The organism is Paenibacillus oralis (genome assembly GCF_003863965.1).
In the GTDB taxonomy this organism is placed as follows: Bacteria; Bacillota; Bacilli; order Paenibacillales; family Paenibacillaceae; genus Fontibacillus; species Fontibacillus oralis.
In genome coordinates this window covers 5703764-5761434 of record NZ_RRCN01000001.1, presented here as the reverse complement: position 1 = coordinate 5761434, position 57671 = coordinate 5703764, and the positions used below count along the sequence as shown (strand labels likewise).

The 57671-nt window shown below is 55.5% G+C and carries 52 protein-coding genes and 1 pseudogene (2 of these 53 running past the window's edge); 46 read left to right on the top strand and 7 right to left on the bottom strand.

From position 1 onward, the window contains the following. The 17 genes from EHV15_RS25750 to EHV15_RS36660 form a co-directional block, all read left to right on the top strand. Positions 1-534, top strand: partial view of an aromatic acid exporter family protein gene (locus EHV15_RS25750; RefSeq protein WP_128633750.1) — the 3' portion only. The gene continues 447 nt to the left of window position 1, outside the view; only the last 534 of its 981 coding nucleotides appear in the window; the start codon falls outside the window, past its left edge; it ends in the stop codon at positions 532-534. Between the two features lie 154 nt (positions 535-688). Continuing rightward, the gene (gene cotE, locus EHV15_RS25745; RefSeq protein WP_128633749.1) at positions 689-1231 is read left to right on the top strand and encodes an outer spore coat protein CotE; all 543 of its coding nucleotides are present in this window, start codon (positions 689-691) and stop codon (positions 1229-1231) included. A 144-nt stretch (positions 1232-1375) separates the two neighbouring features. Beyond that, positions 1376-2863: a putative amidoligase domain-containing protein gene (locus tag EHV15_RS25740; RefSeq protein ID WP_246061779.1), complete on the top strand. Its 1488-nt coding sequence runs from the start codon at positions 1376-1378 to the stop codon at positions 2861-2863. 75 nt (positions 2864-2938) lie between these two features. Beyond that, positions 2939-5671: a DNA mismatch repair protein MutS gene (gene mutS / locus EHV15_RS25735; protein WP_128633747.1), complete on the top strand. Its 2733-nt coding sequence runs from the start codon at positions 2939-2941 to the stop codon at positions 5669-5671. Positions 5672-5712: 41 nt separating this feature from the next. Continuing rightward, a complete protein-coding gene (gene mutL, locus EHV15_RS25730; protein WP_128633746.1) occupies positions 5713-7773 on the top strand; it encodes a DNA mismatch repair endonuclease MutL in 2061 nt (686 codons plus the stop codon). Between the two features lie 25 nt (positions 7774-7798). Next, on the top strand, positions 7799-8581 hold the full coding sequence (locus tag EHV15_RS25725; RefSeq protein WP_128633745.1) for a class I SAM-dependent methyltransferase: 783 nt from the start codon (positions 7799-7801) through the stop codon (positions 8579-8581). Next, a complete protein-coding gene (gene miaA / locus EHV15_RS25720) occupies positions 8568-9542 on the top strand; it encodes a tRNA (adenosine(37)-N6)-dimethylallyltransferase MiaA (RefSeq protein ID WP_128633744.1) in 975 nt (324 codons plus the stop codon). Before EHV15_RS25725 ends, miaA begins: the two co-directional genes overlap by 14 nt. Positions 9543-9566: 24 nt before the next feature. Beyond that, positions 9567-9806, top strand: a complete 240-nt coding sequence (gene hfq / locus EHV15_RS25715; protein WP_128633743.1) for an RNA chaperone Hfq — start codon at positions 9567-9569, stop codon at positions 9804-9806. A 213-nt stretch (positions 9807-10019) separates the two neighbouring features. Then, a complete protein-coding gene (locus EHV15_RS25710; protein ID WP_128633742.1) occupies positions 10020-12689 on the top strand; it encodes a PBP1A family penicillin-binding protein in 2670 nt (889 codons plus the stop codon). A gap of 195 nt (positions 12690-12884) precedes the next feature. After that, the gene (locus tag EHV15_RS25705; RefSeq protein WP_128633741.1) at positions 12885-13424 is read left to right on the top strand and encodes a ribonuclease FAU-1 family protein; all 540 of its coding nucleotides are present in this window, start codon (positions 12885-12887) and stop codon (positions 13422-13424) included. 25 nt (positions 13425-13449) lie between these two features. Next, positions 13450-14130 (top strand): YdcF family protein, encoded by a 681-nt coding sequence (locus EHV15_RS25700; protein WP_128633740.1) that lies wholly within the window; start codon positions 13450-13452, stop codon positions 14128-14130. A 158-nt stretch (positions 14131-14288) separates the two neighbouring features. Continuing rightward, positions 14289-15272: an AAA family ATPase gene (locus tag EHV15_RS25695; RefSeq protein ID WP_128633739.1), complete on the top strand. Its 984-nt coding sequence runs from the start codon at positions 14289-14291 to the stop codon at positions 15270-15272. Between the two features lie 26 nt (positions 15273-15298). Further along, the gene (hflX, locus tag EHV15_RS25690) at positions 15299-16621 is read left to right on the top strand and encodes a GTPase HflX (protein WP_128633738.1); all 1323 of its coding nucleotides are present in this window, start codon (positions 15299-15301) and stop codon (positions 16619-16621) included. A gap of 19 nt (positions 16622-16640) precedes the next feature. After that, on the top strand, positions 16641-17894 hold the full coding sequence (locus EHV15_RS25685) for a methionine gamma-lyase family protein (RefSeq protein WP_128633737.1): 1254 nt from the start codon (positions 16641-16643) through the stop codon (positions 17892-17894). Between the two features lie 84 nt (positions 17895-17978). Further along, on the top strand, positions 17979-18389 hold the full coding sequence (locus tag EHV15_RS25680; protein WP_128633736.1) for a MerR family transcriptional regulator: 411 nt from the start codon (positions 17979-17981) through the stop codon (positions 18387-18389). A 24-nt stretch (positions 18390-18413) separates the two neighbouring features. Continuing rightward, on the top strand, positions 18414-19742 hold the full coding sequence (gene glnA / locus EHV15_RS25675; RefSeq protein ID WP_128633735.1) for a type I glutamate--ammonia ligase: 1329 nt from the start codon (positions 18414-18416) through the stop codon (positions 19740-19742). A gap of 564 nt (positions 19743-20306) precedes the next feature. Continuing rightward, positions 20307-20468 (top strand): hypothetical protein, encoded by a 162-nt coding sequence (locus tag EHV15_RS36660; protein ID WP_178075953.1) that lies wholly within the window; start codon positions 20307-20309, stop codon positions 20466-20468. An 89-nt stretch (positions 20469-20557) separates the two neighbouring features. Here the strand turns inward: EHV15_RS36660 and lexA are convergent, their stop codons facing one another. Next, entirely contained in the window at positions 20558-21184 is a 627-nt protein-coding gene (lexA, locus tag EHV15_RS25670) for a transcriptional repressor LexA (RefSeq protein ID WP_128633734.1), read from the bottom strand. A gap of 202 nt (positions 21185-21386) precedes the next feature. Here lexA and EHV15_RS25665 point away from each other — a divergent pair, with 202 nt between their 5' ends. From EHV15_RS25665 to EHV15_RS25555, 24 genes and pseudogenes are all read left to right on the top strand, one after another. Then, positions 21387-21752: a LysM peptidoglycan-binding domain-containing protein gene (locus EHV15_RS25665; RefSeq protein WP_128633733.1), complete on the top strand. Its 366-nt coding sequence runs from the start codon at positions 21387-21389 to the stop codon at positions 21750-21752. A 232-nt stretch (positions 21753-21984) separates the two neighbouring features. Then, positions 21985-22158, top strand: a complete 174-nt coding sequence (locus EHV15_RS25660; protein ID WP_128633732.1) for a DUF896 domain-containing protein — start codon at positions 21985-21987, stop codon at positions 22156-22158. 13 nt (positions 22159-22171) lie between these two features. Beyond that, positions 22172-22708, top strand: a complete 537-nt coding sequence (locus EHV15_RS25655; RefSeq protein ID WP_128633731.1) for a hypothetical protein — start codon at positions 22172-22174, stop codon at positions 22706-22708. A gap of 50 nt (positions 22709-22758) precedes the next feature. Further along, entirely contained in the window at positions 22759-23556 is a 798-nt protein-coding gene (locus EHV15_RS25650) for an HAD family hydrolase (RefSeq protein ID WP_128633730.1), read from the top strand. 65 nt (positions 23557-23621) lie between these two features. After that, positions 23622-24026 (top strand): FixH family protein, encoded by a 405-nt coding sequence (locus tag EHV15_RS25645; protein ID WP_128633729.1) that lies wholly within the window; start codon positions 23622-23624, stop codon positions 24024-24026. Between the two features lie 178 nt (positions 24027-24204). Further along, positions 24205-27642, top strand: coding sequence for a methionine synthase (metH, locus tag EHV15_RS25640; protein ID WP_128633728.1), 3438 nt, complete (start codon positions 24205-24207; stop codon positions 27640-27642). A 105-nt stretch (positions 27643-27747) separates the two neighbouring features. Then, positions 27748-28689: a ribonuclease Z gene (gene rnz, locus EHV15_RS25635; RefSeq protein ID WP_128633727.1), complete on the top strand. Its 942-nt coding sequence runs from the start codon at positions 27748-27750 to the stop codon at positions 28687-28689. Between the two features lie 169 nt (positions 28690-28858). Then, entirely contained in the window at positions 28859-29650 is a 792-nt protein-coding gene (locus EHV15_RS25630) for a TIGR01457 family HAD-type hydrolase (RefSeq protein WP_246061778.1), read from the top strand. 100 nt (positions 29651-29750) lie between these two features. Further along, the gene (locus tag EHV15_RS25625) at positions 29751-30569 is read left to right on the top strand and encodes an Fpg/Nei family DNA glycosylase (RefSeq protein ID WP_128633725.1); all 819 of its coding nucleotides are present in this window, start codon (positions 29751-29753) and stop codon (positions 30567-30569) included. After that, positions 30559-31413: a deoxyribonuclease IV gene (locus EHV15_RS25620; RefSeq protein ID WP_128633724.1), complete on the top strand. Its 855-nt coding sequence runs from the start codon at positions 30559-30561 to the stop codon at positions 31411-31413. Before EHV15_RS25625 ends, EHV15_RS25620 begins: the two co-directional genes overlap by 11 nt. A 48-nt stretch (positions 31414-31461) precedes the next feature. After that, positions 31462-31689: pseudogene (locus tag EHV15_RS38425) on the top strand (cyclic-phosphate processing receiver domain-containing protein); the annotation flags it as partial. Between the two features lie 75 nt (positions 31690-31764). After that, positions 31765-32826, top strand: coding sequence for an SAM-dependent methyltransferase (locus EHV15_RS25615; RefSeq protein ID WP_246061980.1), 1062 nt, complete (start codon positions 31765-31767; stop codon positions 32824-32826). 193 nt (positions 32827-33019) lie between these two features. Then, entirely contained in the window at positions 33020-34540 is a 1521-nt protein-coding gene (locus EHV15_RS25610; RefSeq protein ID WP_246061979.1) for a serine/threonine-protein kinase, read from the top strand. Between the two features lie 16 nt (positions 34541-34556). Next, positions 34557-35456, top strand: a complete 900-nt coding sequence (locus EHV15_RS25605) for an SAF domain-containing protein (RefSeq protein WP_128633722.1) — start codon at positions 34557-34559, stop codon at positions 35454-35456. A 19-nt stretch (positions 35457-35475) separates the two neighbouring features. Next, positions 35476-36192: a hypothetical protein gene (locus EHV15_RS25600; protein WP_128633721.1), complete on the top strand. Its 717-nt coding sequence runs from the start codon at positions 35476-35478 to the stop codon at positions 36190-36192. Beyond that, positions 36189-37052, top strand: coding sequence for a hypothetical protein (locus tag EHV15_RS25595; RefSeq protein WP_128633720.1), 864 nt, complete (start codon positions 36189-36191; stop codon positions 37050-37052). Before EHV15_RS25600 ends, EHV15_RS25595 begins: the two co-directional genes overlap by 4 nt. 23 nt (positions 37053-37075) lie before the next feature. Next, positions 37076-38935, top strand: coding sequence for an ATPase, T2SS/T4P/T4SS family (locus tag EHV15_RS25590; RefSeq protein ID WP_128635532.1), 1860 nt, complete (start codon positions 37076-37078; stop codon positions 38933-38935). Beyond that, on the top strand, positions 38925-41012 hold the full coding sequence (locus EHV15_RS25585) for a hypothetical protein (protein WP_128633719.1): 2088 nt from the start codon (positions 38925-38927) through the stop codon (positions 41010-41012). The genes EHV15_RS25590 and EHV15_RS25585 overlap by 11 nt, the downstream gene beginning before the upstream one ends. A 23-nt stretch (positions 41013-41035) precedes the next feature. Further along, the gene (locus EHV15_RS25580) at positions 41036-41524 is read left to right on the top strand and encodes an ABC transporter permease (protein WP_128633718.1); all 489 of its coding nucleotides are present in this window, start codon (positions 41036-41038) and stop codon (positions 41522-41524) included. Positions 41525-41543: 19 nt separating this feature from the next. After that, positions 41544-42008, top strand: coding sequence for a hypothetical protein (locus tag EHV15_RS25575; RefSeq protein WP_128633717.1), 465 nt, complete (start codon positions 41544-41546; stop codon positions 42006-42008). Positions 42009-42021: 13 nt separating this feature from the next. Continuing rightward, positions 42022-42576, top strand: coding sequence for a hypothetical protein (locus EHV15_RS25570; protein WP_128633716.1), 555 nt, complete (start codon positions 42022-42024; stop codon positions 42574-42576). Continuing rightward, positions 42563-43564, top strand: a complete 1002-nt coding sequence (locus tag EHV15_RS25565; protein ID WP_128633715.1) for a hypothetical protein — start codon at positions 42563-42565, stop codon at positions 43562-43564. The genes EHV15_RS25570 and EHV15_RS25565 overlap by 14 nt, the downstream gene beginning before the upstream one ends. 97 nt (positions 43565-43661) lie before the next feature. Continuing rightward, the gene (locus EHV15_RS25560) at positions 43662-44717 is read left to right on the top strand and encodes a ThiF family adenylyltransferase (protein WP_128633714.1); all 1056 of its coding nucleotides are present in this window, start codon (positions 43662-43664) and stop codon (positions 44715-44717) included. A gap of 114 nt (positions 44718-44831) precedes the next feature. Next, on the top strand, positions 44832-45509 hold the full coding sequence (locus EHV15_RS25555; protein ID WP_128633713.1) for a response regulator transcription factor: 678 nt from the start codon (positions 44832-44834) through the stop codon (positions 45507-45509). 71 nt (positions 45510-45580) lie between these two features. Here EHV15_RS25555 and EHV15_RS25550 read toward each other — a convergent pair whose 3' ends face one another. Together EHV15_RS25550 and EHV15_RS25545 are read right to left on the bottom strand one after the other, a co-directional pair. Next, complete coding sequence (locus tag EHV15_RS25550) at positions 45581-46090, bottom strand: C40 family peptidase (RefSeq protein ID WP_128633712.1); 510 nt, start codon at positions 46088-46090, stop codon at positions 45581-45583. A 259-nt stretch (positions 46091-46349) separates the two neighbouring features. Beyond that, on the bottom strand, positions 46350-46991 hold the full coding sequence (locus tag EHV15_RS25545) for a thiamine diphosphokinase (RefSeq protein ID WP_128633711.1): 642 nt from the start codon (positions 46989-46991) through the stop codon (positions 46350-46352). A gap of 139 nt (positions 46992-47130) precedes the next feature. Between EHV15_RS25545 and EHV15_RS25540 the strand changes: the two genes are divergently transcribed. Beyond that, the gene (locus tag EHV15_RS25540) at positions 47131-47802 is read left to right on the top strand and encodes a trimeric intracellular cation channel family protein (RefSeq protein WP_128633710.1); all 672 of its coding nucleotides are present in this window, start codon (positions 47131-47133) and stop codon (positions 47800-47802) included. 92 nt (positions 47803-47894) lie between these two features. Here the strand turns inward: EHV15_RS25540 and EHV15_RS25535 are convergent, their stop codons facing one another. Next, positions 47895-48623, bottom strand: coding sequence for an alpha/beta hydrolase (locus EHV15_RS25535; RefSeq protein WP_128633709.1), 729 nt, complete (start codon positions 48621-48623; stop codon positions 47895-47897). A 194-nt stretch (positions 48624-48817) separates the two neighbouring features. On the opposite strand from EHV15_RS25535, the gene pdhA reads away from it, so the two are divergent. From pdhA to lpdA, 4 genes are read left to right on the top strand one after another with little or no spacing between them, the layout of a single operon-like run. Continuing rightward, entirely contained in the window at positions 48818-49885 is a 1068-nt protein-coding gene (gene pdhA / locus EHV15_RS25530) for a pyruvate dehydrogenase (acetyl-transferring) E1 component subunit alpha (protein ID WP_128633708.1), read from the top strand. A gap of 49 nt (positions 49886-49934) precedes the next feature. Beyond that, positions 49935-50915, top strand: coding sequence for an alpha-ketoacid dehydrogenase subunit beta (locus tag EHV15_RS25525; protein ID WP_128633707.1), 981 nt, complete (start codon positions 49935-49937; stop codon positions 50913-50915). Positions 50916-50940: 25 nt separating this feature from the next. Further along, positions 50941-52233, top strand: coding sequence for a dihydrolipoamide acetyltransferase family protein (locus tag EHV15_RS25520; protein ID WP_128633706.1), 1293 nt, complete (start codon positions 50941-50943; stop codon positions 52231-52233). Between the two features lie 7 nt (positions 52234-52240). Further along, a complete protein-coding gene (gene lpdA, locus EHV15_RS25515; protein WP_036623095.1) occupies positions 52241-53656 on the top strand; it encodes a dihydrolipoyl dehydrogenase in 1416 nt (471 codons plus the stop codon). Between the two features lie 385 nt (positions 53657-54041). On the opposite strand, the gene EHV15_RS25510 is transcribed toward lpdA, so the two are convergent. The 3 genes from EHV15_RS25510 to EHV15_RS25500 form a co-directional block, all read right to left on the bottom strand. Further along, entirely contained in the window at positions 54042-54860 is an 819-nt protein-coding gene (locus tag EHV15_RS25510) for a class I SAM-dependent methyltransferase (RefSeq protein WP_128633705.1), read from the bottom strand. Positions 54861-54922: 62 nt separating this feature from the next. Beyond that, complete coding sequence (locus tag EHV15_RS25505; protein WP_128633704.1) at positions 54923-57439, bottom strand: DsrE/DsrF/DrsH-like family protein; 2517 nt, start codon at positions 57437-57439, stop codon at positions 54923-54925. After that, positions 57440-57671, bottom strand: partial view of an ArsR/SmtB family transcription factor gene (locus EHV15_RS25500; RefSeq protein WP_128633703.1) — the 3' portion only. 56 nt of this gene lie beyond the right edge of the window; only the last 232 of its 288 coding nucleotides appear in the window; its start codon lies off the right edge, out of view; the stop codon is at positions 57440-57442.

Sequence of the window (57671 nt, the reverse complement as noted above, 5' to 3'; positions counted from 1 at the left end):
CGGCAGGTGGACGGACGTTTTTCCGTCATTTTTCAGCAGATCGCCGCCTCGCTGCGCGACCCGTATCATCTATGGGACGGCAAAGAGCTGACGGAAGCGGCGAAGCTCGTGGATGAAGGCTTGTCCGCCGCGAAGCGCGCCCTGGAGAATCAGATGATTTATCCGAACGAGGCCTGGACGGTCTATTTCTATATGCGCAAACAGCAACTGGACCGGATCGAAGGCATGATGGAATTGATATCGCAAGTGTACCAGCGGATGCCGCAAGGAGAATTTGCCGCCCTGCTGTTCGACCGTCTGAGCATTGACGTAGGTCAAGAGGAATATACCGGTATTACCGAACAGATGCTGGCCGAGCTGGAGCAGCAGTTCAAAACGATGGAGCTGCCGTCGACCCGCGAGGAATTTGAAATCCGTTCGGCGATATTGCAGCTGTGCCGCGAGCTATCTTTATATCTCGAAGTTTCGAAAAAAAGCAAGGCGCCGGCCCCCTTGAAAGCGGCCGGACGCAAGAAAACGTTGTTGGGCCGCTAATTTCCCCTGCTTCTTTCTTCCTTAAAACTAGCGGCATTTACATATACTGCGCTAATAAAAGCAGCAATAATATTTTTTATTTATCTCTGCATATTCAACATTCGCCTATGTCCTGCATACACTTAAGTGAATGATGTATGGAGGAGGTACTAACATGTCATTGAAATATCAAAGTAGAGAGGTCATTACGAAAGCGATCTGCGGCAAAGGTCGTAAGTTCTCTACCGTAACACATACCGTGACTCCACCGCACAAACCGTCCAGCATTCTGGGGGCCTGGATCATCAATCACCAGTACGAGGCGGTCGCGGCGGGAGACGGAATTGAAGTTATTGGTACTTACGATATCAACATCTGGTATTCCTACGATAGAAATTCACAAACCGAGGTCGCCAAGGAAACCGTATCTTACGTCGAGAATGTGCCGCTGAACTACCTGGATGCAAGACACCGCGCCTCGACGGTCGAGGTTTCCGCGGAAGCCACGCAGGAACCAAGCACCGTGGAGGCCAACGTGACGGGAGACGGCCGCGTCCTGATCCGGGTGGAGCGCGAATTCGCGGTGGAGCTGATCGCCGAAACGAAGCTGAACGTCCTTGTCGTGCCGGGCGGTGTTGATGACAAGGATTATGATTTCGGCTCCGAGCTGGAGGACTACGAAGATTTGGATCCCGATCTCCTCGACGACGAACTGTAATTTTGCCTTATCCCATCGGATGTTGAGCACCAGGTGTTCGGGCTACAATGTAGCATATGCAGCAGGGGCGTCGTCGAAGAGGGCGGCCGCCCTCTTTTTGTGGAAATTTTTTCGATAAGCCGAAGGAGACGGGAGATGCGGGCCGTGAACAAGGAAAAGAATATCGTGCTTAAAATCCGCGTCGCTTCCGAAGAAGCCAAAACGCGTCTGAAGCATGCTTTGGAGCGAACCAGCGCTCGTTATCAAGTGATTCGCCCGCTGGGGACGGAGCGTACGGAAGGGCTTCGCGGCAAACGGAAAACCCGCGTAGAACGCCGCAGCGCTTGGATTCATTACGGACCGGAGGAGGCGTACTGGGGCGGTGTCGTGCAGGAGATCGTCATCAATCGTTCCTTCGCTGGATCGCCGGGCCGTACGCCGGAAGATGCGCGCCGCCGCTTGGCGGCAGCCGGAATCAGCGTCTCGGAAGCGCTGCAGCCGGTATATTCGGCTTCCGGCATGGAGCTGCCGCCCCGCCGGTTTAAACGGCGGTACGCGGTGAACGTCTTTCATCTGCGCGCCCTGGAGGCCCGGCTGCTGGGCCGGACCGGACATGCGCTGCAGTTCCCCGCGAACCGGTTGGATCCCGGCTCTCCGCTCTGGAAACGGCTGGAGTCCACGGCGGTCCGGGCTTTGTACGCGCTGGGGCTGGATTTGGGAGAAGTCGTGATATCGGCCGGAGAAGAAGGCCGGTTTACGGTGGAAGCCATCTCCCTCGCGCCGGAGGTGCCCGACCCGCGGCAGGCCGGCTTGTACGCCCAGGCGATCCGCGAAACGATGGAAGAGCTGGAGCAAGCCTGCGAAGCCCCGCAGGACCCGCTGATCGGGATGGACCCCGAATTTTTGCTGGTGAATCGCGCCACCGGCAAAGTGATCCCGGCTTCGCGCTACCTCAGCCTCTATGGCGCCGCCGGCTGCGACGTGCTGCGTTACCGCGGGCGCCGCATGTTTCCGCTCGCCGAGCTGCGGCCGAAGCCGGGGCATGATCCGCGCGAGACCATCGTTCACCTGATGCGCGCCTTTCGCGCGGCGGGCGAAGCGATCGATGACCGGGAGCTTGTCTGGCAGGCCGGAGCCATGCCGCAGCGAGGGTTTCCGCTCGGCGGACATCTCCACTTCAGCGGCGTTCCGCTGACGAGCGAGCTGCTGCGGGCCTTTGACAACTATTTGGCGCTCCCGCTTGCGGTGCTGGAGGATGGCCGCAGCCATCGCCGCCGTCCGCGCTACGGGTTTCTCGGCGATGTCCGCCGCAAGGATTACGGCGGTTTCGAGTACCGGACGCTGCCCAGCTTTTTGATTTCCCCGCTGGTGGCCAAAGGGGCCGTCGCTTTGGCCCGCCTCATCGCCGAAAACGCCGGACAGCTCAATCGCAGGCCGTTGGAGAAGACGGATATTTTCACCGCGTTTTACGCCGGCCGGCAGCAGGAGCTGCGGTCCGTTTTGCCCTCGCTGATTCAAGATATCCAAGCCGCCGCCGCTTACCCCCGCTACGAAAGTTATATCGCTCCCCTGCTGGAAGCGGTTCTGTCCGGTCGAACCTGGGACGAAAGCGCCGACATCCGGCCTTTATGGAATTTGCAAATTCGTTCGTAACCCCTCCCCGCCTTTCTCTGGTATAATAGAATTCTACGCATGACATGAAAATAGAGGCAAATCTGGAGGGGAATCATGGCTACATACACGCCGATGATCGAACAATATTTGCGGGTCAAGGCGGAGGCGCAGGACGCGTTTCTGTTTTTCCGGCTGGGCGACTTTTACGAAATGTTTTTTGACGATGCGATTTTGGCGGCCAAGGAGCTGGAAATTACGTTGACCGGCCGGGATGGGGGAGCCGACGAGAAAATACCGATGTGCGGCGTTCCTTACCATTCGGCGGAAAGCTATATCCAGCGGCTGATCGAAAAAGGATATAAGGTAGCGATTTGCGAGCAGACCGAAGATCCCGCCCAGGCCAAGGGGGTCGTCAAACGCGAGATCGTGCGGGTGATCACCCCGGGCACGATCATGGAAGGAAAAACGGTTAGCGATAAAGTCAACAATTACATAGTTTGCGTAACCGAACGTCAGGGGCAGATGGCCTTGTCCGCCTGCGACCTGTCGACGGGCGCCCTGTACGCCACCTCGTCGCCAGCGAGCAAGGAATGGCTGCGCGACGAATTGGGACTGTACGATCCGGCGGAAATCATCGGAGACGCCGCGCTGCTCGAATGGATTAAGGAGCAAGCGGCCCCGCTCGGCAAGCCGGTCGTGTATACCCCGTGGACCAGGGCCAAGGAGGATGCCGGCCGGACGCAGTTCGGCGAAGCGGAATGGATCCGCCTGGAGCCCGAACGCCGGGAAAACATCGCCCTGCTGGTCGGGTACTTAAGCGAAACGCAAAAGCGCTCGCTGGGGCAATTGACGAAGATTTCCACGTATGAGCCCGAGCAATTTATGATTCTCGATCCGTTTACCCGCCGCAATCTCGAGCTGATGGAAACGGTGCGGGAACGCTCCAAAAAAGGCTCTCTGCTATGGCTGCTGGACCGGACGGAAACGTCGATGGGTTCGCGTCTGCTGCGGCGCTGGATCGACAAGCCTTTGCTGCAGCGCGCGCGCATCGAGGAGCGGCTCGAAGCGGTTGAGCATCTGCACGGCGGGTTTATTTTGCGCGAGGATTTGCGCGGTTCGCTGCTAAACATTTACGACTTGGAGCGGCTCGTCGGCAAAGTGGCGTTTGGCAGCGCCAACGGGCGGGATATGGTCGCGCTGAAAACCTCGCTGCGCCAGGTGCCGGCGATCAAGGAACTGTGCATGAGCGCGGATTCGTCCACGCTGCGGCGGCTCGCGGGAACGATGGACGAATGCGCGGATCTGGCCGGCATGATCGACGCGGCGATCGCCGACGATCCGCCGGTATCGGTGCGGGAAGGCGGGATCATTAAGGCCGGCTATCATTCGCGGTTGGACGAGCTCAGGGAAGCCGGCGTGAACGGCAAGCGCTGGATCGCCGAGCTTGAGGCTGCCGAACGGCAGGCGACCGGGATCAAGTCGCTGAAGATCGGCTACAACAAAGTGTTCGGCTATTATATCGAGGTTACGCGGGCGAACCTGTCCGCGCTCCCGGAAGGCCGGTACGAACGGAAGCAAACGCTGGCCAACGCCGAACGGTTTGTGACCCCCGAGCTGAAGGAGAAAGAAGCGCTGATCCTGGAGGCCGAGGAAAAAATGGTCGATTTGGAGTATGCGCTGTTCAGCGAGCTGCGGGAGAAAATCGCCGCGGAAATCCCCCGGCTGCAGCAGCTGGCGGAACGGATCGCCGAAATCGACGTGCTGCGCTCGCTGGCGGCGGTCGCGGCGGAGAACCGCTTTGTGAAGCCGGCGCTGACCGACGGGTATAACCTGATTGTGGAGCAGGGCCGCCATCCGGTGGTGGAATCCGTCATGACGGATACGGCGTTTATCGCCAACGGCACCGCCTTGCGCAAAGAGGAAGCGAGCATCCTCTTAATCACCGGGCCGAACATGGCCGGGAAAAGCACGTACATGCGTCAGGTGGCGCTGATTTCGATTTTGGCGCAAATCGGCAGCTTCGTGCCCGCGGCCAAAGCGGAAATTCCGCTGGTCGACCGCATTTTCACGCGGATCGGGGCGGCGGACGATCTGATCGGCGGCCAGAGCACCTTTATGGTCGAAATGGCCGACATTCAGATCATGACCGAAAAAGCGACGCCGCGCAGCTTGATCATCATCGATGAATTGGGCCGGGGAACGTCCACCAGCGAGGGGATGGCCATCGCCCAGGCGGTGATCGAATACGTGCATAACAAAATCGGCTGCAAAGCGCTGGTGTCCACGCATTTTCACGAGCTGGCCCATCTGGAGCACAGCCTCGTGTCCTTGCGCAATTACAGCATGGCCGTGCAGGAGAGCGGAGACAAAGTCCATTTCCTGCGCAAGCTGATCGCAGGGGCGGCGGATACAAGTTACGGCATCTACTGCGCCCGTTTGGCCGGGCTGCCGGAGGAAATCATCGGCCGCGCGTATGGGCTGCTTCAGGATCTGGAGCAAAAGGCGTCGCTGTCCGGCGGTACGGGAGCGAAGGCGGATGCGGGGGAAGAGGCGTCTCAGGCCGCAGAAGGACCAAGAGGGGAAGCCGCCGGGGCGTACGCCCCGGCAGAGCAAGAGGCGGCGGCCGCGCGGTATTCCTCCAAGGACGAGCCTGTAGTTAAGGAGGAAGTCGTACAGCTGTCCATCTTCGGGGACGAAACGCCGCCGAAGAAAGCAAAGCCGGCCGCCGAGGACCCTGGGTCCCGGCAGATCATTAACATGCTTAAAAATGCCGATCTGATGAATATGACACCGCTGCAGGCGATGCAGCTTGTGAATGACCTAAAGATGAAAGCCAAAGACATGTAGCCGAGAAATGAACGGAAACGGCAAGACGGGAGGGAAAACGAATGGCAAAAATCGTAGTACTGGACGAGCATATCGCCAACCAGATCGCGGCGGGCGAGGTGGTGGAGCGGCCGGCTTCGGTCGTCAAGGAATTGGTCGAAAACGCCGTCGACGCCGGGGCGACGAACATCGAAGTCACAGTGGAAGAAGGCGGGCTCGAGCTTATCCGGGTGACGGACAACGGCGCCGGCATCGCGCCGGAGGACTGCGAGACGGCGTTTTACCGGCATGCGACGAGCAAAATCACGTCAGGCCGCGATCTGTTTCAAATCCGCAGCCTCGGATTCCGCGGCGAGGCGCTGCCGAGTATCGCCGCCGTCGCCAAAGTCAAGCTGGTCTCCTCCAGCGATGACACCGGGCTCGGCCGGCAGATCGTGATCGAAGGCGGAACGCTGAAGGAAAATGGAGAGACTGCCGCGCCCCAAGGCACGGATATTACAGTCCGGGAATTATTTTACAATACTCCGGCAAGGCTGAAATATATGAAAACGATCCAGACGGAGCTTGGACATATTTCGGATTGTTTGTACCGGCAGGCGTTGGCCCACCCGAACATCGCTTTTACGCTGCGGCATAACGGCAACACGCTGCTGCAGAGCCCGGGCGGCGGCGACTTGCTGCAAGTGATCGCCGCGATCTACGGCGTGAACACGTCGAAAGGAATGGTGCCGATCGAAGCCGAGGACTTGGATTACCGGATTACGGGCTACATCGGCCGCCCCGATTTAGCGCGGTCGAACCGCGGCGGGATGTCCACGATCGTGAACGGCCGCTACATCCGCAATCAGGGGCTGCATCAGGCGATTTTGAGAGCCTACCATACGCTGCTGCCGATCAACCGCTATCCGCTGGTCGTGCTGATGCTGGACATGCATCCGTCGCTGGTGGACGTAAACGTGCATCCGGCAAAACTGGAGGTGCGCTTCAGCAAGGAGCCGGAGCTGAACGGGTTCGTGGAAAGCAGCATCCGCAGCGTACTGAACGGTTTGGTGCTGATCCCGCAGGTCGTGCGGCAACAGATCGGCCGAGGATCCAGCAAAGCGGTGATCCAGGAGCAGTTTCACTTCCCCGCGCCGGGTGCTGGCGCGGGAGAAGCCGCCGCCGGGCAGCAGGGTGCGGCGGGTCCGGATGGCGGCGCGTTCGCCGAAGGCGCCGCCGGCGGCCCGCTTCCGGGCGGCGGCTCGGCCGCCCGGACCGCGGGCCCGGGCGCTCCCGCAGCGGCCGCAGGCATGACGCTGCGGGAGCGGGGCCTTGCCGGCGCCGAAGCGTACGGCGCCGCGCAGCCCGAAGCGGCGCTGGCGCAACGCCAGGCGCCGCCGCAAACCCCGGCCAAGCCCCCGCAAAGCGGGCTTGGCCGGGACAGCGCCGCCGCGGCCGCGTATGGCGGCGGCCTAGCGGCGCAGCAGCCGCTCCCGCCCGAGCGGCTGCAGGAGATGCCGGAAGCGCTGTACGGCGCGCCTGCGGCGGCGCCGGAGCTTCCGGCCTTCCCGGAGCTGTCCCTGATCGGACAGCATCACGGCACATACCTCATCGCCCAGAACGAAGAGGGCTTGTATTTGATCGACCAGCACGCCGCGCATGAGCGGGTGAATTACGAATATTATTACGAAAAATTCGGCCATCCGGCGGACGCCTCGCAAGAGCTGCTGATCCCGATTACGCTGGAATTTACGCCCTCGGACAGCGCCAAGCTGAAGGAGCGGCTGCACTGGTTCGAACAGGCTGGCGTCATCCTGGAGCATTTTGGCGGGGGCACGTTCCGCGTCGTCTCCCATCCTTACTGGTTCCCGCAAGGGGAGGAAGCCGAGATCATCCAGGAGATGGCGGAATGGGTGCTGCACGAGCGCGCCATCGACCTCGCCAAGCTGCGCGAGGCCTCATCCACGATGGTGTCCTGCAAAGCTTCGATTAAAGCGAACCAGAAGCTGACACCGGAGGAGGCGAACACGCTGATCCGCCGCTTAGGGGCTTGCAAACAGCCGTACACCTGCCCGCACGGGAGACCGATCATCGTCTCGTTTACGACGTACGATCTGGAAAAGCTGTTTAAGCGGGTGATGTGAGCGGCGTGAACGGAGGAATTTCATCATGTTAATTACTACGGGGGACCGCGAAACTCCCGCCGTGCTTCAGCGAGCGCAAGACCTGGCGGTGCTGACCGGGGCAACCCGTGTCCCGCGCCGCCGGACATCGCTGGCCAAGCTGGCCGAACGCTACGGGGACGGCGACATTCTGGTCATCATGGAACAGGGTGTCCGGCTCCACCGGTCCGGGCAGGAGCCGCTGACGTTCCATCCCAGCATGGGTTTTGTCCGTGCGAAACGGCTGCTTAGAGGCGAAAGCGACGCCATGCTGGAGGCGGCCCGAGCCGCTCCCGGCGACTTCATCATCGACGGCACGGCCGGCCTCGGCTCCGACGCGAGCATGTTCGCCCTCGCCGCCGGTCCCGGGGGACGGGTGCTGGCGCTGGAGGACTCGTTTCCGCTTTGGGCGCTGCTGCACGAGGGGCTAAAGCACTATGTCTCCGGGCAGCCGGAGTTTGACGCCGCATTGCGGCGCATCGAAACGAAACGCGCCAACCATTTGGAGGTTTTGCGGAGCATGCCCGACAAAAGCGCGGACATTGTTTATTTCGATCCGATGTTCCGGCATCCGATCGAGGATTCTTCCTCGATTTCGCCGCTGCGGACCTTTGCCAACGCGGGCCGCCTCAGTCCGGAAGCGGTGAAGGAAGCGTGCCGGATCGCCCGGAAAACGGTCGTCATGAAGGAGCAAAAAGAGAGCGGCGAATTTGCCCGGCTCGGTTTTGACGCGAGCGCCCGCGCCCATACCAAAATAACTTACGGAGTGATCACGCTTGACCATAAATAAGAAACCGCGGCTGCTGGTGCTCGTCGGCCCGACAGCGGTCGGCAAAACGAAGCTTAGCGTCGAAATCGCCAAAGCGTTTTCCTGCGAAGTGATTTCCGGCGATTCGATGCAGGTGTACCGGGGCATGGACATCGGCACGGCCAAAATCATTCCGGCGGAGATGGAGGGCGTCCCCCATCATTTGATCGATGTGCTGGAGCCGGACGAGCCTTTTTCCGCCGCCCAATTTCAGGAGTGGTGCCGCAAGCTGATCCCGGAGATCGAAAGCCGCGGACATTTGCCTTTTATCGTCGGGGGGACGGGGCTTTATATCGAGTCCGTCTGCTATGAATTCCAATTTACGGAAGCCGCGGCCGATGAGGCGTTCCGCGCCGCGGAGCTGGCTTACGCCGAACAGCACGGCGCGGAGGCGCTGCACGCCAAGCTGGCGGCCATCGACCCCAAATCCGCCGCCCGTCTGCATCCGAACGATATGCGGCGGGTGATTCGCGCTTTGGAAATTCATCATCTGACGGGAACGACCTTGTCGGAGCAATTGGAGAAACAAATGAAGGAGTCCCCGTACGATTTGTGCGTCATCGGTTTGACAATGGACCGGCAAATGCTTTATAACCGTATTGAACGGAGAATTGACGAAATGCTGCGGCTTGGTCTTGTGGATGAGGTGCGCCGCCTGCTTCGTCAGGGGTATTCCCGGGAACTCGTGTCCATGCAGGGGCTTGGCTACAAGGAAATCGCCGAACACCTGGAGGACGGCGTTCCGCTGCCGGAAGCCGTGGAGAAACTAAAGAGGGATACGCGGCGTTTCGCCAAGAGGCAGCTCTCCTGGTTCAGGCACATGAAGGAGATCGCCTGGATCGATGCGGGGAGCGGCGAAAATTTTTCCGGGATTTTGGCGGCGGCCCATGCTATAATAGCAGGAAAGTTTCCCGCTGATCTTGAATATAATTCAAAACACTAATTGATTCCTATTGGGGGTACGGCTATGAACAAGACCATTAATATCCAGGATACATTTCTGAACCAACTTCGCAAAGAAAGCATACCGGTGACGGTATTTTTGACGAATGGATTTCAGATCAGGGGAACGATCAAAGCCTTTGACAATTTCACGATCGTCATCGACAGCGACGGACGCCAGCAAATGGTGTACAAGCACGCGATTTCCACGTTCCAACCGCAGCGCAACGTATCGCTGATGCAGGAAACGCAAAGCGAAGACTGAAGCGATAGTGAAACTTTTTTGATTTCAATACGTTAAAGGTATAGGAAAAGGAGAGAGCAACCTGACCCAGGTTGTTCTTTTCGTTCCGGGCATTGTTGGGCGTGCCGTATTCATCCAGAATCGGGTTCAAACGCCTCGTTCCGGCGCTTGCGCCGGAGTTTGAGGGCGGGGGCCGAACCTTTAACGGAAGGAATGAAGGGGGTCAGAGAAACCATGTCCAGCCAAAATCCAAGACTGGAACGAAGCAATAAATCGGGGAAAAAAGGAAAAGCGCCGAAGGCGCGCAAAAAGAAAAGACTCACCGTGAAAAAATTGCTGTGGACTTCGTTTTTTACGATCGCGTTTGCGGTTTTCTGCGCGATTGCGGGGTACATGTACATTACGGTCAGCGGCGAAAAGATCCTCAAGGAAAACGGGGATAAGATGACGGTTTACGAAACGACTAAGGTGTACGACCGTAACGGCGCGTTGATGGGGGAGCTTTCGATCGACAAAAGCGAACCCGTCGAATATGACGAACTCCCGGACATGCTCAAAAAAGCGTTTGTCGCCACGGAAGACCGGCGGTTTTTCGAGCATAACGGGGTCGATCTTTGGTCGATCGGCAGAGCGGCGGTGAAAGATGTCGTGGCCCGTTCTCTGGTGGAAGGCGGCAGTACGATTACGCAGCAGCTCGCCAAAAACATTTTCCTGAGCGCGGACAAAACGTTTTTCCGCAAAGCGACGGAGATGTCGATTGCGATGGCGCTAGAACGTCATAATACGAAAGAAGAAATTTTAACGCTTTATTTAAACCGGATTTTCTTCGGGAAAAACGCCTACGGGATCAAAGCGGCATCCCAACGATATTTTGGCGAAAGCGACTTGAACAAGCTGGAACTATGGGAAATGGCGACGCTCGCGGCCATTCCTAAGGGGCCGTCCAAATACAATCCGATCGCCAATCCGGAGCTGTCCAAGGAGCGTCGCGGCGTCGTGCTCGACTTGATGTACCAGGAAGGATACATCACCGCCGAGCAGCGGGATGAAGCAAAGGCGGTCGATTACGACTACGAGCCTCCGGCCAGCAACCAAAGCTACCTCGCCTTTAAAGACTATGTGGTCGAGGAAGCCGAGGAGAAGTTCGGCCTCACTGAAGACGAGCTGAACCGCGGCGGCTACAAAATTTACACGACGATGGACGCCCAGGCGCAAAAAGCGGTAGAGAAGGCGTTTGCCAACGACGATTATTTCGAGAAAAGCAAGGACGATAAACAGGTTCAGGGCTCGATCGTCATTATGAACCATGAAAACGGCAGCCTCGTCGCCCTGCTTGGCGGCCGGGATTACGAGCGCAAAGGCTACAGCCGTTTGAACAGCCGCAGACAGCCGGGGTCGGCGTTTAAGCCGATCGTGTCCTATGCGCCGGCGCTCGAATCGGGGAAATTTACGCCCAATTCGCAGATCCCGAACAATAAGCAGTGTTTCGGCGATTATTGTCCGACGAATCTGCACGGCTATTCGAACACGATCAACCTGACGACCGCGCTGACGAAATCGGAGAACATTCCGGCCGTTTGGCTGCTGAATGAGGTCGGAGCCGGCACGGGAGTGAAATACGCGCAGGAAATGGGCATCACGATGGACAAAAACGACCGCAATCTGGCGATTGCGCTCGGCGGTTTGACCTACGGGACGAACACGCTCGAAATGGCGGGGGCGTTCAGTGTGTTTGCCAACGGCGGAGAATACAATCCTCCGTATTCGATCAAACAGATTGTCGACCATAACGGGGTAGTGAAATATAAATACAACCCGCCGAAACCAAAAAGGGTCATCAGCGAAAAGACGGCCTACTATATGACGGAAATGATGGAAAACGTCGTCAATGAAGGGACGGGCCGGCGGGCGAAAATCGACCGTCCGGTTGCCGGGAAAACGGGGACGACGCAGCATGGCATTCCGGGCCTTAGAAGCAGCAAAAACCGCGACGTCTGGTTCGTCGGCTACACTCCGGAATGGACGGCCGCGATCTGGATGGGCTATGACAATGCGGATAAAGACCATCTGCTGAACGGAAGCAGCGGCCAGACCGCAGCGCTGTTCGCCGCGGTCATGAAAGAGGCGCTGGCCGGCGTGCCGGTCAAGGATTTCCCGGTACCGGCCAACCTGCAGCCGCCGGAGCAAGAGGAACCGCAGACGGCGGCGCCGTCCGAACTCAGCGCGGCTTATAACGTGGATACCGGTACAGTAGCCCTTAGCTGGAAAGGCGTGGAACAACAAGGTGCGGTTTACCGGATTTACCGCCGGGAAGCATCGGAAACGGAGTTCACCCATATTATGGACTCCAGCGCCACGGAAACCGAAGACATCAGCATTACCCCGGGAACGGGTTATATCTACTATGTTACGGCTTACGACCCCGTCAATGACGCGGAAAGCGATCCTTCGAACAACGCCCAGGTGTTGATCGAAGCGGGCGAAGATCCGATGGACGATCTGCCGGATCCGGGCGTAGGCGGGGACGGCAACCAGGGACAAACCGGTGATGACCAAATTGACGACGGCAGCGGAAATCAAGGTTTCCCGTCCGGAAATTGGAATGGCTCGGGAGACGGCCAGGGGAACGGCAACGGAAATGGCCAGGGCAATGGGAATGGCCAAGGGAACGGTAACGGCAATGGCAACGGTAACGGCAACCATGGAAACGGAAGCGGGAACGGAGACGGAGACGGCGGCGTTACGATTCCCGGAACCGTGGTTCCTAACGACGGCGGTTCCGGCGAAGGAGATGCGGATACGCTCGCGCCTCCCGCCGATGGAAATAACGGTCAAACCGATTCCGGGAACGGCGTGGACGCTCCGGTTGGTGCGAACGAAGCGGTTCAGGGGACGGGGGGTTAACCTGCCGAATTCCCGTAAGCGCCGATTGATCTAATATGGCCCGCGAACCTGCCGGCCAGCAACCCGCAAGGCAAAGACCCCCAGAGCAGCGATTTTAGCGTCTGGGGGTCTTTTCTCGTTTGTTCTGGCTGCTTTGTGACTCTTTTTCAAATATGGTAAAGTGATAGTACATTGTTGTGAAAGGGCTATAATCTTATGAAGCGAAAATTCGGAGACCGCGCGAACTGGCGCCGCATTACCCAGCGTCACTTCAAGTCCAAGTTTATACAGAACGATGTCTTCACGGGATATGTGACGTTGTACACGATTCAAGATCTTCGCGATCCGCTGTGGAAAACCTACGGAGGACATACGTTCCGTATTGCCGACAAAGGGTTTACGTGGCTGCAGTATTACCCGAAAGGGGCCCATTACGTCGTCACCGCGATGTTCGATGACCAAGGGGAAATCGTGGAATGGTATATCGATATTTGCAAAACACAGGGGATTACGGATCAGGGCGTGCCCTGGTTTGACGATTTGTACTTGGATATTGTCGTGTTAAAGACCGGAGAAGTGTTTTTGCTCGATCAGGATGAACTCGACGACGCGCTCACGGGTGGCCTTATTACGGTAAAAGATTATGATCTGGCTGCGGAAACGGCCCATGAACTGCTTCATGCCATTAACAAACAGCGCTTTCCGCTTTTTCAGTTGTCGCTTGAGCATTTCCGCAGCGGGTTTATGAACGCGTAAGCCGCATCCGATTGGAGGTTGAGACATGCTTTTTGCCAAGAAAAAAACATCGTTGAATTTTGGACAACCGGTACGGAAACAACGGGGAATTCGGCGAAAATTGATCCGCTGGGGGCTCGTGTTGATCGCGCTGGGGCTGGCCTGGGCGCTTTATGTGCTGGCCCAGATCGGCAGCGTCGAGCGAAATCCCGCCGTGAGCGCGGGTTTTTCCAAACCGGCCGATGTCGGCATCGTGCTGGGAGCCTCTCTGTGGGGGGACGTACCGAGCCCGGGTCTGCAGGAGCGATTGGAGCAAAGTATTCAGGACTTTAAGGATGGGAAGTTTAAGCTGTTTTTACTTACGGGCGGCAAGGATACGGCCGATTCCAAATACACGGAAGCGGAAGGCATGGCGAATTATTTGGAGCGCCGCGGCATCCCGCGGGAAAAAATACTGCTTGAAAACGAGGCGACCAGCACGTTCGAAAACCTGAAGTTCAGCCAGGCGATCATGGAAGAGCATGGATACGATTCCGCCCTTATTATTACGCATACGTATCACGGAAACCGGGCGCTGGAAATCGCCGAGACGTTTGGATATCACGATCCCAAGCTGTCTTTAAAGAAATCCGCGGTGCTCAAACCGATTCCCAACACGGTACGGGAGATTTTGGCCTATACGAAATGGAAAATGGATCAGCTGGCGCTTGCTTTTGGCCGAGGGTGACAAAACTTCTAATAACGGACAGGGAGAGAGAATACATTTAAAAGTGTGCTTTGAAAAAGACTACCTTTTTCAACTTGCCCCTTTAAATTAAGATCAAAAATTCGGGTTTTCAGCACCGAGACGAATTTTTGATTACCTTTAAAAGAGGTGATGTCCCTATGTCTGGGCGTGTTGTAGCCAGAAGCGGCGGCTCTCCCGAAGAGAGACCATCCCGGCAAATCAACGTCATTCTGCGCAGCGCCGAACCGCCGGTCGTCTCGCAAAGCGTTCCCGAAAGCGAACCAAACCTTTCCGCCAAAGCTTTGCCGCAGCAAGGGCTGTTCGCGGAAATTCAGAAGGAATTGGATCACCTGATCGGTTTGGATCATATCAAAGATTTCATGTACGAAATTTTCGCGTTTTTGCAGATCGCTTCCATGCGCTCGGAAGCGGGCCTGCTGTCGGGGCCGCAGGTTTACCATATGGTTTTCAAAGGCAATCCGGGCACCGGCAAAACGACGGTGGCGCGCATCGTCGCCAAGATGTTTCAACGGATGGGCGTGCTTAGCAAAGGGCATTTGATCGAAGTGGAGCGGGCCGACCTGGTCGGCGAATACATCGGCCATACAGCGCAAAAAACACGAGATTTGGTCAAAAAAGCGCTGGGTGGCATTTTGTTCATCGACGAAGCCTACAGCCTGGCGCGGGGCGGGGAGAAAGACTTCGGCAAGGAAGCGATCGATACGCTGGTCAAAGCGATGGAGGATCAGAAAAACCAGTTCATTCTCATTTTGGCCGGCTATTCCGATGAAATGGATTTTTTTCTGTCGACGAACCCGGGGCTGCCGTCCCGGTTTCCGATCCAGATGGATTTTCCGGACTATACGATCGACCAGCTGATTCAGATCGCCGAAGCGATGGCCAAGGAACGCGATTACATCCTGATGCCGCAGGCGATACTCAAATTAAAGCAGCATTTGCTTAAGGAAAAATGCGAAAGCGAGCATCTGTTCAGCAACGCCCGCTACGTCCGCAACGTGATCGAACGTTCGATCCGCCAGCAGGCCGTCCGGCTGCTGAACCAATACGGCGGCGGCTCTCCAGGGAAATTGGAGCTGATGACGCTGCGGACGGAGGATCTGAAGCTGGAGAAGAAGGGATAACCGGTTTATATAAGGAGCAGTGGTTTATGGCCAAATCGTTACACGAGACCAACGACAAAATTCAGGATATCGCCGTTCTCGTCAGCTTGATTACCCCGGAAACGAAGCAAACCGGGATCGATCCATCCTATTCCCTGGATGAATTGGTCCGGCTGGCGGAGACGGCGGGCGTGGAGGTGGCGGAGACGGTGGTGCAAAACCGCGACAAACCGGATCCCCGCTGGTTTATCGGCAAAGGCAAGGTACTGGAGCTAAGGGAGCTTATGGACCGCCTGGGAGCGAATACGGCGATCTTCGACCAGGAGCTGTCCGGGGCGCAGGTGCGTAATCTGGAGGAGATGCTGGACGCCAAAATTATCGACCGTACGCAGCTGATCCTCGATATTTTTGCCCAGCGGGCGAAAACGCGGGAAGGGATCATTCAGGTGGAGCTGGCGCAGCTGACCTATCTGCTGCCGCGGTTGACCGGTCACGGCAGAAACCTGTCCCGGCTCGGCGGCGGCATCGGCACGCGGGGGCCGGGGGAAAGCAAGCTGGAGATGGACCGCCGCCATATCCGGCGCCGCATCGGCGAGCTGAAGCACCAGCTGGAAGAGGTGACGCGGCACCGCCGGCTGCATCGGGCCCGCCGCAAGGAGACCGGGGTCGTGCAGGTAGCGCTGGTGGGGTATACGAACGCCGGCAAGTCCACGCTGCTTAAGCAGCTTACGAACGCGGACGTGTATGTGGAGAATCAGTTGTTCGCCACGCTTGACCCGACGACGCGGCTGTTGCCGCTGCCCGGCGGTAAAGATGTGGTGCTGACCGATACGGTCGGATTCATCCAAAACCTGCCGCATGATTTGGTGGCCGCTTTCCGCGCGACGCTGGAGGAAGTGAACGAGGCGGATTTGATCCTTCACGTCGTCGATGCGTCGTCGCCGATGCGCCAGGAGCAAATGGAAGTCGTAGGGCGGATTTTAAATGAGCTGGGGGCTGGGGGGAAACCTCAAATCGTTCTTTTCAACAAAATCGATCTTTGCCTGCCCGAAGGCTTGCAAATGCTGCCCTCCGGTGAAGGGTATTTAAAGATCAGCGCTTACGATGAACGGGACCTCACCGCGATCCGCGAAGCGTTGCAGCGCAGTTTGTCCGGCGGAACCAAATCGTTTCGGATTCCGGCGGAGCGGGGCGATCTCGCCTCCGTTTTGTACCGGATCGGCGATGTAGTGAATCAGCAAATGGATGAAGCAGACATGATTTACCATGTGAACGTAAACCAGGCGGATTTTGCGAAATACGGGTATCAGCTCGCTCCTTTTGCGGTTCAAAAGCCTAACGTCCATGAAGAAACGAACGAATCGAGATAAAGGGAGAGAGAACAACAAGATGGCGGTATTTTCGGAAGAGATTGTAAATTGGCTGAAAGCGGCGGAGCAGCAGGCCGAGGGGAGGTTTCGGGAGATTGACCAAATCGCCGATCATAATCAATGGAAAGTGATCGAAGCGTTTCAACGGCACCAGGTGAGCGACTATCATTTTTCCGGCTCGACCGGTTACGCCTACAATGACCGCGGGCGCGAGGTGCTGGATCTCGTGTATGCCGACGTATTCGGCGCGGAAGCGGCGCTCGTCCGCCCCCATTTCGCTTCCGGGACGCATACGATTGCGACGGCTTTGTTCGGTCTCTTACGACCCGGGGACGAACTGCTCTACATCACCGGCCGTCCTTATGATACACTACATAAAGTGATAGGTAAGCCGGGGGACGGCAGCGGCTCGCTGCAGGATTTCGGGATAACCTATAACGAGGCAGAGCTAAATGCCGACGGCTCAATCGATTGGGAGGCGGTGAGAGAGAAAATTACCGATAGGACGAAGGTGATCGGCATCCAGCGGTCGCGTGGATACGATTGGCGCGATTCCTTTACCGTCGAACAAATCGGGGCGATGGTGCGCGAGGTTAAAGCGATCAAGCCGGATGTTATCGTGTTCGTCGACAACTGTTATGGCGAGTTTACCGAAGAACGGGAACCGACCGAGGTCGGGGCCGATCTGATCGCCGGCTCTTTGATCAAAAATCCTGGCGGCGGCCTGGCGGAAACCGGGGGATACATCTGCGGACGCGAAGATCTCGTGAGGCTGGCTTCCTACCGCCTGACAGCGCCGGGAATCGGCGGCGAAGTCGGGGCGATGCTAGGAACGACCCGCGGCATTTACCAAGGGCTGTTCCTGGCGCCGACGATCGTGGGACAAGCGGTCAAAGGCAGCGTCCTGGCGGCGGCGGTTTTCGAGCGGGCCGGTTTTGCGAGCCGGCCGAAGTGGAGCGAGCCGCGGACCGATTTGATCCAGGCGATTTCCTTCAGCGGTGCGGAGCAATTGATCGCTTTTGTGCAAGGGATTCAAAAGGCCGCTGCGGTGGACGGACACGTCGTGCCGGAGGCTTGGGATATGCCGGGCTATGAACATCCCGTCATTATGGCCGCCGGTACCTTCATTCAGGGCGGGAGCCTGGAATTGTCCGCCGACGCGCCGATACGTTCCCCTTATATCGCGTATATGCAGGGCGGCTTGACCTATTCGCACGTGAAATTCGGCTTGCTTACCGCCCTCCAGACGATGAAAGACCGCAACTTGTTGTGAGTTATCCTAACATATCTATTGACATGTTAGGATAACTCACATATGATAAGGTCAAGAGATTATATAACTGGAAGGTTGAGAGCGATGAGTGACGAAATTCGCAGAAATATGGCCTTGTTTCCTATCGGTATCGTAATGAAGCTTACGGATTTGACGGCAAGACAAATCAGATACTATGAACAGCACGAATTGATTGTGCCTGCGCGCACTTCGGGGAACCAGCGTATGTTCTCTTTTAATGATGTCGAGCGTTTGCTGGAGATCAAAGGTCTCATTGATAAAGGCGTTAATATCGCCGGCATCAAGCAGGTGATGAATCCGATGACCCGTGAATCCCAAGAGGCGACGGTGATCACGAAGGACACGGAAGAGAAGCGGAAAGAGATGACGGATTCCCAGCTTTACCGCATGTTGAAACAGCAGTTGGTCTCCGGGAGCAAGCCGAATCAGGTTTCTCTGATCCAAGGCGAGCTGTCCCGCTTTTTCAAAAAATAATCTAAATGTTGGGAGAGGTTTTTGATGAGTTACACCAAAGAAGATATTTTGCGCATTGCCAAAGAGGAAAATGTACGTTTTATCCGCCTGCAGTTTACCGATTTGCTCGGTACGATCAAAAACGTGGAAATTCCGGTCAGCCAATTGGAAAAAGCGCTCGACAACAAAATGATGTTTGACGGCTCTTCCATCGAAGGTTACGTTCGTATCGAAGAATCTGACATGTACCTCTATCCGGATCTGGATACCTGGGTGGTTTTCCCTTGGGTGACTGAAGATCGCGTTGCCCGCCTGATTTGCGACGTGTATATGCCGGACGGCACGCCGTTTGCCGGAGACCCGCGCGCCATTTTGAAGCGCGTGCTGAAGGAAGCGGAGGAAATGGGCTATACCTCGATGAACGTAGGTCCGGAACCGGAGTTTTTCCTGTTCAAAACCGATGATAAAGGCAATCCGACGACGGAACTCAACGACCAAGGCGGTTACTTTGACCTGGCTCCGACGGACCTTGGCGAGAACTGCCGCCGCGAAATCGTGCTGACGCTGGAAGAGATGGGCTTTGAGATCGAAGCCTCTCACCACGAAGTGGCTCCCGGCCAGCACGAAATCGACTTCAAATATGCGGATGCGGTCAAAGCGGCCGACCAGATTCAGACGTTCAAACTGGTCGTCAAAACGATCGCCCGCCAGCACGGCCTGCATGCCACGTTTATGCCGAAACCGCTGTTTGGCGTCAACGGCTCGGGGATGCACTGCCACCAATCGCTGTTTAGAGGGGATACGAACGCGTTTTATGAAGAAAGCGATCCGCTTGGCCTGAGCCAAGAAGCCCGCTATTACATGGCCGGCATCTTGAAGCATGCCCGCGCGTTCGCCGCGATCACGAACCCGACGGTTAACTCTTACAAACGCCTTGTTCCGGGTTATGAAGCGCCGTGTTATGTGGCCTGGTCTTCCAGCAACCGCAGCCCGATGATCCGGATTCCGGCTTCCCGCGGTCTCAGCACCCGGGTCGAGGTGCGCAACCCTGACCCGGCGGCCAATCCTTACCTGGCGCTCGCCGTGATGCTCAAAGCCGGCCTGGACGGCATCAAGAAGGAGCTTCCGCTGGTGGAACCGGTCGATCGCAATATCTATGTGATGTCCGAGGAAGAGCGCGTCGAGGAAGGCATTCCAAGCCTGCCGGCCGATCTGAAGGAAGCGCTTGGCGAGCTGCTCCGCAGCGAAATCATTTCCGAGGCGCTTGGCGATCATGCCTTGACCCATTTCTACGAGCTGAAGGAAATCGAATGGGATATTTTCCGGACGCAAGTACATCCGTGGGAACGCGATCAGTACATGACGTTGTATTAATCTTAAGGAATCCCCTGGGGCCGTCGGCTTCAGGGGATTTTTTTTGGGGCAATCATGTTGGGCTCGGCCTTGAAATCGGCGTTTGACAGCCGGCAGCTGGAACGGCCTATCGTCGGGTGGAACGACCAATCGTTCGGGTGGAAAGGCCAACCGTTGGCTGGAACGACGCAGCGTCTACCTTTAAAATAGCGGAACTTTATGTGCTTATTATCCGGAGCCAGGCAGGTTCATTCCCATTAGCGGTATTTTTTGTTCTTATTTTCCTGTGCATGGTCCAAAACGCGGGTATTTCCTTGCGGTTAGAGAAAATAGCGACATAAATTTCCTTTATTGCACTCGATGAGAGTGATGTCGCCGAAATAGCGGCCTTTTTTGTCCTTATATTTTTCGCTGGAGTTTCACCTTCGGTCCAAGTACCGTCGTGGTGAACGGGTGAACGGGTTTAGATGAAAATAGGCGGAATGGTAAAATGTTCGCTGGGGATTAGTAGATTTTGGAAATCACAAATATGCCGTTTTTTATTCAGCGATTGGATACCTTATAGATATAAGGAGGTTGAATGAAATGGTTACCGCACTCAAAAGATATCAGCGGCGCCGGTATCGTTTGAAACAGTGGTGGGTTTCCGAGCGGTCGGGATTCGGGTTTGGATGGGGGATGCGCGGCAGACGGGGAAGATCCGGTTACGGAACGATGCCTTCTTTCCCGGATTTGGATTGGGACTAGCTGGCGGTTAGGACCTCTTTTCCCGACGCAAAAAAAGGACGCAGCAGTCAAATTCTGCTTCGTCCTTTTTTCATTGCCGGAAATTTGAATCATTGCAGATCCCGGAACAAACCGACTACTTTGCCGAGAATGGTTACGTGCTTCAGACGCAGCGGCTCCATGGTCGGGTTTTCCGGCTGCAGGCGAACATGGTCTTTCTCCTTGTAAAAGGTTTTGACCGTCGCTTCGTCGTCTTCGGTCATCGCCACCACGATGTCCCCATTGTCCGCTGTCTGCTGTTGGCGGACAATCACGTAATCTCCATTATGTATCCCGGCTTCAATCATGCTGTCTCCACTCACGGAAAGCATAAAGATTTCGCCTTCTCTTGCGTAATGCTCCGGCAAAGGAAAGTAATCTTCGATATTCTCCGTGGCGGTAATCGGAACGCCTGCCGTAACTTTGCCGACGACGGGCACGCGAGCAACGGTATGTGAGAAGTTATTTATGTTCTCGGATTCTTCCTGATTGAGCAGCTCGATGGCACGCGGTTTGGTCGGGTCGCGGCGGATCAGCCCTTTCTTCTCCAACCGGTCCAAATGGCCGTGAACCGTAGAACTGGAGGCAAGTCCAACGGCTTCCCCAATCTCCCGGACGGAAGGCGGGTATCCCTTGGCGCGAACTTCGTTGCGGATAAATTCCAGAATGGCCTGTTGCCGGCTAGATACCTTTGACATATCGGATCAACCCCATTTAGTAACGTTTGGAAAAATTATAACATAGAACTGCCGTTCGTACAAACATTAGTTCTAAAAGAAGGCTTTAAAGAAAGGGATAAGCATAAAAGGGGAACGATTGTTCGAAAAAAGTATTGAATCAAACAAATGTTCGTGTTATAGTAATGGCATAAATAAGAACAAATGTTTGGAGTGATGGATTATGCCAAGATACACTTCTTATAAAAGCATCTACGATCAACCTTCTTTTACTCGTCCCGCGCAAAGAAGATTACATATTTCGTTGTTCCGCAACGGCTTCGCCAAGTTTGCCGTTTTTCTTCTGGTGTTGAGCCTCACTTGCACAGGTGTGGTGACGGCATTTGCCGCCTCCTCGGATTTCGGCCGGCCGGAACAGGAGCTTGAACAAATCGTCATCCTGCCCGGGGACACACTGTGGGAAATCGCGGCAGAACATAAGCCGCTAGGATCGGATACACGTGTGTATATCAAGAAATTGATGCGTGTCAACGGGTTGGACTCAAGCGCGATTGAGGCGGGGGATACGCTGTTCATTCCTTTGGAATGACCATATGTATGCATATGAAATTCGATTTTTTCTTACTATAATAAGTGCGTATTCAACCTCAATAAAATAAAGGGGCTTGTTATTGGCGTTAGGGAGTGATTTCCGCCGCCTTGACAAGCTCTTTTTCTCATGTCAAAGTAAGAATTAATGCCCTGTATGATGCTTGTTCCGCCAAAACGCGGGTAAACCGGAATCATCAGATACGCATAGTAAATAAATCCAGGAGGAAGATATGGACATCGATGCTTTGGTAGAGCGGATTAACGAACTGGCCCGTAAACATAAAACGGAAGGTTTGACCCAGGATGAGATGCTGGAAAGAGCCCAGCTTCGCGAAACGTACCTGGAGAATGTGCGCAGAAATTTTCGCCGGCAGCTCGATTCGATCGAGATTGTAGATAAATAGGGGAGGAACATGCATGGCTTCGTTTGACCGGAAAGTGGAGCGGAATCAGCTCCGCATGCAAAAAAAAGGAAAGGGCCCGAATTTGGGGAGCGGGCAGGGCGGAAGAAACACGAGAAGCGGGCTGGGAGCTAATGGGGAAGGCGACGTATTCAAAGGGCGCAACATTATTTTGCCGATCGTGCTGTTTTTGTTGGCTCTGCTCTATGCCGGCGTTGGCATCATCGGGAATTCGGCTGAGGTGAACACGATGTTGTTTTGGATTACGATCATCCTTTACGCCGTGCTGGCGCTCGCCATATTTCTCCGCAAGCCGTATTTACGCATCAACAAAAGCTGGCTCTACACCTCGAAATTTAACCGGGACAAAGCGCTGGATGCCGGAAATATCAGCAAAATCATCGTGAGCCGGAACAAAATCGTAATTGAACCGAAAATCCGGGATGTGAAGTGGGTGTTCTACCGTACGCGCAACCGCTTTGACACCGAGGCGATGGCCGCGCGGCTGGAACTCTACGCCAACACGCATCACGTGAAGCTGGTCAAGGAATAAGGCGTTTTTCATTTGCCCCCAAAGGGAGATCATGGAGCGAGGTTAAAACGATGACGATTAAAGGTATTTGTTTTGATTTGGATGATACGCTGTTGTGGGATGACCGCAGCGTAAAGGAAGCCTTTGCCGCTGCATGCGAGTTTGCGGCGCAGCGGGTGCCGGGAATCGTCCCGGAAGAGCTGGAGGAAGCGGTGCGGCGGGAAGCCCGGGGATTGTATGAATCTTACGAAACGTTTCCGTTTACGAAGATGATCGGGATTAATCCGTTTGAAGGCTTGTGGGCTACGTTTTCGGCCGGAGAGCAGCCGGAGTTCCGCCAGCTGGAGCAGCTTGCTCCGGTATACCGCAAGGAGTCCTGGCGGCGTGGTTTGCTGGCCGTCGGCGTCGATAACGAACAGCTCGGCGAGGAACTGGCGGCGCGGTTTGCGCAAGAGCGCCGTGCCCGTCCGCATGTCTACGAAGAAACGTTCCATGTGCTCAAGGAACTTCACGGAACCGTAAAGCTGCTGCTGTTGACGAACGGATGTCCGGCTCTGCAGCAGGAGAAGCTCGACGGCGTGCCGGAGCTGGCGCCGTTTTTTGACGAGATCATCATTTCCGGCAAGTTCGGCAAAGGCAAACCCGATCCGTCCATTTTCCATCATGCGTTAGAGCGTTTGGGGATCGAAGCCGGCGAAGGAATCATGGTCGGCGACAAGCTGACGACCGATATTAAAGGCGCGCTTAGCGTCGGTATGACGGCCGTATGGGTCAATCGCGACGGAAAGCAGCGCAGTGACGAAATCAAACCCGATTACGAAATTTCGCACTTGTCCGAACTGCACGATATCATCGCGCGTTTGGCGTAAGTTTTCGTCCGGACGTCCGAGCAAAAGCGGATGTTCGATCGATAAGCGGGAAGGAGGGAAATCCATTGCCGGGAAAAGTCGGGTGGATCGCCGTTTTGGTGCTGATCGTCGCCGTGCTTGGCGGCTGCGGACGCAGCGAAACGACAGCGGCTGACAGCGGGCCGCTCGAGCCGATCCGCGTAAATCTTGAAGTCACGCCGGATACCGTTGAAAGCGGCGGGACCGTAACGTTTACCGCCAAGGTGGGGCATCGCGGAGAAAACGTCGATGATGCGCAGGAGGTTATGTTCGAATTTTGGAACACCGATGACGAAAACGCCGAGCACAGCAAAGTGACGGTAAAAAGCGCCGGGGACGGCACCTATGTCCTCAAGCACAAGTTTGAGGATCCGGGAACCTATAAAGTGATTTCCCATGTGACCGCACGGGATCAACATTCGATGCCGTCCAAACAGTTTACGGTACAGTAACGCCGATCGATTTTACATAAAAACCCCGCGCGCAACAACAATCAAGCTGCCTGCATCCGATGGAGATGAGGGCAGCTTATTTTTGCTTTATATTAGGGTGAACTAAAGAAACATCTCTTTTCTTCAACGCTTTATTCTGTTAAACTATATCGTAACGTTTTACGGGAGGGACACGATCATGAGCAAACCGAGCCTGGAAGACAGAATAAAAGAACGAATACTGATACTTGATGGCGCCATGGGCACGATGATCCAGCAGGAAAACCTTGTTCCGAATGATTTCGGCGGGGAAGAGCTGGATGGCTGTAACGAGATGCTCGTTCTCACCCGCCCGGATGTGATTCAAGGCATTCACGAGCAATATTTGGCGGCCGGAGCCGACCTGATTGAAACGAATACGTTTGGGGCAACCTCCGTTGTCCTGGCCGAATACGATATACCGCATCAAGCAAGGGAGTTGAATCTGGCGGCGGCAAAACTTGCCGTAGCGGCCGCGGAAAAACACAGCACGCCGGACCATCCGAGATATGTCGTTGGCGTGCTGGGCCCGACGACCAAAACGCTGTCCGTCACCGGCGGGGTCACCTTCGACGATTTAACCGACAGTTACGAGGAGCAGGCCATCGCCCTGATCGACGGCGGCGTGGATGCGCTGATGCTGGAAACGTCGCAGGATACGCTGAATGTGAAGGCCGGAAGCATCGGGATAACGCGGGCGCTGCAAAAAACGGGCAAACAGCTGCCCTTGATGATTTCCGGAACGATCGAGCCGATGGGCACGACGCTGGCCGGGCAAAATATCGAAGCGTTTTATATTTCGCTGGAGCATCTAAAGCCGATTTCGGTCGGACTGAACTGCGCAACCGGTCCGGAATTTATGCGCGACCATATCCGTACGCTTTCCGGTATCGCAAAAGCCGCGGTAAGCTGCCACCCGAACGCGGGACTGCCGGACGAAAACGGCAAATACCACGAATCCCCGGAATCGCTGGCCCAGAAAATGGCCGCGTTCGCCGAGGAGGGCTGGCTTAACGTCGCGGGCGGCTGCTGCGGAACGACGCCGGCTCATATCGCCGCGCTGGCGCAGAAGCTGAGCGGATACCGGCCGCGTACGCTCATCGGAGAACATCCTCCGGCATTGTCCGGCATTGAGCCGGTTTATGTTGAGTCCGCAAACCGGCCTTATTTGGTCGGGGAGAGAACAAACGTTCTTGGTTCGCGGAAATTCAAACGTCTCATCGTGGAAGGCAAATATGAAGAGGCTTCGGAAATCGCCCGCGCCCAGGTCAAGAACGGCGCCCAGGTGATCGACGTGTGCGTTCAGGATCCCGACCGCGATGAAGCGGAGGACATCAAGAAGTTTCTTGAACTGGTTGTGAAGAAGGTCAAAGTGCCTTTAATGGTTGATACGACCGATCCGAAGGTAATCGACTTGGCGCTAAAATACTGCCAAGGCAAATCGATTATTAACTCCATTAACCTTGAGGACGGAGAAGAGAAGTTCGAACACGTCACCCCGTTGATCCATAAATATGGCGCGGCCGTTGTCGTAGGGACGATCGACGAGCGGGGACAGGCAATCACCCGCGAAGACAAGCTGGAGGTGGCCAAACGTTCCCACGATTTGCTCGTGAATAAATACGGCTTAAACGCCGAGGATTTGATTTTTGACCCGCTTGTATTCCCGGTAGGAACGGGGGACGAGCAGTACATCGGCTCCGCCAAGGAAACGATTGAAGGCATCCGGCTGATCAAGGAGGCGCTCCCGAGCTGCCAAACGGTGCTTGGGGTCAGCAACGTGTCCTTTGGCTTGCCGGAAGCGGGCCGCGAGGTGCTGAACTCCGTATTTTTGTACGAATGCACCAAGGCCGGCCTCGATTATGCCATCGTCAACACGGAAAAACTGGAGCGGTACGCAAAAATCCCGGAAGAAGAACGGCGGCTGGCGGAAGAACTTATTTATCATACCAATGACGAGACACTGGCCGCATTTGTCGCGGCTTTCCGCAACAAAAAAGTGGTGAAGCAGGAGCGCACGGTTCAGTTGACGCTGGAAGAACGGCTGGCTTCCTACGTGGTGGAGGGAACGAAAGAAGGGCTGATTCCCGACCTGGACGAAGCGCTTAAACGCTACAGCGCGCTGGAGATCATCAACGGCCCGCTGATGGCCGGGATGGAGGAAGTCGGTCGGCTGTTCAACAACAACGAGCTGATCGTCGCGGAAGTACTGCAGAGCGCGGAGGTCATGAAGGCTTCCGTCGCTTATCTCGAGCCGTTTATGGAGAAAAACGAATCGAGCGTAAAAGGGAAAATCCTGCTGGCTACCGTGAAAGGCGACGTGCATGACATCGGCAAAAACCTGGTGGAGATCATTCTGTCCAACAACGGTTACCAAATCGTGAATTTGGGCATAAAAGTACCACCGGAACGCATCATTGAGGCCTACCGGGAAGAAAAAGCCGACGCGATCGGCTTGTCCGGTTTGCTCGTCAAATCGGCACAGCAGATGGTATTAACCGCGCAGGATTTGCGCAACGCGGGCATCGACGTGCCGATTATGGTCGGCGGGGCCGCCCTGACGCGCAAGTTTACGAAAACGCGCATCCGGCCGGAGTATAACGGCATGGTTGTCTACGCCAAAGATGCGATGGACGGTTTGGATCTGGCCAACAAGCTGATGGACCCGGCAAGCCGGGAGCAAATGCGGCTGGAAATGGAAGCGGAGAAAGAGGCCGATAAGGCGGTGGCCGTAGCCGAGCCTATGCCGGAGCTGACCCGCGTCCGGCGTTCGCAAATCCGCACGGATGTGCCGGTGTTTACCCCGCCGGATTTGGAGCGGCATGTGCTGCGCGATTATCCGATCGGCCATATTACTCCTTATGTGAACTGGCAAATGCTGTTGGGGCATCACTTAGGTTTGCGCGGCTCCGTTGAACAACTGCTCGCAGCGGGGAACGAAAAAGCGGTGGAGCTGAAAGAAACGGTGGATCAGATTTTGCTGGAGGCGGTCACGGACGGCATTATCCGCACGCAGGCGATGTACCGCTTTTTCCCGGCGCAATCGTTCGGCAACGACATATTGATCTATGATCCGGCCGATCACGGCAAAGTGATCAAACGGTTTAGCTTCCCGAGACAGCGGGTGGAGCCTTATCTGTGCCTTGCCGATTACCTGAGACCGGTGGACGGCGGAGAGATGGATTACGTCGGATTTCTGGTCGTGACGGCCGGGCAGGGCGTGCGCCAATTGTCCGAAACATGGAAGGATCGGGGGGACTATCTCCGCTCGCATGTGCTGCAGGCCGTTGCGCTGGAGCTGGCGGAAGCGCTGGCCGAGCGTGTGCACCATATTATGCGGGATATTTGGGGGTTCCCGGATCCGTCGGATATGACCATGAAGCAGCGCCATGGGGCCCGTTACCAAGGGATTCGCGTCTCGTTCGGCTACCCGGCTTGCCCGGATCTCGAGGATCAGCAGCTGCTGTTTGACCTGCTGCATCCGGAGGACATCGGGATCGAGCTGACGGAAGGCTTCATGATGGAGCCTGAGGCCTCCGTGTCGGCGATGGTGTTCGCCCATCCACAGGCTCAGTATTTTAACGTGGACAAAGCTTGAACTACCTCTTAAAAGAAGAAGCTTCTGGCGAACCCTCCGAGCATCGGAGGGTTTTGGCAGTCTTTTTTGGTTCAAGACTTGATTACAACCGGAAGGACGATGCGCATGGAACTTTATTTTTTGGGGACCAATGCCGGGGTGCCGTCGCTGGAACGCAACGTAACCTCGTTGGCGCTGCGTCTGCTCGAGGAACGCCGTTCCTTGTGGCTGTTCGACTGCGGCGAAGGGACGCAGCATCAGATATTGCGTTCGCCCCTGAAACTGAGCAAGCTGGAATACATCTTCATTACGCACCTGCACGGCGACCATCTTTTTGGTCTTCCCGGTCTGATTTCCAGCCGGGCTTACCAGGGCGGAGATTCGCCGCTCACCATTTTCGGCCCCAAAGGTTTGAAAAAATTCGTGAATACCACGCTTGAGCTCAGCGAATCGCGAATCGATTACAAGCTTGAAATCGTAGAACACGATGGCGGGGTGCTGCTGGAGGACGATACTTTTCGCGTGGAAGCCGCTTTGCTGGAGCACCGGATTGCCAGCTACGGATACCGCGTTGTAGAGAAGGACCTGCCCGGCAAGCTGGACGCCGCGGTGCTGGAACGTTACGGCATTCGCCCCGGACCGCTTTACGGCAAGCTGAAAAACGGAGAAAGCGTCGTAACGCCAAGCGGCGAAACGCTGCATGCCGCAGATGTGCTCGGGAAGCCGAAGGCGGGGCGGATCGTTACGATTCTCGGCGACACGCGCCCTTGCAGCGCGGCCAAAACGCTGGCTCAAAACGCCGATGTGCTGGTGCATGAGTCCACATTTTTGCATGAATTGGCCGACACCGCCCACGCCTATCACCACAGCACGGCAAGGCAAGCGGCGGAGACCGCACGCGATGCGGGAGCGCGGCATTTATTTCTTAACCATTTCAGCTCGCGGTATAAGTCCGAGGATCAGCTCGAGCGGCTGGAGGTTGAGGCCAAAGCGGTTTTTGCCGAGTCGGAGCTGGCCAGGGAGCATGTACTGTACCCGATACGGCGCCGGTCCGATCGGGAAAGCTGAAAAAATATTTTCCGGGAAAGCGCAGGAAATGACAGCCGCCTTCAAAGTTTGGCAGCGCGTCAAGACGTTTTTTTGACAAATTTCCAAAAGGGTGAGCCGGAAATTTGCCTGATCCTGGGTGAAATAGGTACAATGAAATGGATACGGCCAAATGGGAAGGATGAAAATATTGCCTGAGAGATGGAAAGCCTTTCTGATTGATTTGGACGGCACGTTATATCACGGGACGCGGATGATTCCCGGTGCGGATCGCCTCGTTTCGGTGTTGCGGGCCCAAAAAATTCCTTTTTTATTCGTCACGAACAATTCATCCCGGACCCCGGAGCAGGTCGCTGCGCAGCTGCAGGCGATGGGAATTCCCGCCAACGCGGAAGACGTGTGCACTTCGGCGGTGGCGGCGGCGGAGTATATCGCGGGTGAACTGCCGGCCGGCGTTAAGGTGGCGGCGATCGGTGAGACCGGATTGCTGACCGCGCTTCAGGACGCGGGGCTGCCGCTGGATGAGGATCAGCCGGATGTGGTCGTTCAGGGAATCGATCGCAATTTTACATACGAAACGTTGACCAAAGCGGCCCGCTGGATCAGCGGAGGCGCCAGGTACGTGCTGACGAATCCCGATCTGCTGCTGCCTTCGACAGGAGGATTGATGCCGGGAGCGGGAACGTTGTCCGCCGCGATTCAAGCGGCTACGGGAGCTAAACCCGTGATCATCGGCAAGCCGGCCGAACCGCTGATGAATTTTGCCATTAAGCGTTTAGGCTTGCGGAATGAAGAAGTGGCCGTCATCGGGGATAACATGCTGACGGATATCGCTGCAGGAGTAAACGCGGGCTGCGGGACGATTTTGACGTTGACGGGAGTGACGACCGAAGAACGGTTGCCTGACGCGATCAAGACTTCCGGCTTCCGTCCGGATGCGGTGTGCCGCAATTTGGATGAGGTTGCCGGGCTGATAGGCTGAAGGCCGGTACAGACGAAGCAACGAATGAATCAACGAATGAACTTATGTATCCATGAAACGTTCCAAATCATGAACCTCATGAACGAAGGGAAGATGACCCATGCCGGAGCTGCCGGAAATGGAAAACTATCGAATTCAGTTGTCACAGCGTATTTTGGATATTCCGATGACGGAAATCGCAATTCACCGGGAGAAGTCGATTAATATGGAGGCTGCCGCGTTTACCCGGGAACTCGCCGGCAGACAAATCATTTTTATCGAGCGGCGGGGCAAGCATTTGCTGTTTCATTTGGACAACGGCAAGCGGCTGCTGCTGCATTTGATGTTAGGCGGACTGCTTTATCTGGGGTCAAAAGAGGATCATCCGGAGCGGAGCACGCAAATCGAAATCACCTTTGCCGGCGGCCAGGTGCTTTATTTCATCGGCCTGCGCCTTGGCCATCTGCATCTGCATAGCGCCAAGGAAGCGGAGGAGCTCATGTCGCATCTGGGCCCGGAGCTGCTCGACCGCAGAATGAATGAAGAGCGGTTCATCTCGATCCTGCGCAAACGCCGCGGCAGCTTGAAAACGACGCTTGTCAACCAGGATGTCGTCGCCGGCATCGGCAATCGCTATGCGGATGAAATTGCCTTCGCCGCCGGACTGCTGCCGATGGCCAAGCTGCAAAACATGAGCGAAGAAGACCTGTCGCACCTGTATAAGGCGATGCGGGAAGTGCTGCTGGAAGCGATCGAAGCCGGCGGATACATTGAAATGCCGCTGTTCAAAAACGATGCGCTCACCGGCGGAGCAAACGGGATTTGCCGTGTGTACGACCGGGAGGGAGAGCCCTGTCCGCGCTGCGGCGACGAAATCGTGAAAGCCGAAATGAACGGACGAAAAGTGTTCTACAGTCCGGGCTGCCAGCATGACCGCTGAGCTGAAAATCGGGGGACATTTAAGTATTCGCGGGGGGTATTTCGGGGCCGCCAAAGCGGCGCTTGGGCTCGGAGGCGGAGCCTTTCAGTATTTTCCCAAAAACCCCCGCAGCCTTGCGGTAAAAAGCTTCGACCCGCAGGATGCGGCGAGCTGCCGCGGCTTTTGCCGGGAGCATGGCCTTGTTTCCGTGGCGCATACGCCCTATCCGAGCAATCTGGCGGTAAGCCGGGGCGATGATCCCGCCGCGTACCGGAGAATCGTGGACTCGCTGCGCAACGATCTGGCCATTGCCGAGGCCTGCGGATCTTTGGGAATTGTTGTTCATTTTGGCACATTTAAGTCAGGAAACCCCTTACAAGGATACCAAAATATTATACAATGTATTAATGATGTGCTCGATGGCTGGCAGGGAGCGGCAAAGCTGCTTATTGAAAACCAGGCCGGCGATCACGGGGATATGGGCATGACGATCGAGGAACTGGTGCAAATTCGCCGCTTGTGCCGGGATTCGGAGCGGATCGGCTTTTGCCTCGACACCTGCCACGCTTTTGCGGCGGGGATGTGGCGGGGAGAAGATGATCAGGACTTTGCGGAAAAAGCCGACCGGCTTGGGTTATGGGACGGCCTGGGCGCCGTTCATTTCAATGATTCAAAATACCCGGTATTATCGCGGAAGGACCGTCATGCCCGCGTTGGTCAGGGCTATATCGGCGAATCCGGTTTTCGCTGGCTGCTGAAGATCAATGCGATCCGGAATGCACCGCTTATTTTTGAGAGTGAAACCGGAGAAGATGGGACCTATAGAGACGATTTGGAGCGAGTGAGGCGGTGGGTGGAAGCCTAAGCAGCTGAAATACCGCGGAAAGGAAGAACAAACTTGATTCATTTATATATGGACGATTTTCGCCGATGTCCGCAAGGGTTTACGCTAGCGCGCACCGTCGACGAATGCCTGGAATTGCTGCGATTAACGGAGGTAGACATTTTATCGCTGGATTACGATATGGGACCTGGGGAGAAAAATGGTACGGACATGGCGGCGGCCCTGGTTCGGGAAGGACTGTTTCCGCGGGAAATTTATTTGCATACGTCCAGCATTTCCGGAAGAAAAAGCATGTACGAAATTTTGTATCCGAACAAACCGGAGCATGTGCTGCTGCATAACGGACCGATTCCGTTCGAACGGCTCGATGAGATCGCCCGGCATTGCCAGGTGCCGCCTCAATCCAAATGGATTTGCACGGCCAATCACGGCTTTGCGCCATATGCTCAGGAGGAACTCCGGCGGACGTTCGGCAGCGTCAAAAGCACGATGCTGATTCCCGGCGAAGTGTTTGCCGCTACCCTGCAGAAAGCGGTTGAGGAAGTCGCCGAACAGCTCGCCGCGGCACCTCCGGTATTTCTGCGCCACGCTTTTTTGGTCGATTGGGAATGGTGCCCCGGCGAGCAAGCGGACGCCGATCGGAACGGCTGGCTGCCGGCGCTGCGCAAGTTTCTGCTTGGTGATTTCCGGCTGCCCGGCGCCCGCGTCGCCGTACAAACGCGCAAATCGGAGGACGCCCTGTGGAGCGGGACGGCCGGGGAAATGAAGGATGCGCTGCTAAGCGAACTGAAGGATTTGGCCGGCACCGAGTTTGTCGTCCGGGACGCGGATTGGGTGATTTCCGTGTTTGCCGGCAGCGACCGGGTATATGCGGGCGTGGCTCGCCCGGAGGACAATTTGTCCGACTGGAACGGCGGAGCCATCCGCTTTCGGAAAGAAGAAGGGCAAATTTCGCGGGCCAAATTCAAACTGCTGGAAGCGGAAGCGACGTTTGACATCCCGTTCGCATCGTTTCGCGAAGCGCTTGATATCGGAGCGGCCCCGGGGGGATGGACCTCCTTTTTGCTGGAACGCGGGCTGAACGTTACGGCGGTCGATACGGCAAAATTGCATCCTTCTTTGCTGTCATCGCCCAAGCTGACTTTTTTACAGCGCAACGCCGACAGCGTAAAGTTCAAGGAACACCAATTCGACCTGCTCGTGTGCGACATGAGCTGGAGTCCAAAGCTTACGGCCAAGCTGGTAACGAATCTGCTGTATTCGCTCGTCCCGGGGGGAACGGCGCTCGTAACGGTGAAGCTGATGCACAAAAAACCGATGGCTTTGATTCAGGAGGTCATAGGCATGTTCCAGGAGGCGAGATTGCAGGTACAGCGGGCAAAGCAGCTGTTCCATAACCGCGACGAGATTACATTATATATGATTAAATATTAATGACCTAAAATAATAGCATCTGAAAAAAATGCTTTACATTTGGTGCAAACCTGTCCTATAATAATTCCAAAATTATACAATGACCGCGAAGGGAAAGTATCCCGTTTCGCTGCCTTTGGCCTTACGGCTGAAGCGGTGAGATGGGGGACTTTCCTTTTTTTGCGTCTGGAAAGGAGGGTTTGAGTTGCCTTTTGTGCCGCGGTTAGCTCCCGGGGATTTGCTTGCCGGGCGCTATCCGATTGAGCGGATTGTCGGCCAGGGCGGGATGAGCCGGGTGTACCTTGCTTCGGATTTGAAGCTGCCGGGGAAGGTTTGGGCCGTCAAGGAAAGCTTCGCGGCACCGGGGCATAAAGTGCCGGTTGCCCAGGAAGCCGAGTTGCTTATTTCGCTGAACCACCCCCGCCTGCCGCGCATCGTCGATTTTATCCAGGAAGACGGTTCGGGTTATTCGTACATCGTGATGGATTATATCGTAGGAGAGCATCTGGACCGTTATGTGAAAGCGCGCGGAGGACGTGTTCCGACAGAAGCGTTGATCCGGTTCGCCCTGCAAATCGCCGAAGGGCTGCATTATTTGCACACGCATCGCCCGCCCGTCATCCATCGCGACGTGAAACCGTCCAATTTACTGGTGGACGGCAAAGGGCAGATCCGCTTTATCGATTTCGGCATCGCCCGCACGTATGAGGCGGGCAAAGCCGAGGACACGATTCAGCTTGGGACGGTGGGTTTTGCGGCCCCGGAACAATACGGCGGACGTCAAAGCGACGGACGCGCCGACTTGTATTCGCTTGGCGCGGTGCTGCTGTATTTGGGAACAGACTGCAAATACAGCGCATGGACGCAAGAGGCGGAGGATTGTCTGCGGAGGCAAGGGCACGGCCAGTTGCTCCCGGTTCTGGAACGGCTGCTTCAGCAGCGGCCGGAAGCGCGTTTTGCTTCTGCGGAAGCGGCCGGCGAGGCGCTGAGGGAAGTGCTCCGGGCGCATGCGGCGGAAGCATCGGAAGTATCGGATGCATCCCCCTCGGCTTGGGAGGGACCGCCTACTGGCGGTCAGCCTGCCGCCGGAGGGAGGACGGCGGTCATCGCCGTCATCGGCGCGTCGCCGGGAGCAGGAACGACCCATACGGCGATCGCGCTAGCCCATGTACTGTCCCGCAGCGCCAAAAGGATCGCGATCGCCGAAATGGAGGCAAAATCGCCGGCTTTTCAGCGGCTTGCCCGAATCGCGCTCGGCGAGTTCGCGTCCTCCGCGCCCCGGCAGTTTCGCATCGGCAACGTCCAATATGTTAGGGCGCCTTCGCGAACCGAATGGATCGAGCTGCTGACCGGCGGTTACGAGTATCTCATTTGCGATCTGGGGACCGGCCGGCAAAAGGAACAGATGGAAGAGTTCAAACGCGCCGATTTGTCCCTCGTCGTCGGCTCGGCCGCCGAATGGAGGGCGGAGGAACTGGAGCGGTTCGCCGAAACGGTCGGGTTGTCCGGAAAATGGCCGTCCACATGGAAATTCTGCGTTCCTTTGGCCTCGGCATCGGCGGTAAAACGGCTCGCCAAAAGGCTGCGGACCCGCAGCGTGTACGCCATCCCGGCCGAGCCGGAGCCGTTTGAGCCCGGCGAAGACATAACCGCAGCGTTACGTGTTCTTTGCGGCAGCCTGCTGCCGCGGCCAAAGCGGAGCGGCCGGAGCTTTCTTGCGAAGCAGAAATTGTAGGTAAGGAGATGAACGAATGTCAAGATTGAGACAGAAAACGAAGCATTTGATCTGGGCCGGACTTGCGGGAGCCGCGGTCATGGGTTTGTTTTTCGCGGGGTATGCCGTGTATAAGGGGAAGCAAAATCAAACGGTGAGGCTTGCGTTACAGCAGAAATACGAAGCGCAAATCGAGACTTTGCAGAAAGCAGCGAATCGCCCAACGGTCAGGGGATGGGTGCCGGCCAGCGAGATTCCGGCAGGGCATCCGATTAAGGCGGACGATATGAAGGAGGTTGAGTTGCCGGCCGACAGCGTCCCGGCCGACGCCATAAAGTCGAGCGACGACATCGCCGGCAAGATCGCCAAGATCACCCTCCGGCCGTTTACGTTGTTGACGGAGACACTGCTGTACGAGGAGGCGCCGACGACGGACGATTTGCGCTGGCGCGAAATGAGCTTCGTTTTGCTTCCGGCCGCCTTGAAGGAGGACGACGTCGTCGATATCCGCATTCAGTTTCCGACCGGACAGGACTATATTTTGCTGTCCAAAAAAAAGATCGAGACGCTGGCCTCCGGAACGGTGACGGTGACGCTGGGCGAGGCAGAGATTTTATCGCTCTCCAGCGCGATCGTCGACGCTTACCTGCATAAAGCATCCATTTACGCGCTGACCTATGTCGAGCCTTATTTGCAAGACAAGTCGACGCCGACCTATCCCGCGAATGGCGCGGTGATGCAGTTGATCAAAAAGGATCCGAACATTGTCCGGGAGGCGGAGAACGCCTTGAACGCCGCCGCGCGGGAAAGACTGGAGAGCGACCTGGTCTCGATGTCCCCGCGGCAGGCCTCCGAATTCGCCAGCAACCGCCTGGAAGCGCAGGAGGCGCTCAAGAATGAAACGCCGGCCGAAGAAGACAGCTTTCAATTGAAATAGTGGACAGGGGGATGGAGAAATGAAGCGCTGGGTATTTATCGGAAAAAGCGATAAACGGGATCTGCTGCTTTATTTAAGCAGCGCTTTAACGGCCGCGGGACGAAGCGTGCTGCTGGTCGATGCTACGGAGGGCGGCAAATACCGTTATTCGATCGGAGGGATTCAGCCGCTCCTGCCGGTGACGGAGTTTTGCGGGTTTGACGTGGCGGCGGGGCCTCAGGCCATAAGGCTGCTCCAGAACGCTGCGGATGGGAGCGAAGGAACGGCGGGCAAGGACTACGATTGCGAATTGGTTGATTTGGAAGCTTTACACACCGTTACGCCGGACATTTTCGCTTCCGCCAATGAGGTGGTTTTGGTCACTTCCTTTGACCGTTATGAGGTAGAATCGACCGCCCGGTGGCTGCGTTGTCTCGTAAATATGCTGCCCGAGCTGCGGGGGCTGCGCGTGCGCCCGGTTTTTATCCGAACGGTGGACAGCTGCTTTGGCACCGACTATATTCTCGGCTTTATGGACGATATTGGGTTCCAGTGGCACGAGGAGGAAATCATCATTCCGTGGAATGAGCTGAATCTGGCCGTGCAGCTGGAAAATGAACATGCGCATCGGCTGCGCATGAGCCGCTTATCCCGCTCTTATAAGCGTGCGCTGCGCCAACTGCTCAGCGGGTTGGCCGGCTTTGAAGCCGGAGCCGCAAAAAGGGCGCTGCGCGGGGCGGAAAGGAGACGCGCATGAGCAGAATTTTGTTTTGGGATCCCGGGCACGGGAGTTCGGCGAGCGTAGCCGCAGTTTGCGCCGTCACCATGGGCCTTCATTTCCCGCTTCGCGTGCTGTTGTTTAATGACGGGCGCCATGGCAGCGGTGTGGAGGAGGGACTGCGGGCGGGAAGCCGTCATGCTTCGGAAGCTGGTTCGGGAGAAAGCGGCATTTTGGGCTCGCGGCTTAGCGAATACGGGATCGAAGCGCTGCTCCGCCTATCAGCCAGCGGAATGCTTACGAAAGCGAATTACTCCGATTACACGCTGCCCGTCATTCGCGGCCGTCTTGATCTGGCGACAGGCTTTCGGGCCGGCGGTCTCCACGGTACGTCCGAACTTAGCGAAGGGCAAGATCTGTTAGAGTTGGCGCTGGCTGCGGAACAGAGCTATGACCTTGTGCTGAGGCACGCCCCGCGGATACGAGAGCTGCCGGAAGCATTGGCCGGCAGCGAAGAAGAGGTTGTGGTGGCGGTGCTGCAGCAGCGGCGGTCGCAACTGGACGATTTTTTTGACGCGCTCGCGAAACAAACGGTGACGAGCCGCCGCAAACTGTGCGTAATCCTGGCCCCTTACGATTCGGGCTCCGGCTTGAATCTGGCCAATCTGAAGCGCCGTTACCGCCGTGCGCTGCCGGTCTTCGGCATTCCTTACGACACCGAGTTTGCGAACGCGTGGAACGATCGGGACATCCTGTCGTTTTTTCGCCGGTACAGACTGCTTCCGAAACGGGGCGGCTCGCGGGAAGCCGTGCTGGCAAGCTGCCGGGATTTGAGCCGGAATCTGCTGGAGCTTACGGGAAAAGCGACACTACAAGCAGCTCGTGAGAGGGGGGCTTAAGCTTGAACGACAAAACCGTAAACATGCTGCTCATCGCTCTCATTGTATTGTTAGGGCTGCTCATTTTATGGTTGAAGGCGCGTACCGCCGCAGGCGGACCTGTTGTTCGCAAGGCGGACGACGACCGCTATTCGTTCCCCGCGCTGATCGAATACGTGAAGCGCAGCTTGCATGAGCTGAGCCGTTCGCACGCCAATGACTGGGGAGTGGGCGAAGAGACCTGGAACCGCCGGGTCAAAGCGCGGGCCGAGCTGCGCAAGGCGCTGCGGGGATGTACATACGGCGACGCGCAGGACAAACGGTACGTGAAATCCTTTATCAAGGATTTACTGGCCCACAGTTACGGGATTGGGGAAGACAACATCGACCGGATTATTCCGTTCGACAATAGGGACAAGCTGACGGCGCAGGATCGCTTCGACATCGTTTTATACCTGTATAAGCTCAGCTTTGGAACCGATGGATTGTCCCGGTTGATCGAGGAGTACAGTTTGGATGAGCCCAAAGCTCCCAAAGCGGAGGATGGGTCGTTTGTTTATGAGATCAACGCCGAGGATGTGGATCGCATTTTTTACCGTGAATACCGTTTCTTGACGTTCCGGGAAAAGCTCGATCTCGTCGTGCAGCGCATTTACCAGGCATACAAAGGCTTTTCCGTTGTGGACGAGCTGCTGGGGCAGCGGATTGACGGAGTAAGCGGCGGCGTCAGCGGCATCCCCGCGCATATGGCGATCACGCCGGAAGAGGAGGGGCAGAATGCAGGGGCAGAGGCGCTTGGCCCAACTGGTGAGGATGGAGAAGAAATTTCCCGTTCGTGGGACAGCGTATGGATTTTTCACAAAGGCAAAAGCGTGCGCCTTGCTTTCTTGTCGTTCGGCAGTGAAGCGGAACTGAAGCGGGTGTGCCAGAACATTTACAAATTTAATTTGCCGGGCCAGTTGTCCGAAGCGAACGGCTTTAAAGTCAACGAGATGAAGGATGGCTCGCGGATCGTGGTGGTTAGGCCGCCGTTTGCGGAGTCGTGGGCGTTTTTTGTGCGCAAATTCGATGTGAAAAACGCTGTGCTGGAGCAGCTTATTCTAGGGGGAAATTCACCGCTGCCCGTAGAGCTGCTGAAATTCCTCATGAAAGGAAGCCGCATCACTGCAATTACAGGTTCGCAGGGATCGGGCAAAACGACGCTGCTGATGGCGCTCGTCAAGCATATTTACGCCTCCTATACGCTGCGCGTCCAGGAGATGTCTTTTGAGCTTAATTTGCGCAGAATTTACACGGGCAGAAATATTTTGAGCTTCCGGGAGACGGATTATGTCAGCGGTCAGGCGGGGTTGGATCTGCAGAAAAAGACGGACGGCACCGTGAACATTTTGGGCGAGGTGGCCACGGACGAGGTCGCTGCGTGGATGGTGCAGATGGCTCAGGTAGCGAGCCTGTTCACCCTGTTTACGCATCATGCCAAAACGTTCCGCGATCTGATGGAATCGCTGCGGAATTCTTTGCTGAAAACCGGTGTGTTCCGCGATGAACGCGTGGCGGAATTGCAGGTCGCCTCGGCGATCGATTTCGATGTGCATCTGCGCCGGGATATGGCCGGGAACCGGTATATCGAGCGGATCACGGAGTGCTGCCGGCCGGACGAAAGGGATGCGGGCGAGCTGGGCGGGGCTGTTGAAACGGGGAGCGGACCAGCCGATGAAGCCATGGTGTACCGCCGCGGTTACTCGGAGCGGGTGATCGTTGAATACCGGGACGGTTCTTACGTAGCCGTTCAGCCGATCTCGAATCGCTCCCGGGAAGCGATGATCCGCGAGATGACGCCGGAGGACGCAGCTTCGTTCCGCCGGTTTGCGGAGGCGTATTGGGGGGAGAAGATTGGAGCTTAAATCGGCGCTTATCGCCGTGATGGGAATTTCGCTGGTCGGTTTTGGCTTGTTGTATGCCGCCGGCCGCTTAATCGGCTCGCGCGAGAACGCGCTGGGTCTTGAGGAAGACGCGTCCGGAAAGGCTGGCCGGGGAGCCAGGGATAGTTTTGCCAGGGCCTTATCCGCCTTTGCAATGAGATCTTATGCGGTATGGATGAGGCTGCCGCCGCTTAGGTATTATGCTGTGAAGATCCGCAAACGGCTGGCTCCGGTCCACCGGTTAGACGAGTTTGAACTCCGGCGCGAAACGATGAAATTCGCTTATTTCTCCGGGGGCGCGTATATCACCGTCATTGGTGTTCTGGCTGTAATTAATCCGAACTGGATTTTCGTGTTGTCGCTGTTGATCGCCGGGGCGGTTATTCAAAGCGTGCTGCTTGACGGGTACGTAAACAGGCAGGAGACCAGGCTGCTCGAACAGATGCTCGATTTCTTTGCCGCCGTCCGCCATGCTTATCACCGCCACGGCATGGCGGCCGACGCGATCGAGGAGGCGGGGGAAAACACCGGACGGGAGATCGGAATTCACGCGCATATGATCGGCGAGGCGCTAACGGACGCAAACCCGGACGAAGCGCTGGAGAAATATTACGAAACGGCGCCCAACCGCTTTCTGAAAGCTTTTGCCGGCATCTCCAGGCTGGTGCTTGAATACGGGGACCGCAAACGTGCCCAGGGGTCTCTGTATTTACGGGGGATAACAAGCCTAACCGGGGAAATCCAACTGGAGCTGATCCGCAAAAACCGGCTGGACTATTTACTGAAAGGGCTGCATGTGATTGCCCTGATGCCGGTTTTCTTTACGAAACCGGTGGAGGTGTGGGCCAGAAGCCAATTTCCGCAGATGGACCAATTCTATTTAAGCAAAGCGGGGATGGCCATCAAAATCGGGCTGTTTCTGATCATCCTGCTCTGTTACTTGCTGCTGCAAAAGTTGAAAAGCGAGGAGGAGACGGCATACCGCGCCGGTGAGGCCAAAGTTCCCTGGGAAGCCCGGTTGCTGAAGCTGCGCGGGCTGGGAACTCTGTGCCAGTGGTTTGTGCCGCAGCCTGCCACGGAGGCTTACCACAAGCTTACCCGGCTGCTGAAGGATACGAACCATACGTTGCCCGTCAAGCTGTTCCAGATGAGGCGGGTTGCTTTATTTGTCAGCGGTTTGCTGTTTACGCTGGCTGCCGTTTTTACGCTTCACCATTTGTCGCGGCAATACATTTTGCTGGAGCCTCCGGACGGAGCCGTGTTTTTTGGTTCGCTGACGAAGGAAGAGGCCCGCGAGGCCCGCGTTCAAGCCGAACTGGACGCCCGGGTGATGAAACAGCTGGATATGGCCGGAGATGCGCAGGTCGATGAGGTTGCCGAATCGGCTGCGTCGGTGATGAGCCGCGGGGCTACGGTCCCAACCCGCGAAGAAATATTCGCGGCCGCCCAGCGGATCCAGGGCAAGCTTCAGCGCTGGAACGATGAATATCTGAAATGGTGGGAGCTGCTGTTTGCGCTTCTGGCCGGCGGGGCCGGATATTATTTTCCCCTCTGGACGCTGATGTTTCAGCGCAGCATGCGCCTGATGGACATGCGGCACGAGGTTTATCAATTTCAGACGATGATCACCATTTTGCGGGAGCTGGAGCGAATTTCGGTGGAGGAAATTTTGGAGTGGCTGGCTTCCTATGCCGTCATTTTTAGGACGCCGCTGCAGAAATGCCTGCTGGATTACGGCCACGGGGCCGAAGTTGCCTTGGCGGAGCTGAAGCGGGAGGTGGTGCTGGAGGAATTCGTGCGGCTTGCGGACAAGCTGCTGCTGGCTTCGGAAAAAATCACGATAGCCGACGCGTTTGACGATTTGGACAGCGAGATGTCCTATCACTTTGAACGCCGGCGTCTCGATTACGAGAAGTCGATTGATGTGAAGGCCGGATTCGGCCGGATGATCGGGTTTGCGCCCATGTATTCGCTCGTGTTCGCGTATCTGGTGATTCCGCTCATTTGGATGAGCTTTCAGCAAATGGGCTTGTATTTTGAACAAATCCAAAAATTATGATGAACCAAGGAGGACTAGTACTTATGAATAACGCTTCATCCGCTTTAAAGGTGGCTGCCGGTATTTTCTTGACGATCGCTTTGATTACGATTGTGGTCATTTTGTTCGTTTCCGCCCAGGAGGCGACGAAAACCGCGCAAAACAATTTCTCCGACATTCAGACGGAGCTGTCCCAGGCCTCGTTTACGGTGTACGACGATACGACGATCAGCGGCTCGCAAGTGACGAACGCGCTGCGTAAATTCCAGGACCGCGATCAGTTCGGCGTTCAGGTAAAAACAGGGAAAAACAGCGTTGGGGAGTGGTATGGATACATCTTGAACATCGGTTCGTCTTCATCGAGAGATTACGGTTCGGTTACGAGCAAAAGCAATGCGGACATCAGCGATACTTGGAATGAAAAGCTGGATGGGTACGTGAACCCCAGCGGTAAATTTAAGGCCCAGGTCGTCAAGGATAACTCCAATGTCGTGCGCGGCCTTATATTTACGCAAACGACGGTAAATCGTTGATCGCGGGCCGGACGGACAGATGATGAACCAGGCAAAAAGCATGCTCTGGCTGCTTCTCTCCGTATCGTTTTGCCTGACCGCGGCCTTGATCACGTTAAATTTTGCGGAGCGGCAGGATTTGGCGCTGGAGCAGCTGGCGGCGCAGAGTCATGTTCAGGAGCGGAGCGTGTTTTCTTTGGTGGACGGTGCGCTTGCGGGGACGCAGGCCGCTCCGTCCGATTCGGCGGACGCCGCGCTGGATTGGAGGGAAACTTACTCCGGCCTAAGCTTGCTCTATGGCTTGCAGCAATGGGTGGAGCTTGGCGTTCCGATCGTGGTGGAGGGCCGGCGGTTTGCGGCCTTGACCGGGGATGAACCGGCTGAAGTTTTGGAACAAAGGCGCAGGGAGGCGCTGTCGTTGCTTGACCTGCAGGGGCAATACGAAACCCGGCGTGGATACGATGCCGGCGGTCAGCTGGCGGAGCTGGTTTTCACAAAGAAATAAGGGGGCGATCGACATGACCAACGCTTTGTCCAAAATCACGTCCGCGCTGCTGGCCGTCCTGCTGCTGTACTTGTTTCCGGCTGTTCAGACAGCTCAACGGGAGGAAGATATCCGTTACCTGGCGGCTTATCATGCCCTAACCGAGTTTGCCGATGCGGTGCGTACGAAGGGGTATATCTCACCGGTGATGTACGAGGAATTTACCCGCAACCTGGAAGCCGAGGGTAATCATTACGATATTGAGCTTGAACACTGGCATAAAAAATATCACCCCGAATACGGCGATCCGGCCGACCCGAATACGTTTCAAGGCCGGTTTACCGTCGTGTACGACGCCTACTACACTGAAGAGATCCTGGGCGTTCTGTTTAGCGAGAACCAGGCAGCAACCAGCGAAGAGCAAGTGAAATATAAGCTGCAGGCGGGAGATTTTTTCAGCGTTACCGCGAAAGATCGATCTCGATCGCCATATGATGTGCTGTCCGAATTTTTGTATGGAACCAAGGCAGCCGCGGTCTACAAAAACGTGTTGACCTACGGGGGTATGGTATTAAATGAAGATTACTGATTGGGCGGTCGTGTTTGTGCTCATCGTCAGTCCGTTCCTTTGGCTCGGCAGCTTGCATGCTGAAAATATCCGCGAAGCCGGCATGCTCGAAATGCGGTATACGACGGCGCTGAGAACGGCCGCCCAGGACGCCGGCAGCGCGCTGAACCTCAATGAACTTCAGCAATACGAAAGCGGGTACGGTTCGCAAAAATGGATGCGCGCTGATAAGGAACAGGCTCTTTCCGTACTGCTGCAAAGCCTGTACATCCATTTCGGGGTGGCGGATGACCCGCTGGCGCAGCAGGCTTTGCTGGTATACATACCTGCCATCGTCGTTATGGACTACGATGGGTACTCGATATATGCGGCGGCGGAGGCGGCCGCGGCGGACGGCAGCCCTGAGATGACGCATCGGTGGAGCCTCAAGAAGCCTTACGTATACGCGGACGACTATGGCAATTCTATCTCCTTCACGTTGGACCGGTATATAACCGCCTACGATTCCGGTTTGGATGAATGGGCGGACGGGCAGCAAACCGAGCTGAAACCGGAGCTAACGATTCCGCTCCTTCAAGATGATGAGCAGTTTGATCAAGTGCGGCGCACGGCCATTGTGCGCAGCATCGAGGAGGATCTGGCCAAGGTAATTCATCGGCATAATGAGTTTGCCCTGAAAAAAGGCGTTCATTATACGTTCACACTGCCGGTCATTCCGCAGGAGGAATGGAACAACACGCTGGACGACGTGGGGGTGCTTGTGTTTCTGCAAGGCATTCCGGTCGGTGACCGTTATTACAACAATTATGCGTTGGGCGGCGGACGCCTCGTGAGAAGCGATGCCGTGCTTGGCGGAGTGAATACGGGAAATGGGCTTAAGTATTATTTCCGGGACACCTGTCCGGAAGCGGACAGTTCCGAGTACGAGGTGAGCGAGGTGTTCCCCGGAGAGCGGGAGGCGGCAGCAAACGGATATTTTCAGGCGAAATGCTTAAAGTCAGGGTTGTAAATCCAATGAATGGTAGATTCCCTAAGTTACAATCCGCAGCCTTGATGATAGAATTGACTATATATACATTCATGCGGATTATGGGGAGGATACCTTCATGAAGATAGAGGATACCGCGGCACCGGGGGATAAAGCCGACCGCTATTCGCGGCAAAAGCTTTTTGGCCCAATCGGCGCAGAAGGCCAGGATATGCTGGGGAAAGCGAAGGTGCTGATCATCGGTGCGGGAGCGCTCGGGACCGGGATCGCCGAATCGCTCGCCAGGTCCGGGGTAGGGCATGTCGTTATCGCGGACCGCGATTATGTCGAATGGAGCAATTTGCAGCGGCAGCAGCTGTTTTCGGAAGCGGATGCCGCCGCAAGAGTGCCAAAGGCGGTCGCGGCGCGCGAGCGGCTCAAGGCGATCAATAGCACGGTTGAGATCGAGGCGTTTGTGACGGATGTGGGCCCGGAAGAGCTGGAGATGCTTATGCCCGGAGTACATTTGATTATGGACGCGACGGACAACTTCGATACCCGGATGATGATCAACGATATTTCGCAAAAATACCGGATTCCGTGGATTTACGGAGGCTGCGTCGGCAGCTATGGCATCACGTTTACGATTTTGCCTGGAGAGACGCCTTGCTTGAACTGTTTACTTGGGACGATCCCCATGGGCGGCGATACCTGCGACACGGTTGGCGTCATCCCTTCGGCGGTTCAGACGGTTGTGGCCCATCAGACGACGGAAGCGTTAAAGCTGTTGACCGGGCATCCGGAAGCGCTGCGCGGAACTCTGTTAACCTTTGATTTGTGGCGCAACGAACAAGCCTCCATCAAGGTGGCCTCGGCCAAAAGGGAACAATGTCCTTCCTGCGGAACGCATCCCGACTTTCCGTACTTATCCGCGGCGAGCCACCGGAAAACCGAAGTGCTCTGCGGCAGGGATACGGTTCAGATCCGGCCGGCCCAAAAGCGGAAGTTGAACCTGTCCGATATGGCAAGAGCGCTTAGCCGATTGGAAGAAGGCCAGGTGGAAGTGAATCCGTTCCTGCTGTCCTACACGATCGGCGAACGGCGGCTGGTTTTGTTCGAGGACGGACGGGCCCTGATTCACGGCACGAAAGATCCGGTGGAAGCCAGGCGGATTTATGACCGTTTTTTGGGGTAAGCCGAGGAATAGCCAAAGGCCCTGCACCCCAAGGGTTTTTGGAATGGTTTTTGCACAGAATGACCATCTTATTAGATAGGGTTGGCATTTGCAGGCAAGGTGGTTGGGGTTAAAATGAAAAGGAAGGTGCTGTTGGCCTTGGCGGATACTTCCGCGGGGGAACGGTTAAGATTAGGGCTGGAAGAAGCGGGGTACGAAGTCATGCAGCATCGGAACGGAAAAGATACGGTCCGTTATCTGGAGCAGGAATTTCCGGACCTGGTGCTGTTGGGAACGGATTTGCCGGATATGTCCGCGGGGGAAATTTTGCAGCAGGTTGGCCGGTTCGCCGCCTACCCGCTCATCCTTCTATTGCGCGAATGGAGCACCGATGAAGTCGTGACCGGATTTGCCGCCGGTGCAAACGACGTCGTCAGTATCGACGTCCCGATAGCCGAGCTATATGCACGAGCCGGGCAATTGATCGCGCTGTTCAAACGGATCGGAGATGGCTCGCTTACGGAGCTGAGCTACGAGGATTTACGGATGGAGCTGAAGAGCCGCAGAGTGTATCGTGGGGATGAGGCGATTAAGCTAACGCCGAAAGAGTTTGATTTGCTGCTGTTTTTGTTAAAACGGGCAGGCAAAGTATGCGGTAGAGAGATGATTTTGCAGCAAGTATGGGGTTACGATTTTGCCACCGGCACGAACGTAGTTGATGTCTATATTCGTCATTTGCGCAAAAAAATCGACCGCGGGCGAACGCAAAAATTGCTGCACACGGTGCGCGGAACGGGATATATGCTGCAATGAAACGAAAATATCCCGGCAGTGAGACTGCCGGGATAAAGGGTGAATTGTACTGATACGAGCAAAGCAAAAGTTTACAGAACGCGGCGGGCTTTCAGGTAAGTTCTTTTCCAGTTTCCGGAGTTCAGGTCGGAAATCGTAACACCCGGTTTACCGTACGTGTGCAAAATTTTTCCGCCACCCATGTAAACGGCGACGTGTGTCACATTATGACCGTTCGCGCGGCTGCCGCTGGAGAAGAACACCAGGTCGCCGGGCTGCAAGTTGGACTTGGAAACCGCATAGCCTTCTTTCGATTGAGCAGCGGAAGTCCGGGGCAGGCTAACGCCGTACTTTTTAAAAATGTACTTCATAAAGGACGAGCAATCAAAAACTCTTGTTGTCGAAGTAGAAGCGCCAAATTTATAAGGCGTACCCATAAATTGTTTTCCGAAGTTAACGATTTGAGTCCCTTTCGAAACAGCATTAGCTGTTGCCGACTGGGCTTGTACTGGTTCAGCCCCACTAGCAAGCAGAGTGCTGAAACCGATGGTGGACACAATGCCGACCGTCAATACTTTTTGGAATATGCTGCGCATGTTCATGTTGTATACCTCCAAAGTTATTGTTTTTCAACCGGTTCGTAGAGAAGTATAACAGAAATGTTACCGCCTAAATTGTGGTAGAAACTCCTAATAACCTGGTAGATTCATAGTTTGATGGCGTTTATTAAAAAAACATTAAAGTTTACAGATTTTCAAGAAAATGTAGAAAGGTTTGCGATTGCAAACAAAAAAACCTTGATTCATCAAGGTTTTTTTACAAATATGTAAACGATCAAAAAGGTTACAAAATTGTTTTCATTTAATCTTTGCTTTGCATAATGAGCAAGAGACCGCTTGAAATCCGGACGATTCCTTGGGGTCCCGTCAGACGGTTGCTGACGCCCAGCGATTGGCCTATGCGCAAGCTGGCATTTTCCAGGGGGTACAAAAAACCTTCGAGCGTTATCCCCGTCACTTCGGGAGTAAGCGGGAGGAGGGAAACGTAAGTATAGCCGCGCTCTGTTATCAGGCACTCGGAATCGGTTAAGGTTATGTAATTGTGCTTGTCCCAAATGTCGGTGCGAATCTGTTGCTGCAAGCCGCGCAGCATCATATGCACGTTGGCGAGCGTATGGTCAAGCCTCGTCCCGATGACGCCGGTCATTAAGATTTCCGCGGGCTGTTTTTGCAATGCCAGGTCGTAGGCCAGCTCTGTATCGGTCAAATCTTTGTCGATAGGATCGCAAGCGACGAGCTCCACGCTGTTCTCTTTTATTTTGTCCAACTCTCCGGGACTGACGGAATCGAAATCCCCGACCGCCAGGTGCGGACGGATTCCTTGCTCTACCAAAAACAATGCGCCCCGGTCGGCGCCGATGACCACATCATCCGCTCGGATATCCTTTATTACATCAAGGTCGATGCGTCCGCCCGCAAAAATGAGCACTCGTTTTCCAGCCATTTCTTTTCTTCCTTTCTGGTTGAATCCCTTGTTCATGTAGTATAATTCAAATTTGAGGGTTGCACAATTTTGGCGCAGAGGCCTAAAATGAATGATGCAGGCATATGGGCGAAAGAGAGGGCAGAAAAGTACAAAAGAAATGCACATATTTGACATTTTCAGCATCATTGGAACCATTGCGTTTGCCATGTCGGGAGCGTTTGTGGCGATGGAAGAGGAGTACGACATCCTGGGCGTTTTGGTGCTTGGTTTGGTTACGGCGTTTGGCGGGGGGATTGTGCGCAATGTGCTCATTGGCGTACCGGTAACGACGCTGTGGGGGCAAAATGATTTGATTTTGCTGGCGGTGTTGTCCGTGCTGGTAGCTTTTATTTTGCCGCTGCCCTGGATCCGGCATTGGAAAAGGGCGGAGGTGTTTTTTGACGCCATCGGCCTGTCGGCTTTTGCCATTCAAGGGGCGCTGTATGCCACGGAAATGAAGCACCCGATGAGCGCGGTGCTTGTAGCGGCGGTGCTTACAGGGATCGGCGGGGGAATCATCCGCGATTTGCTTGCCGGACGCAAACCGCTGGTGCTGCGCGATGAGATTTACGCGGTGTGGGCGATGCTGGCGGGGCTAGCCGTAGGTTTCGGATTTTTCAAATCCACGTTTGAATTGATCCTGCTGTTTGCGATCGTCGTATTTTTTCGTATGTTATCCGTTCATTACAAATGGAAGCTGCCGCGCCGGTCGCTTAAAGCGCACGAAACGCCGGCCGAGCTGCCGAAAGGCGAACGTGTCGCCGCTTCCGGATCGGTCCATCGCAATTAAATAAAAAACAACCAGAGGCTGTCCGAAGTAGTTTCTACTATATTAAGGCGGCCTCTGTTGTTTGCGATCGGCGCCCGTTTGTTTTGCAAGCGCTATTTTAGGAAATGGACAAGCGCTCCGGGAAGCTCCTGCTGCCAAAAGCCCCATAGATGTTTACCGTCTTTTTCGGAATAGACGATCTTGGCTCCCCGCTCCTCGAGCAGTGCTTTGGCCTTGCGATTCAGTTCGACGAAATTATAGGTTCCCGTATCAGTCGTGTAATGATCCTCCTGCAGCCCGACAACCATGAACAAAGACAGGCAGGACAAGTCCGTTTCTTCGCTGAGCAGCTTCAAGGACGGTTCATAGTAGGCGCCGGACAAGCTGATGATTTTGGAAAACAGTTCCGGTTTTTTCAAAGCGAGGTGGAGGGAGACGGTCGCCCCCAGAGAATCGCCGGCCAGAACCCTTTCTCCGCGTTCGCGCCGAACCGGATAATTCCGCTCGATGAAGGGAATAATTTCTTCCGTGAAACAGCGGGTATAAGCGTCAAAACGGTTGCCGAACGGGGCGTATTCCTCGGTGCGCACTTTCGTATCCACTTCCACGCCGACGATGATAAACGGATCGATTCCTTCGTCGAGGATCAGCTGGTTGGCGTGCGTGGCGATGCGTCCGAAATTGAAAAACTCCTCGCCATCCTGACAATATACGACAGGATAACTCAAAATTTCGTTGTACCCGGGAGGCAAGTAAATACGAAGAAATCGTTTTTCCCCCAAGTATTTGCTGTCGATTTCTTCCTTAATAATGGTTCGTTTCAAATAGCGCGAATCCGTCATGCTTTTACACGCTCCTTGTCATGATGGGTTAAATGGAATTTGTGTTATATTAATTTAAGAAAACTGTTATATAAACAAAAATAAAAATATGACACAATTCTCCTTAATTCCTTTGACTTTGAGAATGAAACAGGAGTATAATAATTCTATAACAGAGGAACAAGATAATCAAATTTTTAGTCGAGGTGAAAAAAATGAGCAAGATTCCTTATGAAGTATATACGGAGGAAGTCGAAGCTTTGTCCGTGCTGTCGCCGGCCGGTGAAATCGTTAACAAAGATAAACTGCCGGAGCTCTCCGACGATCAATTGAAAGAACTGATGTACCGCATGGTATTCACCCGTACTTGGGATGAACGCGCCATTAACTTGGGCCGTCAAGGCCGCCTTGGTTTCTATGCTCCGGTATCCGGACAAGAAGCGACGATGGTCGGCAGCGAATTTGCCTTGGAAAAAGACGACTTCGTCTGCCCGGGCTACCGCGATATGCCTCAGCTCGTATGGCACGGTTTGCCGTTGTATCAAGCTTTCCTGTATTCCCGCGGCCATCAGCATGGCGGACAAATTCCGGAAGGCGTCAACGTACTTATGCCTCAAATCATTATCGGCGCGCAAGTTTTGCATGCCATGGGCATCGCTATGGGCTACAAATTGAAGAAGCAAAAACATGTGGCCATTACTTATACGGGTGACGGAGGTTCCTCCGAAGGCGACTTCTACGAAGCATTGAACTATGCTGGTGTTTTCAAGCTGCCGGTCATTTTCTTTGTGCAAAACAACGGTTACGCGATTACGACGCCGTTCTCAAAACAAACGGCTGCTTTGTCCATTGCGCACAAGGCGGTTGCGGCCGGGATCCGCGGCGTGAAAGTCGACGGCATGGACGTGTTTGCTGTAATCGCGGCCGTTCGTGAAGCGGCGGAACGCGCTCGTAACGGAGAAGGCGCTACTTTGATTGAAGCGGTAACTTACCGTTTCCGTCCGCACTCCCTTTCCGACGATACTTCCAAATACCGGACGAAAGAAGAAGAAGGGGAATGGAGCGAAAAAGATCCGATTGCCCGCCTCGCCAAATATTTGGAGAAAAAAGGTCTGTGGTCTGAAGAAGATACGGCTCGCGTAAAAGACGAAGCCAAAGCGACCGTGAACGAGCAGATCAAAAAAGCAGAACAAACGGAAAAAATGACGATTCCTGGCTTGATCGACAGCATGTTCGAGAAAACGCCAAAACATCTGGAAGAGCAAAAAGCCGATTTTCAATAAGGTCAACGTCTAATCTAGTCAGATCGTTCTAAAGAGGAGGATATATAGAATGGCACAAATGAATATGAAAGAAGCAATTCGCGACGCGCTCCGCGTAGAACTGAAGCGTGATCCGAACGTCCTGATTTTCGGCGAAGACGTAGGTCATGTGGGCGGCGTGTTCCGCGTAACGGAAGGTCTGCAAAAAGAATTCGGGGAAGAGCGCGTGATGGATACGCCGCTGGCCGAATCGGCGATCGGCGGCATGGCGGTTGGCCTCGGGATTCAAGGTTTCCGTCCGGTAGCGGAAATTCAGTTTGTCGGCTTTATTTTTGAAGCGCTCGACCAAATTTTGGTGCAAGCGGCCCGGATGCGTTACCGTTCCGGCGGACGTTACCATGCGCCGGTCGTATTCCGCACGCCGTTCGGCGGCGGAGTCAAAGCGGCGGAGCTGCACACCGACGCTCTGGAAGGTTTGATCGCGCAAACTCCAGGCATCAAGCTGGTGATTCCGTCCAATCCTTATGATGCGAAAGGCCTGCTGATCTCGGCCATCCGCGATAACGACCCGGTATTTTTCATGGAGCATTTGAACTTGTACCATGCTTTCCGCGCCGAAGTGCCTGAAGAGGACTATACAATTGAACTCGGCAAAGCGAACATCGTTCGCGAAGGTTCCGACGTAACGATCATCGCTTACGGACTGATGGTACACACGGCTGTCAAAGCGGCGGAAGAGCTGGAGAAAACCAAAGGCATCAAAGCCGAAGTTATCGACCTGCGCACGTTGGTGCCGCTGGACATCGACACGATCGTCGCTTCGGTGAAGAAAACGAACCGCGTCATCGTTGTACAGGAAGCGCAAAAATCCGCGGGCATCGCCGCAGAAGTGATCGCACAAATCAACGAAAAAGCGATTTTGCACCTGGAAGCTCCGGTGCTTCGCGTTGCGCCGCCGGATACCGTATATCCGTTCGCGCAAATCGAGGATCAATGGCTTCCGTCTCCGGCTCGTGTCATCGACGGCGTCAACAAAGTTCTTGAATTCTAATTCGACGAAATAGGAGGTCATTACGGTGGCTAAATTTGAATATCGTTTCCCTGAGCTTGGGGAAGGTTTGCATGAAGGCGAAATTATTAAAATGCACATCAAACCGGGCGACAAAGTAACGGACGAAGATATCATTATGGAAGTGCAAAACGACAAAGCCGTTGTGGAAGTACCTTGCCCGGTAAACGGTACGGTACAGGAAGTGTTCGGCACCGACGGCGCCGTGTTCCGCGTAGGCCAAGTCGTCGCCGTGATCGACGCGGAAGGCGACATTCCGGAGCAAGCGGACGCTCCGGCGCATGACGAACCGGAAGCGGCAGCTCCGGCTCAAGCTGAAACCGCACCGGCAGCAGGCGCAGCGGCTCCGGCGGCAGCGGCAGCTCCCGCAGCGCCGAACCGCGAAGTATTGGCTACGCCAAGCGTGCGCAAACACGCCCGCGAGCTGGGCATCGACATCGCGCAAGTACCGGGCACGGGCAAAGCCGGCAAAATCACGCGCGAAGACGTTGATGCGTTCAAAAACGGCGGCGCACCGGCGGCAGCGGCAGCTCCGGCAGCGGCCGGCGCAGCGGCGGCGGCTCCAGCGGCTCCGGCACCTACCGCGATCGAAGTGGCTGACGAAGAAGAACGCGTACCGTTCAAAGGCATCCGGAAAGCCATTTCCAACGCGATGGTTAAATCCGCTTATACCGCGCCGCACGTTACGATCATGGACGAAGTGGACGTCACGGAACTGGTGGCATTCCGCACCCGCATGAAACCTGTTGCCGAGAAGAAAGGCATCAAGGTCACTTACCTGCCGTTTATCGTTAAGGCGCTTGTGGCCGCGGTCCGCAAATATCCGGCACTCAACGCGTCCATCGACGACGTAAACAATGAGATTGTTTACAAGAAACACTACGATATCGGGATCGCCACCGACACCGACAACGGCTTGATCGTGCCGGTTGTGAAAGCTGCCGACCGCAAGAGCATCTGGATGATCGCCGAAGCGATTTCCGATTTGGCGCTGCGCGGCCGCGAAGGCAAGCTGTCCGCGAACGAAATGAAGGGAAGCACGATTTCGATCTCGAACATCGGTTCCGCAGGCGGTATGTTCTTTACGCCGATCATCAACTATCCGGAAGTTGCCATCCTGGGCACCGGCCGGATCAGCCAAAAACCGGCCGTTAGAGACGGAGAAATCGTTGTTGCTCCGGTTATGGCCTTGTCGCTCAGCTTCGACCACCGTTTGATCGACGGCGCAACGGCTCAAAACGCGATGAACTATATTAAACAGCTGCTCGCCAACCCTGAGCTGCTTGTTATGGAGGTGTAATACCATCATGGTAGTAGGAGACGCATCTATTGATATTGATACACTGGTAGTCGGAGCAGGCCCAGGCGGATACGTGGCAGCGATTCGCGCTGCTCAGCTAGGGCAAAAAGTGCTGATCGTGGACAAATCCGAGCTTGGCGGTGTCTGCTTGAACCGCGGCTGTATTCCGTCCAAAGCGCTGATTTCGGCGGCGCACCAATATGAATCCGCGCAACATGCCGATGCTTTCGGGATTACGGCGGAAAACGTTAAAGTCGATTTTAAGAAAACGCAAGAATTCAAAAATGGTGTCGTCAAGAAAATGACCCAAGGCGTATCGGGTCTCTTGAAAGGCAACAAAGTGGAAGTATTCAGCGGCGAGGTTATGTTCATCAATGACAGCGAAGCCCGCTGCTTCAATGAACACGAATCCCCGCGTTACCGTTTCAAAAACTGTATTCTGGCGACTGGCTCCCGTCCGATTGAACTGAAGCCGTTCCCGTTTGGCGGACGCATCCTGTCCTCCACGGAAGCTCTTGAGCTGCAAGAAATTCCGGGCAGCCTGGTCGTCATCGGCGGCGGCTATATCGGTGCGGAGCTGGGCCAAATGTTCTCCAAATTCGGCACGAAAGTGACGATTATCGAAGGCATGGACAGCGTGCTGCCTGGCTTTGACAAGGACATGACCCGCCTCGTGGCGAAAAACATGGCCAAAACCGGCATTGAAATCGTAGCGAACGCGAAAGCCGAAAGCGCGGAGCAAACCGATAAGAACGTAACGGTGAAATACTCCGTGAACGGCGAAAGCAAAGAAATCACCGCCGATTATTTGCTGGTAACGGTGGGCCGCCGTCCTAACACGGACGGAGATCTCGGCCTCGATCTGGCCGGCGTGGAGTTGACTGACCGCGGTCTGGTGAAAGTCGATCATCAAGGGCGCACCAGCAACCCGAAAATCTTCGCGATCGGCGATATCGTAGCGGGCCCAGCGCTTGCGCATAAAGCTTCCTATGAAGGCAAGGTAGCGGCTGAAGCGATTTCCGGACTGCCTTCCGTTGTCGATTACAAAGCGATTCCTGCGGTTGTTTTCACCGATCCGGAATGCTCGAGCGTAGGTTACACCGAAAAAGAAGCGAAGGAAAAAGGCTTCAATGTGAAAGCCGGCAAATTCCCGTTTGCGGGCAACGGCCGTGCAACTTCGCTGAACCAGCCTGACGGTTTCATCAAAATCGTCGCTAACGCGGATAACAACGTTGTTCTCGGCGCACAAATCGTCGGTATCGAGGCTTCCAATCTGATCGCCGAGCTGGGCCTCGCGGTCGAAATGGGCGCAACGCTGGAAGATATCTCGTTGACGATCCACGCTCACCCGACGCTGGGCGAAATCGTGATGGAAACCGCGGAACTCGTGGAAGGCCATCCGATCCACGTCATCGCTCGCTAATTTACGCGTTCGCGGCAATTGATTTCCACTCCTCCTAAGAGGAAGTGTTCTCCTAAGCATATTTGGGCAAGGCCGAAGTTTTGGCCTTGCTTTTTTTTGTAAATTTTCGCGTTGTGGAGGCCGATGAGACAGGTTGAGAAGGGAGGAAAAGAAGGTTGTAGAGGCTAAAGGACACCAGAGACTCTATTGGCGGAAAAACGGAGGTTTACAAAATGTAACGGACTGAGATGACGCTATTTTGCTCGAATCGGCCCGAGTGAGCTGGTTTAGAGCGAAATAACGTCATTTGAGTCCGTTAGGCTGGGAAATATCCGGGAAATGGGCAAATAACGTCCCTGGAGTCCGTTAGAGCAGCATCCACAGGTTTGAAAGAGGCGAAAGTCTATTATTTCACGCCAAGCCGCATCCGGTAGCTGAACAGGATTTCGCGGGTTTCGCCGCCGAATGCTTGAATGACCTGGTCGCGGAACCGCTCCGCGGCGGCTGCAACCTCGCCAGCTTCTAATTTCAAAGCCGTTTGCAGACCACCTTGGCTGAAAGCCAGATTCGCATACCGGTCGGCATCGCAGCTTTCCCAATGGTGGAACACGATCTCCCGGGAAAAACGGAACCATCCGCTCTCGCGAATTTGCTGCAAATGCTTGTCTTTGGGCCATTTGTACGCTTGTTTGCCGCTTTCGGCCAGCTCGCTGGCCCGTTGATCGGCAAATTCGATGAGCCGCTCGTACGCCTCTTCAAGCTCGGGACCGATGGCCGGCGGCCAATCGCAATCATAGGCGGCGAACACGCCGCCGGGGCGAAGCACGCGGGCGAATTCCCGCAGCGTTAGCTCGGGATCCATCCAATGAAAAGATTGTGAGCAAGTGGCGATATCGACGGTAGCCGAATCGAGCGGGAGCTGGTCGGAGAGGCCTTGGACAAATGTCAGCTTTTCCGGGGAGCCCAGTTCCCGCAGACGGCTTAAAGCCACCTCGCGCATGTCGTCGTTTGGCTCGATGCCGATGACCCGCTCGGCATGCCCCAGCCAAATCATAGTGGAGAGGCCGGTTCCGCATCCGACATCCGCAACGTATTCAGGCGCTCGGCCCAAATACATCGTTAAGATTTTAGCGACTTCTTCCGGGGCTTGCGGGCGGCTCTGATCATAAAGCGTTCCGAAGCCGTTAAAACGGTCCACGTTATTTTGGCGAATCTGGCCGGTCATGGGAAATCACTCCTTCGGGCAATGAAATTTTAGGACATCGCTATGATTCGATTATACCTTGATTAAACAAACAAATTAATGCCCGATTGGTCCGCTTTGCCCAAATAATATCCGACTCCGCCGATTTTGACTCCGTCGATCAGCTCTTCCTTGGCGATGCCCATCAGGTCCATGGACATTTGGCAGGCGACGATTTCCACACCTTGGCTGATCGCGGTGTCCATCAGTTCTTCAAGTGAGGAGACGTTCCCCTTTTGCATCACGCCACGAATCATTTTGGCGCCCATGCCCATCATGTTCATGCGGGACAATGCCAATTTCCGGCTGCCCCGCGGCATCATTACGCCGAACATGCGGCCGATAAAGCTTTTGTTTACGGGTACTTTTTCCGGCTTGCGGAGAATGTTCAGTCCCCAGAAAGTGAAGAACAAGGTGACCTTCTTTCCGCTGGCTGCGGCCCCGTTGGCGATAATAAAGGAGGCGATCGCTTTGTCCAAATCGCCGCTGAATACGACCATCGTCGTACCCTCCGGAGATGCCGCCGGCTGCTCTGCATTTGCCGCCTCGCTGGCCATCGCGCCGTCCTTGCGCATATATGCTTCGATGATGCCGCTATCGTTTTTGCTGACCTGGAGCATCCGGTGTTTGGACATGCTGGCCCAGGCCTGCACATCCTCATAGAATCCAGGGTCCGAGGCGGTCACGCGCAAAACTTGTCCTTCTTGCAGCCGGTCCATCACTTGTTTCACTTGAATGAGCGGACCTGGGCAGCAAAGCCCGCAGGCGTCCAGCTCCGCGTCGGCGCGCAGCGGCTCGTTCGCCGCAGCCGGTCCATTTGCGGCTTGAAGCGGACTAGTCTCCTTGGACACTGCCGCGGCAATTTCCGCCTTTGCCTCCGCCGCGTCCAGCCGGTCCGGAAGCTGGGCTTTGCCCGGTTCATAGTTAGCCATCCGGTAAAGCTTATAACCGCCGGTCAGGTTGCGGACACGGTACCCTTTCTGCTGCAGGATGCGCGATGCGGTGTACCCGCGAAGACCGACCTGGCAGTACACCCAGATTTCCTTGGCCGGATCAAGTTCGCCGAGTCTGTCCCGCAGCTCATCGACAGGGATTAGCAGTGACCCCGGGATGTGGCCGCCCGCGTGCTCGATTTCGGAACGCACGTCCACAAGCAGCGTCGCTTGCTCGTCCCGTGCGGCCAAGTCTTTCGGCACGAAAACATTCGTGCGCCCGCTGAGTACATTTTCCGCCGTATAGCCGGCCATGTTCACCGGGTCTTTGGCCGACGAGTAGGGCGGGGCATAAGCCAGCTCAAGCTCCGTCAGATCCGTTACGGTACCGTGGAAGTGAATGACGGTGGCGATGTCGTCGATGCGCTTATCGACGCCTTCATACCCGACCGCTTGGGCTCCAAGCACGGTCCCATCTGCTTGAAACAGCAGCTTGATCGTGATCGGCGCGGCTCCGGGATAATACGAGGCATGGGAATTCGGATGCACGTAGATGACATGATAGGGGATTCCCAGGCGCTGCAGCGTTTTTTCGTTGTTGCCGGTGGATGCTCCCGTAAGGCCAAACACTTTGATAATCGAAGTGCCTTGTGTTCCTGTATAGGCCGTTCCTAGACCGCATACGTTGTCGGCCGCGATCCGGCCTTGCTTGTTAGCCGGTCCGGCAAGCGGAATCGCGGTTTTGGAGCCGTTCACGAAATCGGTAATTTCTACGGCGTCGCCCAACGCATAGACGCCTTCCAGGTTCGTTTCCAGCTTGTCATTTACGATAATATGGCCGCGCGGCCCCAGTCCGATTCCGGACTCTTTCAGGAAGGCCGTATCCGGCGCAACCCCGATGGCCAAAATGACGATGTCGCCGGCGAGCGACAGCCCGCTTGAGGTGCGGACCACGATTTGCTGTCCCATTTCCTCAAACGAAGTTACGGTTTGCGACATCAGCAGTTTAATGCCGCGATCTTCCAGCTCTTTGGCCAGCATACCCGCCATTTCTGAATCAAATGGCGCGAGAATCTGCGGCCCGCCTTCGATCAATGTAACGTCAAGTCCGATTTCTTTCAGGTTTTCGGCCATTTCTACGCCGATAAAACCACCGCCGATAACGATGGCCGAAGCAGCCTGTTCGTCGGCGACCCGCCGCTTGATGCGGTCGGTGTCCGGAATGTTGCGCAGCGTATGAATACGGCTGCTTTCGATGCCGGGCAAATTCGGCAGAATCGGTCTGGCGCCGGGCGACAAAATCATCGCGTCATAACTTTCCTCGTATTCACCGCGATCTTTGCTGCGGACGCGGACGGTTTTACGGGACGGATCGATGCCGATCACTTCGCTTTCGGTCCGGACGTCGATCTTAAAGCGGCGGTGCATGGCCTCCGGCGTTTGTACCAGCAGCTTTGCCCGGTCTTTGATAGAATCCCCGATATAATAGGGGAGTCCGCAGTTCGCAAATGAAATGTACGGGTCTCGTTCAAACATGACGATATGCGCGTCTTCATCCAGCCGGCGGAGTCTTGCCGCTGCGGAAGCTCCGCCGGCGACGCCGCCGATGATAAGCACTTTTTTGCCCATTTATTGTTCCTCCTCAAATAAGGTGCGGATCAGTTTTTTCACATGATCGTTGGCGATCCGGTATTTTACTTCCAGTCCGCTGCGCTCGGCTTCGACGATGCCCAGGCTGCGCAATTTCTGCAAGTGCTGGGAAACGGTTGATTGGGGCAGTTTCAAACATTCCTGCATGTAGGTAACGTTGCAGTCTTTTTTGTCCAGCAAGCCCTTAACGATGCATAGGCGAACAGGATGG

Bases quoted from the DNA above. Each gene is read 5' to 3' on its own strand.
- EHV15_RS25555 (WP_128633713.1), top strand. From the start codon at position 44,832: ATGAAAAGGAAGGTGCTGTTGGCCTTGGCGGATACTTCCGCGGGGGAA.
- EHV15_RS36660 (WP_178075953.1), top strand. From the start codon at position 20,307: ATGGTTACCGCACTCAAAAGATATCAGCGGCGCCGGTATCGTTTGAAA.
- EHV15_RS25665 (WP_128633733.1), top strand. From the start codon at position 21,387: ATGCCAAGATACACTTCTTATAAAAGCATCTACGATCAACCTTCTTTT.
- EHV15_RS25600 (WP_128633721.1), top strand. From the start codon at position 35,476: ATGAAGCGCTGGGTATTTATCGGAAAAAGCGATAAACGGGATCTGCTG.
- EHV15_RS25580 (WP_128633718.1), top strand. From the start codon at position 41,036: ATGAATAACGCTTCATCCGCTTTAAAGGTGGCTGCCGGTATTTTCTTG.
- hfq (WP_128633743.1), top strand. From the start codon at position 9,567: ATGAACAAGACCATTAATATCCAGGATACATTTCTGAACCAACTTCGC.
- EHV15_RS25590 (WP_128635532.1), top strand. From the start codon at position 37,076: ATGCTGCTCATCGCTCTCATTGTATTGTTAGGGCTGCTCATTTTATGG.
- lpdA (WP_036623095.1), top strand. From the start codon at position 52,241: ATGGTAGTAGGAGACGCATCTATTGATATTGATACACTGGTAGTCGGA.
- mutL (WP_128633746.1), top strand. From the start codon at position 5,713: ATGGCAAAAATCGTAGTACTGGACGAGCATATCGCCAACCAGATCGCG.
- EHV15_RS25710 (WP_128633742.1), top strand. From the start codon at position 10,020: ATGTCCAGCCAAAATCCAAGACTGGAACGAAGCAATAAATCGGGGAAA.
- glnA (WP_128633735.1), top strand. From the start codon at position 18,414: ATGAGTTACACCAAAGAAGATATTTTGCGCATTGCCAAAGAGGAAAAT.
- EHV15_RS25505 (WP_128633704.1), bottom strand. From the start codon at position 57,439: ATGGGCAAAAAAGTGCTTATCATCGGCGGCGTCGCCGGCGGAGCTTCC.
- EHV15_RS25655 (WP_128633731.1), top strand. From the start codon at position 22,172: ATGGCTTCGTTTGACCGGAAAGTGGAGCGGAATCAGCTCCGCATGCAA.
- EHV15_RS25560 (WP_128633714.1), top strand. From the start codon at position 43,662: ATGAAGATAGAGGATACCGCGGCACCGGGGGATAAAGCCGACCGCTAT.
- EHV15_RS25605 (WP_128633722.1), top strand. From the start codon at position 34,557: ATGTCAAGATTGAGACAGAAAACGAAGCATTTGATCTGGGCCGGACTT.
- EHV15_RS25695 (WP_128633739.1), top strand. From the start codon at position 14,289: ATGTCTGGGCGTGTTGTAGCCAGAAGCGGCGGCTCTCCCGAAGAGAGA.
- EHV15_RS25680 (WP_128633736.1), top strand. From the start codon at position 17,979: ATGAGTGACGAAATTCGCAGAAATATGGCCTTGTTTCCTATCGGTATC.
- EHV15_RS25660 (WP_128633732.1), top strand. From the start codon at position 21,985: ATGGACATCGATGCTTTGGTAGAGCGGATTAACGAACTGGCCCGTAAA.
- metH (WP_128633728.1), top strand. From the start codon at position 24,205: ATGAGCAAACCGAGCCTGGAAGACAGAATAAAAGAACGAATACTGATA.
- EHV15_RS25575 (WP_128633717.1), top strand. From the start codon at position 41,544: ATGATGAACCAGGCAAAAAGCATGCTCTGGCTGCTTCTCTCCGTATCG.
- EHV15_RS25535 (WP_128633709.1), bottom strand. From the start codon at position 48,623: ATGACGGATTCGCGCTATTTGAAACGAACCATTATTAAGGAAGAAATC.
- cotE (WP_128633749.1), top strand. From the start codon at position 689: ATGTCATTGAAATATCAAAGTAGAGAGGTCATTACGAAAGCGATCTGC.
- hflX (WP_128633738.1), top strand. From the start codon at position 15,299: ATGGCCAAATCGTTACACGAGACCAACGACAAAATTCAGGATATCGCC.
- EHV15_RS25545 (WP_128633711.1), bottom strand. From the start codon at position 46,991: ATGGCTGGAAAACGAGTGCTCATTTTTGCGGGCGGACGCATCGACCTT.
- EHV15_RS25685 (WP_128633737.1), top strand. From the start codon at position 16,641: ATGGCGGTATTTTCGGAAGAGATTGTAAATTGGCTGAAAGCGGCGGAG.
- EHV15_RS25550 (WP_128633712.1), bottom strand. From the start codon at position 46,090: ATGAACATGCGCAGCATATTCCAAAAAGTATTGACGGTCGGCATTGTG.
- EHV15_RS25705 (WP_128633741.1), top strand. From the start codon at position 12,885: ATGAAGCGAAAATTCGGAGACCGCGCGAACTGGCGCCGCATTACCCAG.
- EHV15_RS25525 (WP_128633707.1), top strand. From the start codon at position 49,935: ATGGCACAAATGAATATGAAAGAAGCAATTCGCGACGCGCTCCGCGTA.
- EHV15_RS25725 (WP_128633745.1), top strand. From the start codon at position 7,799: ATGTTAATTACTACGGGGGACCGCGAAACTCCCGCCGTGCTTCAGCGA.
- EHV15_RS25570 (WP_128633716.1), top strand. From the start codon at position 42,022: ATGACCAACGCTTTGTCCAAAATCACGTCCGCGCTGCTGGCCGTCCTG.
- lexA (WP_128633734.1), bottom strand. From the start codon at position 21,184: ATGTCAAAGGTATCTAGCCGGCAACAGGCCATTCTGGAATTTATCCGC.
- EHV15_RS25540 (WP_128633710.1), top strand. From the start codon at position 47,131: ATGCACATATTTGACATTTTCAGCATCATTGGAACCATTGCGTTTGCC.
- EHV15_RS25700 (WP_128633740.1), top strand. From the start codon at position 13,450: ATGCTTTTTGCCAAGAAAAAAACATCGTTGAATTTTGGACAACCGGTA.
- pdhA (WP_128633708.1), top strand. From the start codon at position 48,818: ATGAGCAAGATTCCTTATGAAGTATATACGGAGGAAGTCGAAGCTTTG.
- EHV15_RS25625 (WP_128633725.1), top strand. From the start codon at position 29,751: ATGCCGGAGCTGCCGGAAATGGAAAACTATCGAATTCAGTTGTCACAG.
- EHV15_RS25510 (WP_128633705.1), bottom strand. From the start codon at position 54,860: ATGACCGGCCAGATTCGCCAAAATAACGTGGACCGTTTTAACGGCTTC.
- EHV15_RS25650 (WP_128633730.1), top strand. From the start codon at position 22,759: ATGACGATTAAAGGTATTTGTTTTGATTTGGATGATACGCTGTTGTGG.
- EHV15_RS25620 (WP_128633724.1), top strand. From the start codon at position 30,559: ATGACCGCTGAGCTGAAAATCGGGGGACATTTAAGTATTCGCGGGGGG.
- mutS (WP_128633747.1), top strand. From the start codon at position 2,939: ATGGCTACATACACGCCGATGATCGAACAATATTTGCGGGTCAAGGCG.
- rnz (WP_128633727.1), top strand. From the start codon at position 27,748: ATGGAACTTTATTTTTTGGGGACCAATGCCGGGGTGCCGTCGCTGGAA.
- EHV15_RS25595 (WP_128633720.1), top strand. From the start codon at position 36,189: ATGAGCAGAATTTTGTTTTGGGATCCCGGGCACGGGAGTTCGGCGAGC.
- EHV15_RS25565 (WP_128633715.1), top strand. From the start codon at position 42,563: ATGAAGATTACTGATTGGGCGGTCGTGTTTGTGCTCATCGTCAGTCCG.